The sequence below is a fragment of the Streptomyces sp. NPDC014734 genome (genome assembly GCF_043083325.1).
Taxonomy (GTDB): Bacteria; Actinomycetota; Actinomycetes; order Streptomycetales; family Streptomycetaceae; genus Streptomyces.
Genome location: NZ_JBIBYN010000029.1, coordinates 1 through 57671 on the forward strand (window position 1 = coordinate 1; position 57671 = coordinate 57671).

Genomic DNA, 57671 nt, shown 5'->3' on the forward strand with positions numbered 1-57671 from the left:
GCATACACCGACACATCCACCGGCGCCAGATCCAACACACCCCCCACCGGAAAACCCGGCCCACGCAACGAGAACTGCTCCCACAACCGCCAACGCCCACCGGGCAGATAAACGGCTTCCTGCTCTTCCGTCTGCTTTTCCGCGGCCATGACGCTCTACCTCTCGGGGCTCCGGTCTGCCGCGCACCATTCGAGAACGGCGCGCGCACTGTGGTATTTGTTCTCGGCCTGGTCGAAGGCGATGCTCGCCGGGCCGTCCAGCACGTCCGCGGTCACCTCTTCGCCTCGATGGGCGGGGAGGTCGTGCATGAAGACCGCGTCGGGGCTGCTTGCCATGGTTTTCTCGGTGATCTGGAAGGGCGCGAACACCTCGCGCCAGTCGGCGGCCGGCTTCACGGTCCCGGTGGTCTGCCAGCGGGTGGTGTAGACGACGTCGGCGGCCGGCAGGTCCGCCATGTCGTGGCGCTCCTCGATCCGGGCACCGCTCCGCTTCGCGCTGATCGCGGCCCGTTCCAGGAACTCCGGCGCCAGCCCGTACCCGGGCGGGGTGCGCAGCGTGAGCCGGGTGCCCCGGAAGCGGGAGAGCGCCAGGGCAAGGGCGGAGGCGGTGTTGTTGCCCTCGCCCACGTAGATCACGTGCAGGTCCTCGATCCGGCCGAACCTGCGCAGCAGCGTGGTGAGGTCGGCCAGCGCCTGGGTGGGGTGCTCCCCCTGGCTCATCGCGTTGACGACGGCCATCCGCCGCTGGTCGGCGTAGGCGCGCAGTTCGCGCTCGGGACCCGCGGTGCGCGCCACCAGCACGTCGATCATGCGGGAGAGAACCGCGGCGCTGTCCTCCACGGTCTCCCCGGTGTTCTCCTGGAGGTCGCCGGGGCCGTAGGTGATCAGCCGGGCGCCCAGCCGCAGCGCCCCGGCGGAGAATGCGGTGCGGGTACGGGTGGAGGTCTTGCGGAACAGCACGCCCACGACGGTGTCCGCCAGGGGCCGGACGTCGTCGGCGGCGCCCGCGGAGAACTCGGCGCCGCGCCGGGTGATGTGCTGCAGCTCCTCGTCGGAGAGGTCGTCGATGGAGATCAGATGGCGGCGTTCGGCCTGGGGCATGGTGCTTCCTCCTGGGTGGAGCGGTTCGGGGGCGGCTTCGGCCGGGCTGCCCCGGGTGTCAGCGGGCGAGCAGGGCGGCGCGCAGCACGCCGATGCCGTGGTCGAGCTCCTCGGGGGTGATGGTCAGCGGCGGCAGCACCTTGATCACCTCGTCGTTCCGGCCGGAGAGTTCGACGATCAGCCCGTGGTCGAAGGCATACCGCTGCACCTCTTCGGCGCGCTTGCCGCCGCCGCAGCGGCCCAGGTCGACGCCGAGCACCATGCCGCGGCCCCGGATGGTGATCTCCGGGTCCGCGGCTGCCAGTTCGGCTCCGAACGCGGCAAGCCGGCGGGCGGGTCCGGGCAGTCGGTCGAGGAAGTCCGGGCTGCTCCACAGCTCGGCGGCGGCGGTCGCGGCGACGAAGGCGAGCTGGTTGCCGCGGAAGGTGCCGGTGTGCTCACCCGGCTCCCAGACGTCGAGTTCGGGGCGGAAGAGGGTGAGGGCCAGCGGAAGGCCGTAGCCGCTGATGGACTTGGAGACGGTGACGACGTCCGGGACGATGCCGGACTCCTCGAAGGCGAAGAACGTGCCGGTACGGCCGCACCCGGACTGGATCTCGTCGCAGATGAGCAGGATGCCGTGGCGTTCGGTGACGGCGCGCAGTCGGCGCAGCCAGTCCGGGGACGCCTGGTAGACGCCGCCCTCCATCTGCAGCGGCTCGACGATCACCGCTGCGGGTACCTCGACCCCGGAGGAGGAGTCGGCGAGCAGTCGTTCGATGAACGCGACGGAGTCGAAGGGGCCCTGAGGTCCGTCCTCGTAGGGGATGAAGGTGACCTCGTCCTGCCCGTGCACCCCGCCGGCGCGGCGGGCCCGGCCGTTGCCGGTGACGGCGAGCGAGCCCCGCGTCATCCCGTGGTAGCCGCCGCTGAAGGCGAAGATCCCGCGGCGTCCGGTGGCCTTGCGGGCCAGCTTCAGCGCGGCCTCGACGGCGTCGGCGCCGGTGGGTCCGGCGAACTGGGCGGTGTAGTCCAGGCCGCGGGGGCGCAGGATGTGCTCGTTGAGCGCGACCAGGAAGGACCGCTTGGCCACGGTGTACATGTCGAGCCCGTGCATCATCCCGTCGGAGGCGAGGTAGTCGGCGATCCGCTCCTTGATCGGGCCGGGGTTGTGGCCGTAGTTGAGCGATCCCGCGCCGCAGAAGAAGTCGGTGAAGACGCGGCCGTCCTCGGCGTACAGCCGTGCGCCCCTGGCGCGCTCGAAGACCACCGGGAACTTGCGGCAGTAGCTGCGGACATGGGATTCGTGACGCTCGAAGACGGCGACGTCCGGTGCCTCGGCCGTGGCGGGGGACGGCGGCGCGGGGACGGGAGGGGTGAACGCGATGGTCATGGTGATCGGTGGTCCTTTCGGTTCTCGCCCGTCGTGCCGGCCGGCCGGGGGTGGCGGCCCTGTTCCGGTATGACGTGCCGTCGCGGTGCGGTGACATGGAGTGGCTGTCGGTGGCGTGGCGGAGCCGTGGCGGCCCCGCCACCGTGCCGGGCTTCCTCGCTACCGGCCGCCGTCCGCGAGCCGGGCGGCGGGGCGGCGTGGTCGGCGCCGCGCGCCCAGGACCGGTGCGGACGGTCCGGCGGCGACGGCCGGGTAGCCCGGGAGCGCGGCACAGAGCGCGGCCACGGTGGGGTGTTCGAAGAGCGCCCGGACCGGGACGTCGATGCCGAGCGCGGCCCGCAGCCGTACCGAGACCCGGGTGGCGAGCAGGGAGTGCCCGCCGAGCTGGAAGAAGTCGTGGTCGACGCCGATGTCCTGGACGCCCAGCACTTCCTGCCAGATCCCGGCCACGGTGCGTTCCGGGCCGGTGCGCGGCGGTGCTCCGGCGGTGGTGTCCCCGGCCGGGCGCCAATGCGCCACCGGGGGCAGCGCCTTGCGGTCGACCTTGCCGTTCGGTGTGCGCGGCAGGGCGTCCAGCGTCACGAAGGCTTCGGGCACCATGTAGTCGGGCAGGACGGCCAGCAGGGCCGTGCGCAGCTCCTCGTGGCCGGGGGTGCCGGTGGTGTCCTCCCCCTGCACCAGGTAGGCGGCCAGCCGTTGGTCGCCGTCCGGCTGCGGTACGGCGAGGACCACCGCGGCCCGGAAGGGGCCGAGGGCGAGCAGCGCGGACTCGATCTCGCCCGGCTCGATCCGGTGGCCGCGGATCTTCACCTGGTGGTCGGCGCGGCCCAGGATGTCCAGGGAGCCGTCGGGGCGTCGGCGGGCCAGGTCGCCGGTGCGGTACAGGCGTGCCCCGGGCCGGCCGGCGAACGGATCGGGGACGAATGCCCCGGCCGTCTGGGCCGGGCGGCCGTGGTAGCCCCAGCCCAGTCCGCTGCCGCCGATGTACATCTCCCCGACCGCGCCCTCGGCCACCGGTTCCATCCGCCCGTCGAGGAGATGGAGCCGGGTGTTGCCGCGGAGTTCCCAGTCCACGGTCCGCCCGTGGGCGTCGAGGCGGGCGGTGGTGGACCAGACGGTGGTCTCGGTGGGGCCGTACAGATCCCATACCCGGGCCCCGTCGGCGGCCAGCCGGACCGCGAGGTCGGTGTGGAGCTTCTCGCCACCGCTGAGGAGGGTGATCCCGGCGCCCGGCCGCCAGCCGGTGTCCAGCAGCATCCGCAGGGTCACCGGGGTGGCCTGCACCAGGGCGGTCCCGGCGGTGTCGATCAGCGCGGCCATCCGCTCCGGGTCGCGGGCCTGTTCGCGGTCGGCCAGCAGCAGCCGGGCCCCGGTCAGCAGCGGAAGGCACAGCTCCATCAGTGAGGGGTCGAAGGAGACCGAGGTGATGCCCAGGAAGGTGCCGCCGGGACGCAGCGGCAGCCGGCCGGCCATCGCCACCAGGAAGTGGGTAAGGGAACGGTGCTCGACCAGCACACCCTTGGGATGGCCGGTGGAGCCGGAGGTGTAGAACATGTAGGCAAGTTCGTCCGGACCCGGACGGCGCGGTGGTGCAGTACGAGGAGCGGCGGCCGGCCCGGCCGCCTCCGCGGGGTCGTCGAGCAGCAGGGTGCGCCGCTCGCCGGGCCGGGGCCCGGGTCCCGTGCCGTCCAGCCTCCCGGCGAGCGCCCGTTCGCTGACCAGCACCTCGGCCCCGGCGTCCTGGAGCAGGTAGCCGATCCGGCCGGCCGGGTAGCCCGGGTCGAGCGGCAGGTAGACGGCGCCTGCCCGGTGCGTCGCCAGCAGGGCCACCAGCAGCGCGGGGCCGCGTTCCAGGAAGACCCCGACGGGGGTGCCCGGGCCGGCGCCCATCGCGGCCAGCCGGTGCGCCAGCCGGTTGGCCCGGGTGTCCAGTTCGCCGTACGTGAGAGCACCGCCGGGGCCGCTCACGGCGACCGCGTCGGGGGTGCGGGCCGCCTGCCGGGCGAACAGCTCGGTCCAGGGGACGTCCGGTACCTCCAGCGCGGTGCCGTCGCCCTGGGCCAGCAGCCTGCGCCGCTCCCGCCCCGGCAGATCCGCCAGTGCGCCCGCGAGCCGGGCGACCGGGGCCTCCGGTTCGGCCACGGCGGCGGTCAGCAGGGCCACGAAGGCGGCGCCGATCCGTTCGGCGGTGTCCGGATCGAAGAGCGCGGTGGCGTACTGCATCCGTCCGGAGATCCGGCCGTCCGGCTGGGAGAGGAGGTCCAGCGCCAGGTCGAAGGCGGTGCCGGAGGCGGGGGTGGAGACCATCTCGGTGTCCAGGCCGGGCAGATGGTCCGGTTCCTCGGGCAGGGTGAGCAGTTGGAAGGAGATCTGGAAGAGGGGGTTGCGGGAGAGATCGCGCTGCTGGGCCAGCTCGGTGACGATCCGTTCGAACGGCAGCTCGGCGTGGGTGAGCGCGGCCAGCGTGTCCGTCCGCACCCGGCGCAGCAGTTCGGCGAAGGACGGTGCGCCGTCGAGGTGGGCGCGCAGGACCACGGAGTTCACGAACAGCCCGATCAGCTGGTCGAGCGGGCGCCGGCCCCGACCGCTGACCGGGGTGCCCACCGCGACGTCGCTCCGGCCGGCGAGCCGTCCCAGGGTGGCCTGGAAGGCGGCGAGCAGCACCATGAACCGGGTGGCCCGGTGCTCCCGGGCCACCCGGTCCACCTCCGAGGCGAGCTCGGCCGGGATGGTGAAGCGGGCGATGTCTGCGGCGCCGTCCCAGACCGCCGGGCGGGGCCGGTCGGTGGGCAGGTCCAGGGGTTCCAGGCCTGCCAGTCGCTCGCGCCAGTGGGCGAGTTGGCGCTCGCCGCGCGGTCCCGCCAGCCGTGCGGCCTGCTGGGCGGCGGCATCGGCGTACTGCAGGGGCAGCGGCGCCGGTCCGGGCCGCGGTGCGGTGCCGTCGGTGCGGGCCCGGTAGCCGGTCGCCAGTTCCTGGGTGAGGATCGGCCAGGAGAAGAAGTCGAAGGCGATGTGGTGGACCACGATCAGCAGCAGATGCTCCTGCTCGGCCAGCCGCACCAGGGTCAATCGCAGCGGTGGCGCGGTCTCCAGCGGCAGGGGCCTGACGAGTTCGGCGGCGACGAGCCCCGCGAGCCGCGACTCGCGCTCCTCGGGCGGCAGGTGCCGCAGATCCCGGTGGTCCCACGGTACGTCCACGGTGGGCTCCACCACCGCGACCGGCTCGCCGTCCACGGCCGGGTACCGGGTCCGCAGCACCTCGTGACGGGCGAGCACCGCGGCGAACGCGCCGGTCAGTGCCTTCTCGTCGAGGTCGCCGCGGATGCGCAGCGCCAGGGGCAGCAGATCGTCCGGCGTACCGGGGCGCAGGCTGTCCAGAAACCACAACCGCCGCTGTGCGAACGACATCGGCCGGCCGGCACGCGTCTCCCGGGCATCAGCGCTGTCCACCGGTCACCTCCATGGATGCGGACGAGTCCGGGGCCTGGCGACGGCTCCGGACATCTGCGAGTCTCCGTGCCGCCCCGCCTCCCGCCCAGAGAACTTCCGGCAGCCGCGTCGGCGGCCCACTCCTGCCCATGACTCCCTTGCCCGCCTCCGGCGGCCGTCGGCGGTCTGGTGATTGGTGTCCTGCCGCAGCGAGCCCGCCCCACCGCGCGGGGCGGGCCGCCGAATCGTTTCGGGTGGTGGGCCGGGCCCGCAGCAGCGCGGCGGACTTCCCGGCGGTGGATCGAGCACCGGGGAGCCCTGCTGGGCCGGCTCACCCGCGACGAGGATCCGCGAGGGGGCGAGTCGAGCCACCGTCCCCGCCGGCACTCCCCCGGGTCTTCGGGCGCACCCGGTACGTTCCGGTTCCGGGCGATGTCCCCGGTGCCGGCTCGCTCGGCAGTCGTCACGCAGAGCGCGTGCTCCACGGAATGTGAGCCGGAACCCGAGAAACGACGTCGGGCGGGGAACTGAGTGTTTGACTGGCCCGTATGTCATCGATTCCTGGCGTGCCCCGGCCTGATCAGGCTTCCTACATGCTGCGGGCCGCCGCCGGCGAAGCGGGCCGTGCGTACAAGCAGCAGTTGCTCGACCTGTTGGATCTCCGGGAGGGCCAGACCGTCCTGGACGTGGGATGCGGCCCGGGCACAGACCTGCCCGCGCTGGCGGAACGTGTCGGAGACTCGGGCACGGTGATCGGCGTCGACCATGACCCGGCCATGCTTGCCCGGGCTCGTGAACGCACGAACGACCTGCCCCGGGTGGAGATCCGTGAAGGGGACGCGCACGCACTCCCCGTCGAGCCGGGCACCGTGGACCGGGCCAAGATCGACCGAGTCCTCATGCATGTCGCCGAGCCCGCCGATGCTCTTGCACAACTCCGTCGTGCAGCCCGGCCGGGCGCGCGGATCGGCCTTGCCGAACCCGATTGGGACACCCTGATCGTCGACGCCGAGGACCTTGAGACGAGCCGCGCCTTCACCCGCTACACCACTGCGGAGATGGTCCGCCATGCGACCATCGGGCGCAGCCTTGCGCGTTTCGCCGCACAGGCAGGCTTCCGCATCGAAGCTGTGCTCGCCACGACACCGGTCTTCCGTGACTTCCACGAGGCGGATCACACCCTGGGCCTCGGCCGCAACATGCAGAAGGCCGTCGACGAAGGCCGCATCGACCGGGACCGCGGCCATCGCTGGTTCGCCGGCCTCTCCCAGGGACCGTTCTACGCATCGTTCACTCTGGTCAGCGTGATCTGCTCCCGCTGATCCGGCCGGGCCCCGGCGGGGCTTCGGCTCGTGCTCGGGTACCGGCGAAGGCGGTGGGAGGCTGTGCCGCCGGTCTCGGTGACCGTGCCGTCGAAGGTGAGGCGGTCGACGATGGCCGCGCAGGGACGGGGCCGGTGGAGGCCGACCGTGGTGCTGTACCACCGCACGCCCGGCGGACCTGTGGCGGTGCCCCGGCCGGGCGGGCGGGGCACCGCCGTGTCCGGCCCCGAGCGGTGTCCGGGGCGGCTGGGCACGGCCCTCGGAAGTCCGCGGGGCCGCGCAGGACCGCCTCCGCGCCGCGGCCGGCGCAGAGCACACGGGCCCGGTGGTGTGGTGCTCTCCTCGGAGACCAGGAACAGGACGGCCCGTGCGATGTCCTGTGGCGTCAGACAGCCGTTGAGCGACATGGCGGCGCCGCTCCGTCGTACGCGTTCGCGCGCCGGTCAGCGGGCGCCGTACACGGGCTGCGGCTTCCCGGACGCGGCGAGCAGTTCGACGGCCGCCGCCCCGGCCTCGGCAGGTGTCCAGCGGGCGCCCTTGTCGGCGGTGGGGCCCGGTCGCCAGCCCTCCATCACGGTGATCCGGCCGGCCTCGGTCTCGAAGACCCGGCCGGTCACGCCCGCCGAGGCCGCCGAACCCAGCCACACCACGAGCGGTGAGACGTTCTCCGGGGCCATCGCGTCGAATCGGCCGTCGCCGGGCGCAGCCATGGTCTCGGCGAAGGTCCGCTCGGTCATCCGGGTGCGGGCGGCCGGGGCGATCGCGTTGACCTGGACCCCGTACCGGCCCATCTCGGCGGCGGCGACCAGGGTCAGGCCGACGATGCCCGCCTTGGCGGCGGAGTAGTTGCCCTGGCCGACACTGCCCAGCAGTCCCGCCCCGGAGCCGGTGTTGACCACCCGCGCCTCGGGGACCCGGCCGGCCCGGGCCTCGGCGCGCCAGTGCGCCGCCGCGTGCCTGAGCGGCAGGAAGTGTCCCTTGAGGTGGACGCGCATCACCGCGTCCCAGTCGTCCTCGTCCAGGTTCACCAACATCCGGTCGCGGAGGAATCCGGCGTTGTTGACGAGGGTGTCGAGCCGGCCGAAGGAGTCGAGCGCGGTGGCGACGAGCGAGGCCGCTCCGTCGGTGGTGGCGATGTCGCCGCCGTGCGCGACGGCCTCGCCACCGCGGGCGCGGATCTCGTCGACGACCCGCTGCGCGGGGCCGGTCGCGGCTCCGGAGCCGTCGAGGTCCACGCCGAGGTCGTTGACGACGACCCGGGCTCCCTCGGCGGCGAGGGCAAGGGCGTGTGCGCGGCCGAGTCCGCGGCCGGCGCCGGTGACGACGGCGACGCGTCCGGCGCACAGGGCGGTCGGTGAGGTCATGTCAGGTGTCCTTCCGGTCGGGGCGGGTGCCGGGGCGGCCGGGCCGCTCAGTGGCACGGGACTCTCCCGCGGCCTCCGCATCACTGCTACGTTCTACCTAACAAACATTTGGTGGAAAGGTAGCTGATCTGCTCATGGGTGTCTCCACCTCCGCCCCGGAAGAGGGCGTCGCGCTCGTCACCGTGGACTTCCCACCGGTCAACGCGCTCCCCGTGCGGGGCTGGTACGAACTGGCCGGCGCCGTACGCGCCGCCGGAGCCGATCCGGGGGTCCGGTGCGTGGTGCTCACCGCCGAGGGCCGGGGCTTCAACGCGGGCGTGGACATCAAGGAGATGCGGCGCTCGGCCGGGCACGAGGCGCTGATCGGCGCCAACCGCGGCTGCTACGAGGCGTTCGCCGCGGTCTACGAGTGCGAGGTCCCCGTGGTCGCCGCCGTGCACGGGTTCTGCCTCGGCGGCGGCATCGGCCTGGTGGGCAACGCGGACGCCGTCGTCGCCAGCGACGACGCGACCTTCGGCCTGCCGGAACTCGACCGCGGGGCGCTCGGCGCGGCCACGCACCTGGCCCGGCTCGTCCCCCAGCATCTGATGCGCGCCCTCTACTACACCTCGCGCACCGTGACGGCCGAGGAGCTGCACGGGCACGGCTCGGTCTGGCGTGTGGTCCCGCGCGAGCGGTTGACCACCGCGGCCCTCGAACTGGCCCGGGAGATCGCCGCCAAGGACGGGTATCTCATCCGGCTCGCCAAGTCCGCCATCAACGGCATCGACCCGGTCGACGTGCGCCGCAGCTACCGGTTCGAACAGGGCTTCACCTTCGAGGCCAACCTCAGCGGCGTCGCCGACCGGGTGCGCGGCACCTTCGGCACGGACAAGGAGCGGCAGGCGTGACTCGGGACAAGACGATGACGGTCGACGATGTCGTCGGCCGTCTGGAGAGCGGAATGACGATCGGCATCGGCGGCTGGGGGTCGCGCCGCAAGCCGATGGCACTGGTTCGGGCGCTGCTGCGCTCCGACCTCACCGATCTGACCGTGGTCTCGTACGGCGGCCCGGACGTCGGTCTGCTCGCGGCCGCGGGGAAGATCCGCAGGCTGGTCGCGGCGTTCGGGACGCTCGACTCGATCCCCCTGGAACCGCACTTCACCGCGGCCCGGCAGCGCGGCGCGTTCGAGATGACCGAGCTCGACGAGGCGATGCTCATGTGGGGGCTGACCGCCGGGGTGCACCGGCTGCCCTTCATGCCGGTACGGGCCGGTCTCGGCTCGGACGTGCTGACGGTCAATCCGTCACTGCGCACCGTCACCTCGCCCTACGGGGACGGTGAGGAACTGGTCGCCGCCCCGGCCCTGCGCCTGGACGCCGCACTGGTCCACGTCAACCGCGCCGACGCGCAGGGCAACGGCCAGTACCTCGGACCGGACCCGTACTTCGACGACCTGTTCTGCGAGGCCGCCGACCGCGCGTACCTGTCCTGCGAGCGGATCGTCGACACGGCGGACCTGCTCAAGGAGCACGGCCCGCAGACACTCCTGGTGAAGCGGTTGTTCGTGGAGGGGGTCGTCGAGACGCCGAACGGCGCGCATTTCACCTCGTGCGTGCCCGACCACGACCGGGACGAGGCCTTCCAGCGCGCCTATGTCCGGGCCGCCCGCGATCCCGAGGCGTGGCGGGCGTTCACCGAACGGTTCCTGTCCGGGGACGAGGCCGGCTACCAGGCCGCCGTCGCGGCGTTCCACCAGGAGGAAGCATGAGCGCCACCGAGACCGGAACCGAGCGGGCGACCCGCGCCGAGTACTGCGTGGTGGCCTGTGCCGAGGTCTGGCGGGGCGCGGGCGAGGTCCTGGCCAGCCCGATGGGCACCGTGCCCTCGATCGGGGCACGCCTGGCGCGGCTCACCTTCGCGCCCGGCCTGCTGCTGACCGACGGGGAGGCGCTGCTCATGGGCGACGTGCCCGCAGTGGGGGCGAAACCGGGCGTGGTCGAGGGCTGGTTGCCGTTCCGCCAGCATCTCGCGCTCGTCTCCACCGGCCGTCGGCACGTGATGATGGGCGCCAGCCAGCTGGACCGGCACGGCAACCAGAACATCTCCTGCATCGGCGACTGGTCCCGGCCCCTGCGGCAGTTGCTCGGGGTGCGCGGTGCCCCCGGCAACACCCTGAACAATCCGACGAGTTACTGGGTTCCCAGACATTCGGCCCGGGTGTTCGTCGAACGCGTCGACATGGTGAGCGGGGTCGGGTACGACCGGGCGGAGGCGGCCGGGCCCTCCGCGACCCGCTACCACCGCATCCCCGAAGTCGTCAGCAATCTCGGTGTGTTCGACTTCGAGACCCCCGACCGCACGATGCGGCTGCGCTCGCTGCATCCCGGGGTGGGCGTCGACCAGGTCGCCGAGGCCACCGGATTCCCCCTCGCGGTCCCCGACGAGGTGCCGTTCACCCGCGAGCCCACCGGGGAGGAACTCCGTCTGATCCGCGAGGTCATCGATCCGAAGGGACTGCGCGAGCGGGAGGTTCCGGCATGAGCGGGCCGGAACCGGGGCCGATCCCGACGGCGCTGACCGCGCTGACCGGGGTCCGCCACCCGATCGTGCAGACCGGAATGGGCTGGGTGGCCGGCCCCCGCCTCGTGTCGGCCGCCGCGAACGCGGGGGCGCTCGGGATCCTCGCCTCCGCCACGATGACCGTCGAACGGCTGCGCGGGGCGGTCCGCGAGGTGAGGTCCCGCACCGACGCGCCGTTCGGCGTCAATCTGCGGGCGGACGCGGCGGACGCCGCCGACCGGGTGCGGATCATCATCGACGAGGGTGTGCGGGTGGCGTCCTTCGCGCTCGCGCCGTCCAGGGAACTGATCGCCCGGCTCAAGGAAGCGGGCGTCGTCGTCATCCCGTCCGTCGGGGCCCGGCGGCACGCGGAGAAGGTCGCCGCGTGGGGTGCCGACGCGGTGATGGTGCAGGGCGGCGAGGGCGGCGGCCACACGGGAGACGTGGCCACCACGGTGGTTCTCCCCCAGGTCGTGGACGCCGTCGGCATCCCGGTGATCGCGGCCGGCGGCTTCCACGACGGCCGCGGTCTGGTCGCCGCGCTCGCCTACGGAGCGGCCGGAATCGGCATGGGCACACGTTTCCTGCTCACCTCCGACAGCACCGTCCCGGTGGCGGTGAAGGAGAAGTACCTGGCCGCCACGGTGAAGGACGTCACGGTCACGACGAAGGTGGACGGGCTGCCGCACCGCATGCTGCGCACCGAGTTGGTCGACGCCCTGGAGCGTTCGGGCCGCACGGCCTCGCTGCTGCGGGCCCTGCGGCACGCCTCGGCCTTCCGGAAGGAGTCCGGGACGAGCTGGCCCCGGCTGGTGCGCGACGGACGGGCGATGAGGCACGGCAGGGAAATGACCTGGGGCCAGGTCCTGATGGCCGCCAACACCCCGATGCTCCTGAAGGCCTCGATGATCGACGGGCGCACCGACCGCGGGGTGATGGCCTCGGGTCAGGTGGCGGGCCTGATCGACGACCTGCCGTCCTGTGCGGAGCTGGTCGACCGGATCATGGCCGAGGCACAGGCCACGCTGAAGACGCTCCCCGGTACCGGCTGACGGCTCCCCGCGCGCCGTCGGGGCGGTCCGGGGTTGCGGACCGCCCCTCTCGCGCCGATGGACTCCTCCTCCGCTTCGGTCCCGAGACGGGTGCTGCCATGTGCGGTCGTCGTCGGCGACCTCCCCGGCAAGCCCTCGGTTTCAGCCAAAGATCTGATCAGGACCGTAAGGTGTGTTCGCGTTCCGAACGGCGGCGGTGCCCGTCCACTGCATGAACGTCCTTCGGCTCGTGGCCGGTTGGGACGGAACGGGAGCGGTGCGTGCGCGTGAGCCCCCGGCTGCTGTGGTCGCTATGCGGGGCGGTCCTCGCGTTCGGGGCTGGTCAGATACACCGTCGCCATATCCGCGACCTGCTGGGACCAGCGGTTCCAGGAGATGCCGTCGGGCCAGACGTGCAGCGTGACCGTCCGGTGGACGCAGGCGGCGGTGATCGTCCGGAAGGCGACGAGCAGTGCGGCCAACGGCTCGGCGCGACGGATCTCTCCGGCGTGGGCCATGGCCGAGGCGAGGAACAACCGCTCGATGTGCTCCAACGCGCGTCGCGAGCGTTCGGACGACTCCGTGCCGCGGGACTTGCCGACGACGTGGGGAATGACGTGGGCGCCGGCGGAGAAGCCGTCGGCCAACGAGCGGGTGAACGCGTCGACGACCTCCGAAAGACCTCCGTCAACGGCGCCGAGGGCGACGGTGATGTCCTCCTCCACGCGGGCGAGCAGCCGGTCCTTGACCGCGTTCAGCAGTTGTTCCTTGCCCTCGAAACGCCGGTAGATCGCACCGACCGACAGCCCGGCGCGGTCCGCGACGGCGGCCATGGTGAACTCGTCGAACCCCGTCGCGGCCAGCACCTGCTCGGCCGCCACCAGGATGCGCTGCAACGCCGCCCGGCTCCGCGCCTGCAGCGGCGGGTTGAATCCCGGCGGTGCGTTTCCCGAAGCCACGGACGGGACACTACCGGGCGACGGCCCGATAGCGGAAACGACCGACCGGTCGTCGGGCACATCCGCGCGTCCGGGACAGGGCGCCCGGCCGGGTCCGTCCCGACGTGCCGCGTCGGCGGCGGGGCCGCCGCCCCTCCTTCCGGTCCCGGGGCCGGGAGCCGCGCCGGACGTGCGCAAAACCGGCCGAAATCGCGAACCCGTGTTCACCGGAACGAGGAAGCATGTTTCGGGCTGCGGTCACAGAAATACCCTTTGGATCAGTGGTACTTGACATGGCACGCCGCGTGCATGGCATCGTGAACGAGGATTCACGTTTGTCCCAGGGAACCGCATCCAACCCCACTGCATTGGGAGGCCGTCATGGCAGGAAGTGTCACCGGTGGGCTCACGGGCCAACAGCTTCCGGTCGAGCGCAGTTGCCCGTTCACGGTTCCGGAGGAGTACGCGCGGCTGCGCGCGCAGGCGCCGGTCACCAAGGTCCGCATGCCGGACGGGGACGAGACGTGGTGGGTCTCCGGGCACGAGGAAGGACGGGCGATCCTCGCGGACCGGCGGTTCTCCTCCGACCGCCGCAGGGACCACTTCCCGCTCTTCGACTCCGACCCGACGACGCGTCGGCGACTGCGCGCACAGCCCCCGTCCATGATCGGACTGGACGGTGCGGAGCACACCGCGGCACGGCGCGCGGTGCTCGGCGAGTTCACCGTGAAGCGGCTCAACGCCATGCGGCCGCGGATACAGGAGATCGTCGACGGCTTCATCGACGAGATGCTGGCCGCCGAGGAGCGCCCCGTCGACCTGGTGCAGGCGCTGTCACTTCCGGTGCCCTCGCTGGTGATCTGCGAGCTGCTCGGTGCCCCGTACACCGACCACGGCTTCTTCCAGAACCGCACAAGTACGGCGATCCGCCGCACGGTTCCGTCCGAGTTACGCCAGAAGGCGTTCGACGAACTGCGCTCCTACATGGACGACTTGATGAGCCGAAAGGAGTCCGAGCCCGGTGACGACCTGTTCGGCCGACTGATCGCCAAGCAGCGGGCGAACGGCACACTGGACCACGAAAGCCTGGTCAGCACGGCGTTCCTGCTGCTGGTCGCCGGGCACGAGACCACCGCCAACATGATCTCCCTCGGCGTCGTCGGACTGCTGAACCATCCGGACCAGTTGGCCGCTATCAGGAACGATCCCGCCAAGACGCCCATGGCGGTGGAGGAGTTGCTGCGTTACTTCTCCATCGCGGACCTGGTCACCTCCCGAGTGGCCACGGCGGACGTGCGGATCGGCGAGGTGACCATCCGTGAGGGCGAGGGGGTCGTCGTCTCCGGGCTGTCGGTCGACCGGGACCCCGAGGTGTTTCCCAACCCCGGCGACCTGGATGTCGAGCGCGGCGCCCGCCATCACATCGCGTTCGGGTTCGGGCCGCATCAGTGCCTCGGTCAGAATCTCGCGCGCATGGAACTGCAGATCGTCTTCGACACGCTGTTCCGCCGCATCCCCGCACTGCGTCTGGCGGTGCCCGTCGACGACGTCCCGTTCAAGACCGACGCCGGCCTGTACGGCGCCTACGAACTGCCCGTCACCTGGTGACGACCTGGAGAGCGGGGCCCTGCCGTCCGGACCGGGCCGGGCTCGCGGGGCCCGGCGTGGTGCGGACGAAAGGCCCTCCCGGCACGGCCGCCCCCGGACCGCTCCTCCCGCGCGGGCGGGCGGGCCGGCCGACCGGTTCGTGGCGTCGGCCCGTTCGTCGCCTCAGAGCCGTTCGATGACGGTGACGTTGGCCTGCCCTCCCCCCTCGCACATGGTCTGCAGGCCGTAGCGCCCACCGGTGCGTTCCAGTTCGTGCAGCAGGGTCGTCATCAGCCGGGTGCCGGTGGCGCCGAGCGGATGGCCGAGCGCGATGGCGCCGCCGTTGACGTTGACCTTGTCCGGATCGGCCCCGGTCTCCTTCAGCCAGGCCAGGACGACGGGGGCGAACGCCTCGTTGATCTCGACGAGGTCGATGTCGTCGAGGGTCATTCCGGCCTTCCTGAGCGCGTACGCGGTGGCCGGGATCGGCGCCGACAGCATCCGGATCGGGTCCTCGGCACGCACCGACAGGTGGTGGACGCGGGCCCGTGGCGTCAGGCCGTGTTCGGCGACGGCCCGTTCGGAGGCGATGAGCAGCGCCGAGGCCCCGTCGGAGACCTGCGAGGAGACCCCGGCGGTCAGCCGGCCTCCGTCGACGACCGGTTTGAGGGCCGCCATCTTCGCCAACGAGGTGTCGCGGCGCGGTCCCTCGTCGGTGGTGACCTCACCGTAGGGGACGATCTCCCGGTCGAACCGGCCCTCGTCGATGGCGCGCAGGGCCCGTCGGTGCGAACGCAGCGCGAACTCCTCCATGGCCTCGCGGGTGATGTCCCACGTGTCGGCGATGAGCTCGGCGCCGTGGAACTGGTTGACGGGCGCGTCCCCGTAGCGGGCGCGCCACCCCTCCGAGCCCGCGTAGGGGCCGTCGGTCAGTCCGAGTGGCTCGGCGGCCTGACGACTGGCGAAGGCGATCGGGACCATCGACATGTTCTGCGTACCGCCCGCGACGACAAGGTCCTGGGTGCCGGAGAGAACACCCTGGGCGGCGAAGTGCACGGCCTGCTGGGAGGATCCGCACTGCCGGTCGACGGTGGTGCCGGGCACCTCCTCGGGGAGACCCGCGGCGAGCCAGGCGGTGCGGGCGATGTCACCGGCCTGCGGGCCGACGGTGTCGAGGCAGCCGAAGACGACGTCGTCGACGGCGGCCGGGTCGGCACCGGTGCGCTCGATCAGCGCCCTGATGACATGGGCCCCGAGATCGGCGGGGTGCACGGCGGACAGTCCGCCCCGGCGCCGGCCGACCGGGGTGCGGACCGCTTCGACGATGTAGGCCTCGGCCATGACTGCTCCTCAGTGTGGGTCGTGGTGGCTGTGCCGGCCCCGCGGGGTGATTCCCTCCAGGACCATGGACAGGTACTGGCGGGCGATCTCCTCCGGGCCGTGGATGCCGTCGGGGCGGTACCAGGAGGCGGCCACCCATACGGTGTCGCGCACGAATCGGTAGGTGAGCCGGATGTCGAGGTCGCCGCGGAAGACCCGCTCGGCGACGCCGCGTTCCAGGGTGCGCAGCCAGGCGTCCTCGAACGTCGACCGGGAATCGGCGAGATAGCCGAAGCGCGGCTGGGCGGCGAGGTGGCCGGACTCCTTCTGGTAGATGGCGACCGCGGCCCCGTGCCGGTCGATCTGCCGGAAGGACTCGGTGACGAGGGCCTCGATGGTCTCCCGGGGCCCGAGTCCGGCGGCCAGGACGGAGTCGTACGCCGCCCGCAACTCGTTCAGGAAGGCCGACAGGACCTCGTCCAGCATCGACTCCTTGGAGTCGAAGTGGTAGTAAAGGCTGCCGGCGAGCAGCCCGGCGGCGTCCGCGATGCGCCGGACGGTGGTGGCGTTGTACCCCTGGGCGGCGAACACCTCGGCCGCGACGGCCAGGAGTTCATCCCGTCGCTGGGCGGAGGAGCTCACCGCACGCCCTCCCGCACCGCGGCGCCGACGGCCCCGGCGTCTGCGCGTGCGGTCATCGGTTCACGCCCGCTGGCTGCTGACCGAGAGGGTCTCACCGGTCAGGTACGAGGAGTAGCCGCTGGCCAGGAAGACGATGACGTTGGCGATCTCCCACGGCTCGGCGTAGCGGCCGAATGCCTCGCGCTCGGTGAGTTCGGCGAGCAGGTCGGGGGTGGTGACCTTCACCAGGTGCGGGTGCATGGCGAGGCTCGGGGCGACGGCGTTGACGCGGACGCCGAAGTCCGCGGCCTCCAGGGCTGCGCACCGGGTCAGCGCCATGACTCCGGCCTTCGCCGCGGCGTAGTGGGCCTGCCCCCGCTGGGCCCGCCAGCCCACGACCGAGGCGTTGTTGACGACGACGCCTCCGCCGTCCTGTTCCCTGAGGCGGCGCAGGGCGGCCCGGGTGCAGCGGAAGGTGCCGCCCAGGGTGACGTCGAGCACCCTGGCCCACTGTTCGTCGCTCATCTCGACGAGTTCGGCAGTTCCGCCGAGTCCTGCGTTGTTGACGACGATGTCGAGGCCGTCGTGGCGCTCGGCGGCGAGCCCGAACAGGGCGTCCACCTGCTGCTCGTCGGTGACGTCGCAGGGCAGTCCGGCGACGTTCTCCGGGCCGAACTCCTCGGCGAGGGCGGCGGCGCTCTCCTTCAGGCGGCGCTCGTGGGCGTCGCCGATGACGATCCGGGCGCCCTCCTCCAGGAACTTGCGGGCGGTCGCTCCGCCGATGCCGGCGCCCGCGGCGGCGGTGATCACCGCGGTGCGGCCGGCCAGGAGGCGGTGGCCCGGTACGTAGGTCGGCTGAGGGGTCATGGACGGGCCTCCCCGGGCAGGCCGAGGACGCGCTCGGCGATGCTGTCGCGCGGGATCTCGTTCGATCCGGCGTGGATGGTGTCGGAGCGGGAGAAGAGGAACAGCCGCTGCCGGCCGTCGAGTTCGTGGGGTTCCGCGGCGGTGGGCGTGCCGTCGTCCCTGCGGACGCCCATGGCGGGTTCGCGGCGTTCGCGGTGCCCGGTGGACCAGAAGGTCTTCCCGATGGACGCCTCGGGTCCGGGCGCCCCGGCCGCCACGTCGTCCAGTGTGCGCGGGGCGTTGCGGCGGATGGTCTCCAGTCCCGTCCGGGCGCGGGCGGGCCGGTCACGGGCCGGCGGGTCCTCGGCCGCGCCGTCGCGTACGGCGAGGCCGACGAGGGTCCGCGGCCCGCGCCGGAAGGCGGTCTGACGGCCGAGGGCGGCGCCCCGGCCGCCGAACTTCTCGGGCCGGCCCGCGCAGGTCCGTCCGGCGGCCGTGTGCCGTCCCCGGGCGATCCGTTCGGCGAACGCCTCGTGCTCGCGGCCCGGTCCGCCGCGGCCTCCCGGGTCCGCGTGGGCGCCGGCGGGACGGGCGGCGGGCCGGCCGCGGATCTCGGTGCGGAACTCCTCGACGCTGCTCATGGGGGTACGTTAATCTACCAAACACTTGTTAGGGAAGGAGGGCCGATGACGGCCGCCCACGACGAACCGGTGCGCTACGAGAAGCGGGGCCCGGTCGCGACGGTGACGATGAACCGACCCGACTACCGCAACGCGCAGAACTCCGTGATGACCTACGCCCTGGACCGGGCCTTCTACCGGGCGGCCGAGGACGGCGGCGTCAAGGCCGTCGTCCTGGCCGGAGCGGGCAGGCACTTCTCCGCCGGGCACGACATCGGCACCCCGGAGCGGGACGCCCATCTGCCCTTCGAGCGCAGGGCGGGGCTGTGGTGGGACCACTCGGACAAGGAAGGTGCGGAGAGCCGCTTCGCCCGCGAGTCCGAGGTGTACCTCGGCATGTGCCGCCGGTGGCGGGAACTGCCCAAGCCGGTGATCGCGTCCGTGCAGGGCGCGTGCGTGGCCGGGGGGCTGATGCTCGCCTGGGTCTGCGATCTGATCGTGGCGAGCGAGGACGCCTTCTTCGCCGACCCGGTGGTCCGGATGGGCATCCCCGGCGTCGAGTACTTCGCCCATCCCTGGGTGATGCCGCCGCGCGTCGCCAAGGAGTTCCTCTACACCGGTGACCGCATGAGCGCCCGGCGGGCGTACGAGATCGGCATGGTCAACCGTGTGGTGCCCCGGGAGGAACTGGCCGACCGCACCCGCGAGCTGGCGCTCCGCATCGCCGAGATGCCGCGGCTCGGCCTCGCCCTGACCAAACGCGCCGTCAACCAGGCCGAGGACCTCCAGGGGATGCACGCCGGGATGGACTCGGTGTTCGGCCTGCACCACCTCGCCCACGCGCACAACGCCGAGACCGCCGCCGACTCCCTCGGTGGCATGGACGTCCGCGCGATGAAGAAGGCGGGTTCCTGATGGATCTCGACTTCGACGAGGCCGACCTCGTCTTTCGCGCGGAGGTCCACGACTGGCTGGCCGCCCACGTCCCGGCCGCCCCGCTGCCCTCCCTGGAGACCGCCGAGGGCTTCGCCGCCCACCGCGAGTGGGAGGCCGAACTCGCCGCCGACCGCTGGTCGGTGGTCTCCTGGCCCGAGGAGTACGGCGGCCGGGGCTGCTCGATCCTGCGCTGGCTCCTCTTCGAGGAGGAGTACTACGCCGCCGGTGCTCCCGGCCGGGTCGGCCAGAACGGCATCAACCTGCTCGCCCCCACCCTCTTCGAGTACGGGACCGCCGAGCAGCGGGCCCGCGTCCTGCCCCCGATGGCCCGCGGCGAGGTCGTCTGGGCACAGGCGTGGTCCGAGCCGGAGGCGGGATCCGATCTGGCGTCGCTGCGGTCGACGGCCGTGCGCACCGACGGCGGCTGGCTGCTGAGCGGCCAGAAGACCTGGTCGTCCCGGGCCGCCTTCGCCGACCGGGCCTTCGGCCTGTTCCGCAGCGATCCGGGCGCGGACCGGCCGCACCGGGGACTGACCTACCTGATGTTCCCGCTGGACGCCGAGGGTGTCACCGTGCGGCCCATCGGACGGATCGACGGCAAACCCGCCTTCGCGGAACTCTTCCTGGACGAGGTGTTCGTCCCCGACCGGGACGTCATCGGCGAGCCCGGCCGGGGCTGGCGGGTCGCGATGAGCACCACCGGCAACGAGCGCGGCCTCACCCTGCGCAGTCCGGGCCGGTTCACGGCCGCCGCCGACCGGCTGACCGCACTCTGGCACGCGCAGGGCGACCCCGCCGACACCGCCCTGCGCGACCGGGTCGCCGACGCGGTGATCGCCGCCCGCGCCTACCGGCTGTTCTCCTACGCGGCGGCCTCGCGCGTCCTGCACGGCGAGGACGGCCCCGCCCCGGCGGCCTCCAGCCTCAACAAGGTCTACTGGTCCGAACTGGACATCGCCCTGCACGAGACGGCGCTGGACCTGCTCGGGCCGTCCGGCGAACTCGCCGACCACGCCGCCGACTCCCCCGCGCACGGGGCCTGGGCCGAGGGCTACACCTTCGCCCTGGCCGGTCCCATCTACGCCGGCACCAACGAGATCCAGCGCGACATCATCGCCGAGCGACTGCTCGGCCTGCCGAAGGGACGCCGGTAATGCGTTTCCTCCTCGACACCGAGCAGCGGGAGTTCGCCCGCTCCCTCGACGCCCTGCTCGCCTCCTGCGACACCCCGGCCGCGATCCGGGCCTGGGCGGACGGCGACCACGCCCCGGGGCGGGCCGTCTGGGCCCGGCTGGCCGGGGCCGGGGTGTTCGGGCTCGCCGTGCCGGAGCGGCACAACGGCTTCGGTGTGCTGCCGCTCGAACTGGCCACGGCCTTCGCCGAGCTGGGGCGGCACGCCGTCCCCGGCCCGCTGGTCGAGACGGTCGCCGTCGCGGCCCTGCTGGACCGGCTGGACGACGACCGGCTGTCCGCGACCCTGCTTCCCGGCATCGCCGCCGGAAAGACCCTCGCCTCGCTCCGCCTGACCGCCCTCGGCCCGTACGCCCTGGACGCCGACGCCGCCGACACGGTGCTGGTCGTGGACGGCGACACGCTGTACGCCGCCGGGGAGCACGGCCCGGTGCAGCCCTCGGCCGATCCGGCACGCCGCCTGTCGCGTCCGTCCGGCGGTACGGTCCTCACCCGGGGACGGGGCGTGGCACGGGCCGCGGCGCACGCCGCCGACACGGCGGCGCTCGCCACCGCGGCGCAGGCCCTCGGGCTCGGCCGCGCGCTGCTGGACCACACCGTCGCCCACGTCCGCCGTCGCACCCAGTTCGATGTGGCCATCGGCTCCTTCCAGGCCGTCAAACACCGGCTCGCGGACCTCCTCGTCGCCCTGGAGTTCGCCGAACCGCTGGTGCACGGCGCCGCGCTCGCCCTCGCCTCGGGCGACGACGCGGCCGGACGGGAGATCGCCGGCGCCAAGGCCGCGGCAGGCGAAGCCGCGCACCGGGCCGCCCGCACGGCCCTGCAGCTGCACGGGGCCATCGGCTACACGGACGAACTCGACCTGTCCCTGTGGATCCGCAAGGCCCGCCCGCTGCGCGACGCCTGGGGCACCCCGGCCGCCTGCCGGGCCCGGGTCCTGGCCGTCTGAAGCGCGCGAACGGTGCGCGCCACACCGAGGGGAGCAGCCCGATGCGGCTGGCTGGGGAGCAGGAAGAACCGCGGTCGGCCGTGCGGTCGTTGCCGGCCCGGTACGAGGCGGACACGGCCCGCGGGCCGTCGACCGAACAGACCGGGGCCGCCGCGGTCGCGAAGCCGGTCCGCTCCGAGGCGTTCTCGGTGGTGGCCGGTGAGACGACCCAGTTGCACGGCGGGATCGGCATCGCCGGGGAGCACGACGCGCACCGCCACTTCAAGCGGGCGCACGGGGCGGGCGAGCTGTTCGGCCCGGCCGCCCGGCACCGGGAACCGCCGACCGCCGGACTCGGACCGACCGCCCGTCCGCACACCCCGGCCGGGCCCGCCCCGGCAGAGAGGCCGTGAGCCATGGTCACCGGCAACCCGCTGGACCTCACCCGGCGCGTGGTCCTCGTCACCGGAGGCACCAAGGGCATCGGTGCCGCCATCGCCGAGGCGTTCCTCGACGCCGGGGCCGACGTCGTCGTCTGCGGACGCACCGTGCCGGACGCCGTACCGACCGTCCGCGGCCGGGCGGCGGTCTTCGTTCCCGCCGACGTGCGCGACCCCGGGGCGGCCGGGCGGCTCGTCGACGCCGCGGTGGAACGCTTCGGCCGCCTCGACGTGCTGGTCAACAACGCGGGCGGCTCGCCGGACGCCGACGCCGCCACCGTCTCGCCCCGTTTCGTGGAGAAGATCGTCGCGCTGAACCTGCTCGCCCCGTTCTACGTGGCGCAGGCGGCCCACCGTGTCATGCGGGCCGGGGCGGGCGGCTCGATCATCAACATCGGCAGTGTCTCCGCCCACGACCCGCAGCCCGGTACCGCCGCGTACACGGCGGCCAAGGCCGGACTTCTGGGGCTCACCAGGGCGCTGGCGCTGGAATGGGCCCCCGCCGTGCGGGTCAATCACATCACCACGGGGCTGATCCGCACCGAGAGCGCGGCGGCCGTCTACGGTGCGGACGGCGGCGATGCGGTGGCGCGGGTCGTCCCGATGGAACGGATGGCCGTCCCGGCGGACGTCGCCCGCGCCTGCCTGTTCCTCGCGAGCGGCCTGTCCGGATACGTCAACGGAGCGGATCTCGCGGTGCACGGCGGCGGGGAGTTCCCGGCCCGCTACCTCGCCGCGAGATCCGCCGGCCGGCGGGGGTGAACGGGCGCGACCGACGCACCGGGCACGGCGAACGACCGGCTTCGGCTTCCACGCACGCGCACACGAGGCGCACGAGGCATATCCATATGCATCATGCACATCATGTGTATGATGCAATTGTGCTGCACACGGTTGCCCTCACCCCGGGGAAGAAACGCGAAGACCGGTACGGGGCATGCCCTCCGTGGCCACGTCGCCTCGCCGCCCCCTCGCCGGTCGGGCACCCGACACCTCCGGTCGGGCCGGTCCGCGGCGAAGGGGGCCCATGGGGGCACGCGATCGAACAGGGCTCCGCGTGCGGCACGTCCATGACCGGGGTCGTCGTCCCGGTCGGGCAGGAGACACTCTCCGTGTTCGGAGTTCACCGGGCGGAGCCCGACAGGGCCGCCCGGGACGGGCCCGGGCGCGCGGACATGGCTCCGGGACTGCCGTCGGCCGGATCGTTCGGCCGGCCCGATCGCGCCGAAAGCCACAAGCCGCCCGCCCTGCCGCCCGTAGCCCGTAGCCCGTAGCCCGTAGCCCGTAGCCCGTAGCCCGTAGCCCGTAGCCCGTAGCGGCGGAGTCCGGGCGCGCGCCCGGTATGAAACATGCCATCCCCGCGACGTTCCGCAGCCCCACGGAAGCCGTTCCCGTCACGCGGAACCGTCTTCGACGCGGGTACTCACGTAAGGAATCACTCCATGAAGAACCTCAGCCTGCAAGGCAAGTCGGCCATCGTCACGGGCGGCGCCTCCGGTATCGGCGCGGCCGTCACCAGGCTGTTCGCCGCACGCGGTGCCCGGGTCGTCGTCGTCGATCTGCAACAGGAGGCCGGTGAGGCGCTCGTCCGCGAACTGGGCGATGCCGTGGTCTTTCTGCGCGGCGACGTCTCCGAGCGCTCCGTCGCGGACGCGGCCGTCGCGACGGCCGCCGAGCACTTCGGCAGACTCGACGTCCTGGTGAACAACGCGAGTGTGTCCCGGCAGAAACCGTTCGAGGAGCAGACGGACGACGACTGGAACCTCGCCATGGACACCAGTCTGTACGCGACCCGCAATTTCATGCTCGCGGCCCTTCCCGAGCTCAGGAAGGCGGGCAGCGCGTCGGTCGTCAACTTCGGGTCCGGTGCCGGTCTCGAAGGGCAACCGAACCAGGCGTCGTACGCGGCGGCCAAGGAGGCCATCCGCGGCCTGAGCCGCGTCGTGGCCAACGAGTGGGCGCCGTTCAACATCCGCGTCAACGTGGTCTGTCCCATGGCCCTGACCGAAGGTGTGGCCCGGTGGGCCGAGGCCCGGCCCGAGCAGTACGCGCAGTCCGCGGCCAAGGTGCCGCTGGGCCGGTTCGGCGACCCCGAACGGGACGTCGCCCCCATCGTCGCCTTCCTCGCCGGTGACGACTCCCAGTACATGACCGGCCAGACCGTCATGGCCGACGGCGGCGCCACCAAGCTCCGCTGAGCAAAGGCGCACCGATCAGGGCGGAACGGCCCTCCGGAAGCGAGACGGTGCGGGCCACCGGGCCCCTCGACGGCCTGGCGGAAGCGAACAGGACGGCAGGCGGCACCGCGTCGGCGCACACTCACGCCGACGACGAGCTTCCCCACGGGACTGTTCGGCGGCCGAACGGATCTCCTCGTGGCCCGTGGCGAACACACCAACTGCCGGGGCCCGGCGCGGAAATCGCCGGAACGACCTTGATGCGCATGGTGCATAGCGCCGGTACGACGCACGAAGCCCGGGTCGGGGCACCAACGCAGCATGCGCGATGATGAAGCGCGCCCCACCACGAGGAGAGAGCAGAGAGATGAGTGAGCAGGATCGCCGATTGGGCGATCTGGAACGGGAACTGACCTTGCTGTCACGGCACTTCGTGGCAGCCCGAGGCCCGCGAATCGGGCAGGGCCTTGATCGCTCGGCCTATGTGCTGCTCACCCGGCTGGAAACCGGCGACCCTCTCACGCTCAAGGAGCTGGCACATACCTTCCAGGTCGACATCTCCACCATAAACCGCCAAATCAGCGCAATGCTCCGCAACGGTCTCGTGGAACGCATCGCGGATCCCGAGGGAGGCGTCGCCCGCAAGTTCCGGCCCACCGCGCCGGGTCTGGAACGCCTGGAGGCCGATCGTGCGATCAGCCGGGCCGGCACTGCCCGGCTGATCGAGGCATCGGGCTGGGACAGCGCGCGCACCGGACAGTTCCTGGCCCTGCTCATCGAGTTCAACCAAGGCATCGAGAAACTCGAAGGACTCGCACAGGGACGGGACTGACGGCAGGGCACCATGACCGGGCTGGGCAGCGCCGCGCCGGTGCGGCGCTGCCCGGCGCAGGAGCATCCTCGCTTTGCCGCCCGCCTCGCGGCCCCGTTGCGGAGGGGGCACCGCACGGCCGGCGCAGGCCCGTCCGGCCCAACCGCTCTCGGGGAGCGCGTGGATGCCGGCATCGCCCGCGGTGAATACTCCCTTGTCCGGGTGCCGGCACACGGCGATGATCTGCTGTGTGTTCGATATCGCGTCCGAGGGTTCCGCATGGCAGCCGTATCCCAAGATCTCCGCGAAGCGGCGGCCCGGGGCGTCCGGGGGCGGCGAGTGGGTCGCCGTGGAGAAGGTGCACGGGGCTCATTTCGCCGTGGTCTGCGACGACACCGGGGTTCGTCCGGCGAAGCGGCGCGAGCTGCTGGGCGACGACGCGCTCGACGGTTTCTTCGGCGTGAGCAGAGTCTGGCCGACGCTGTCGGTCGCGGCGGCCCGTTTCGCATCGGCCGTGCGCGGCGTGCGGAGCGACGCCGCGGTGGTGACGATCTACGGCGAGCTGGCCGGTGGGGGCTATCCGCATCCGGATGTCGCCGCTGTTGCCGGAGTCGGGCCGGTGCAGACCGGTGTGTGGTACGCGCCCGGCCTGCACTGGTTGCCGTTCGATGCCTCGGTCGAAAGAGCCGGGGAACGCCGCTGGCTCTCCGACCGTGCTCTGCGCGAAGCCTCGGCCGTCGCCGGGCTCATCTGCGTGCCGCTTCTCGGGCACGGCACACCGAACCAACTCCAGGAGTTGCCCTCCGTCTTCCCCACCAGGGTCCCGGCCCACCTCGGGCTTCCCGACCTGAGAGACAACCTGGCCGAGGGCTATGTCCTCAAGCCGGCCCGCGCATGGACGGAATCGGACCCTCCGGGCTCCGGTGCACGCCCCTTGGTGAAGGTGAAGCAGAAGGCCTTCGCCGAGGACGAGCGCTTCGACGGCGCACGCCCCTATCTGGTCCCGCCGCAGGGCGCGGCCGGGGTTCCTGCCTGGCTCCTCGTCCAGGCGTCGGCGCTCCTGGCCCCCGCCCGCGCGGCCGCCGCGGTGAGCAAGCTCGGGCCACGCACCCCCGTGGACGCCGTGGCGAGGGAAATCACCCGGGACGTGTCGGAAGAGCTGGCCGACGCCTTGGGCGGGCTGGAGGACACGCTTGTGCACGCTCTGGAACGGGCGCTTGGACCCGGGGCGCTTTCGCTGGCGGTGTTCGACGCCGAGGACCGCCGCGCGTCCCGCACCGTCCGGCCGGGCAGAGCACACAGGCCCTGACGGCGTAGCAGGTCACGGGGGTCGAAGAACACCGTCGCCGGACCGAGCCCCCGGCGGCGTGTGGCTGGCGGGAAGGCTCGCACGGTCTCGGAACAGACCGGGAGACCACCGCCCGGCGGGCGTACGGGACAAGTCCGTCCATGCTCTTCGGCACGCGGGTTCAGTATTCGGTGATCGGCATTCGGTGATCGGCCTGAACACGACGATCGGGTTCATGATGATGCCCGGGGCAGGAGGAGAACCTGTTCCGCTCCCGACCGGGTCCCGTCCGCCCCGGATGCCTGTGCACCGGCCTTCGGACGCGGGGCCGTCCGGGGGGCGTCGCGGAGCCGCTCCGGGCGGCCGAAGCATCCCGTCGGCCCCGTCCGCCGACCGCATGCCGTCCGGCTCCGGCATTCACTCTCCCGGCCCACCTGTACGACCCGGTTGGAGTGTGTGGCCGCGCCCGCCCCCGCCGGTGGGCGAACACTCGGGTGCCACAGGCCCCAGCGAAAGCGAGAACGACATGGCAGCGTCTCCGGCCCCCGACCCACGACGCCGAATACATCGCAGACACGTCATCGCGGCCGGGTACGCCATGGTCCTGTGCACGACCGTGGCGGCGGCCTCCCCCGCGGAGGGCGATCCGCACACGGCCTCGGCCAAACCCACCGTCGTACTGGTGCACGGAGCGTTCGCGGACGCCTCCAGTTGGAACGGCGTGATCGAACGGCTCGAACGGCGTGGCTACGCCGTCATCGCCCCCGCCAACCCGCTGCGCGGGCTGCACAGCGACTCCACCTACATCGCGTCCGTGCTGGACAGCGTCAAGGGCCCGATCGTGCTGGTGGGGCACTCGTACGGCGGTGCGCTGATCGGTTCGGCCGCAGAGGGCAACTCCCGGGTGAAATCCCTGGTGTACGTGTCGGCCCAGATGCTCGATGTCGGCGAGAGCGGCATGTCCCTGTCCGCCAGGTTCCCCAGCGAACTCGCCACCGCCACGAGGTCCGTCACCTACCGGGCCGGCGGCATCAGCGGCACCGACCTCTACCTCAAGCCCGACAGGCTCCACCAGGTCTTCGCCGCCGACCTGCCCGAAAGCACCGCACGAGTCCTGGCGGCGGCCCAACGGCCCGCAGCGACCACCGCGTTCTCGGAAAAGGCCGAGGCAGCCGCCTGGAAGCACATACCGTCGTGGTTCCTGGTCGCGAAACAGGACAAGGCCATCAACCCCGACCAGGAACGCTTCGAGGCAGGACGTGCGGGTTCGCACATGGTGGAGATCGACTCCTCCCATGTGGCCATGATCTCCCATCCGGAGGCGGTCACCGATCTCGTCCTCCAGGCGGCCGAGGCGGCCGGCCCCGGCCGGTCCGCGCTGGCCACCACGGGGACCGGCCATGACGAGCGGGCAGAGACCGCACTCGCAGGCATCGCCGCCGCCTCGCTGATCACGGGCACCGGGGCCGTCCTCCTGGGCCGCCGGCTGAGGCGCACGCCCCGTACGCCGTCGGGCGGGTGATCCTCGACCGGCCGGCAGCTGCCTCCGCGATGGACAGGCTCCGGCTCCGCGGTGCCGGAGGGGAGGGCCTGCCCCGCTCGGCGGTCTCGCGGAACCCGGCGGACCTTCGGCCGCGGCGAATCACTCATGGAACAGATCCGGTGACGCCACGCTCCTGTCCGTGCAGAAAACGCGCCTCGACACAGCTCGGATCCGGGCGGCTCGCCGGGTGGTCGACCCGGTTTTCCTCGACACTCCGCTGTACCGCTGCGAGGCGCTGGAGCCCGGCCTCGGGTGCACGGTGAGCATCAAGCTCGAAACGGCGAACCCGGTCCGCAGTTTCAAGGCCCGCGGCACAGAGTTGGCCGCGAGCCTGCTCGCCGGGCACGGCTCGCGAGCGGGCGGCGACCGTCGCGCGGTACGACGGCATCCGGCTGCTCGAAGACAGTCTGGACATCGAGACCTGCGAGGGCGCGGCGACCATCGGCCTGGAACTTGTGGACACCGCGCCGTCGTTCGACACCGTCCTGATCGCCCTCGGCGGCGGGGCCTTGGCCACCGGCGTGGGTCATGTGGTGAAGACCTTGGTGCCCGGAGTCGAGGTGATCTGTGTCCAGCCGCCGGGCGCACCGGCGCTGACGCACTCGTGGCGCCGACGGCGTGTCGTCGCCACCGGGTCGACCGACACCATCGCTGACGGCGTCGCGGGCCGACGCCCCATCCGGGCCGTCCTGGACGACCTCCTCCTGGTCGCCGACGATGCCGTCCTGGTCCGGGAGGCCTCGATCATGGCCGGTATACGGATGCTCCTCGACCACGCCGGCCCCGTCGTCGAACCGTCGGCCGCACTCGGCATCGCGGCGATGCTCGAAGACCGTGACCGCTTCGCCGGCCGACACGTGGTCACCGTCGTGTGCGGCGGCAACGTCGACGTGGACGCCTATCGGCGCTGGGTCGGTGCGGCTCCCCTCCACGGGGATTCGGTTTGACGCTTTCGGCCCGGCAGAGGAAGCAGCCTGCCGCTCCAACACTCGCCGTCGGCATCGTCGGGTCGTCCCAGGCGGATGTCAAAAGCGTTCTCCACCAATGCCAGGACACTGTGAAGGGGCGCGACCTGGCCGGGGATGAGCCCAAGGGGTCTCATGGCGTCATCAAGTCTCGCCGGGTCCTGCCCGGTCGGTTCGATCGCCTGGAGAGTGTGGAAGTCGGCGATGATCTCGCCGCCCACCGCGTGCTTGAACCAGTACATCGGTTTCTCGTTGTGGTGGAGCACGACGGCCTCAGTGCCCACGGAGACATGACTCAAGATCTTTTCGTCGAGTCCGTGCACGCCGCCCTGTTCCCACGCCCACGTCCACGAGCCGTCGACACCGCTGGTGACGACGGGTTCCTCGTCGTCGAAGAAGTCGTCGCCCAAGTCGTCCGAAAGGTCTGCGGAGTTGCGAAGTCCCAAGGTCTCCGGATCCACCCCCATGCGGGTGAGCAGCTCAGCAGGGCGCAGGTTCCGCACGAAAGTCAGCGTGTAGACGGGGAAATCGCCCTCTCGGAACAAGTCCAACCCGCGGCCTTCCACTGTTCTCGTCATGCCGTGGATGCTGCCACACCGCACGCCACACGGCCCCATACCGTACGACCGCCGGAAGGGGCCGATGCGATGTCCGGGCAAGGGCCCGGCAGGAAGGCCTGGACAGGGTCCGGAAACCCGAGGCTCGTCACCGCCGGAGGACAACGAGCGGCAGAAGCCGCGACCCGCGGCCCCGGCCCAGCTGAGCGGCCCCGAGACACGGAACGAAACGTCGACGCGACGGCTACCGGTACGGCGCCGCAGGCCGACCGAGCCGCTGAGCCGCTGAGCACGGACTTCGGCAACGCACGGCGGTTCACACCGTTCCTGACCGCGGGGGCGGGGTGCCCGCCCGGCCGCAGCGGGTCATGAGTGGAGCGCGAGGTACGGGGCGAGCAGCAGCAGCGTGCACACCAGGATCGTCTTGAGTTGGCGGGCGGGGACGGCGTGGGCGATCTTCCAGCCGATCAGCACCCCTGCCAGCTCCGGAACACCGACGATCAGGACCAGCGGCCAGTCGACCGCGTCGGTCAGCACGTAGCCGACGGTGCCGACCGAGGCGATGACGACGGACTGGGCCTGTGCGGCGGCGAGCGCCGACAGGACGGGGACTCCGCAGACGACCAGGAGCGGCACGCTCAGCATCGGGCCGCCGAGCCCGAAGAGCCCCGCGGCGGCCGAGACGGCCAGGCCCAGCGCTGCCGCGCGTGCCGTGCCCACGTGTGTCGAGGCAGCGTCGTCCGCTCCGGCCCGGCGCTCGCGCATCCAGACGAGGACCGCGGTGGCGGCGACCGCCAGGGCGAGCAGGATGCCGAATCCGCGGCCGTCGACCGCGTGGTTGAGCAGGACGCCCACGGGGGTGCCCACGAGCGCGGTGGCGGCGAGCAGCATCGCCGTCCGGCGCGTTCCGGGGTCGCGCAGTTGTCCCGACCGTATGTAGGCCGTGGTGCCGACGAGGCCCGTGGCGACGTGTGTGGCGATGGCGGTTCCGGCCACACCTGCGGGAGACAGACCGGCGAACAGGAACATGCCGATGGTGGGCAGGACGCCGCCGGGGCCGACGGCGGTGATCCCGATGCCGCCCGCCAGGCCGAAGAGGGCCAGGACCAGTGCCGTGTACGCGTCCGTCTGTGTCAGCCAGTCCATCGCGGCCCCCGCTCCAGGACCGTGCTCAGCGTCAGCCGGTCGGCGCGTATGCGCAGCGACTCGGCATCGACCGGGCGTCCGTCGGACAGGTGCGTGAGCCTGTCGATGGCGAACAGCGGCGCGCCGACCGGGATGCCGAGCAGGGCGGCGGTGTCGTGGTCCGCGGTGATCGCGTGGACGGTGATTTCCGCGTACCCCAGGGGAGTTCCGGTGGTCTCCTCGATGAGATCGAACACGTCGCGGCCCGCGAGGTCCTTGTCGAGCAGGGCCGTCCCGATGTCCGGGGCCAGCCAGGTCGTGTCGACCGAGAGCGGTTCTCCGTTCAGTCGGCGCAGCCGCTCCAGGTGCACCGCGGGGCTGCCGTGGTCGAGGCGGAGCCGTTCGAGGGCGGAGGCCGGCGGTGCGGGCACGAGGCATGCCACGCGCACCTCGTTGCGGAGGTCGCCGTGGTCGGTCAGGGTCTGGGCCAGGCCGGTGAGCCGGTCGAGCCGGTGACCGTACTTGACGGTCACGACCTGGGTGCCCACCCCGCGGCGCCTGGTGATCAGTCCTTCGCCACGGAGCAGGTCGAGGGCCTCGCGGACGGCGTTGCGCGAGCTGTCCAGGCTTCGTGCCAGGGCTCTCTCGTCGGGGAGGCGACCGTCGCCGAACGCGCCGTCGACGATCTGCTGGCGCAGCATGTCGGCAAGTCGTCGGGCGCGTTGAGCGCGGGAACCGGAGGAGGTGTGGTGCCGGTGGCGGTCGTGGCCGCCGTGGTTGGCCTGCTCGTTCTCATGCGGTCTCACGGCACCGCTCGCCTCCCGCGCTCCGGCCGCTGAGGGCCTGTCCGGAAATGTGGGGGGCGACGCTACCTCCGCCGTGTTACGCCGGAGTTACGCCACCCTGCCTGACCTGCGGATACGTCTGACCTGCGGCGATCTGAGGGGTGGAGGCGGCAACGCCGGGCGCGGGGTTCGAGGGTCTCCGGGCGGGTGGGCGATTCGCCAGGCGGGGTCTCCTCGTCCGAGCCGGGCGCGGTGGGGATCCACCACCGCGAATACGCAGGGCGAGTGCCGTCGGGCGGCGGTCCGGCTCGGTGGCGAGGCGGGCCCGGCCGTACGCCCGTCCCCCGGGGGGTTCACGAACGACAGACCTGTTTACCTAAAACCTTTAGGTACATGCATAATGGGTATAGCCGGTTTGGAGAAAGGCTATGGAAGAGGAGGAAAGTCATGGCGAGGGCAGGACTGACGCCGGAACGCCTGACCCTGGCGGGGGCGGAACTCGCCGACGAGGTCGGTTTCGATCAGGTGACCGTCTCGGCGCTCGCCCGGCGGTTCGACGTCAAGGTCGCGAGTCTGTACTCGCACCTGAGGAACTCCCAGGACCTCAGGACCAGAATCGCGCTGTTCGCCCTGGAGGAACTCGCCGACCGGGTCGCCGATGCCCTGGCCGGGCGTGCCGGCAAGGACGCCCTGGCCGCCTTCGCGGATGCCTATCGCGACTACGCCCGGGAGCACCCCGGCCGCTACGCCGCCGCCCGGCTCAGGCTCGATCCCGAGACGGCGGCCGCCAGTGCCGGGGTACGGCATGCACAGATGACGCGGGCGATCCTGCGCGGCTACGACCTGACGGAGCCGGATCAGACGCACGCGGTCCGGATGCTCGGCAGCGTGTTCCACGGCTACGTCAGCCTGGAGCTGGCCGGAGGTTTCGAGCACAGCGCCCCCGACGCGCGGGAGTCCTGGGTCTGGATCGTGGACTCCCTCGACACCCTGCTGCGGAGCCGCGCCGCCCACTGACCGGTTGAGCGGCCGCGCCGCCCGAGGCGGTCCACCCCGCCGGGCACCGGCGCATCCCCACCGAAACAACGTTGAGCGAGGCCGAGGACATGAACACCGAGCACGACTGGATCACCACACCCGTGACCGCAGACATGCTGCGCGGCCACCTCGATGTGGAGTCGACAGCACACGGGCTGCTGCCGCACCGGCTGCCCGCCCGCTCCCGTCGGCAGATTCCCGACAATCAACTGGCCGTGGCCGAGGCCCAGCCCTCCGGCGTGCGGCTGGCCTTCCGTACCCGGGCCACGATCATCCATCTGGACGCGTTGCCCACCAAGCGGGTCCACCGGGGTTTCCCTGCCCCGGCCGACGGCGTGTACGACCTGCTGGTCGACGGCCGTCTCACCACCCGGGCCACGGTGGCCGGCGGCAACGTGCGCACGATCACCGACATGGTCACCCAGTCCTCCGAGCTGTCCGAGGGGCCCCCGGGCACCGCCCGGTTCACCGGCCTGCCCGGGCACGACAAGGATGTCGAGATCTGGCTTCCTCATACGGAGGCGACCGAGCTGATCGCCCTGCGCACCGATGCCCCCGTGGAACCCGCCCCGGATCGTGGACGCAGGGTGTGGCTGCATCACGGCAGTTCCATCAGCCACGGCTCGAACGCCACCCACCCGACCGCCATCTGGCCTGCCCTGGCGGCCGCCAGGGGTGGAGTGGAGCTGGTCAACATGGGGTTCGGCGGAAGCGCGTTGCTCGACCCGTTCACCGCCCGCGCGATGCGGGACACCCCCGCGGACCTGATCAGCCTGAAGATCGGCATCAACGTCGTCAACGGCGACGTGATGCGGCTGCGTGCCTTCGGCCCCGCGGTGCACGGATTCCTCGACACCATCCGTGAGGGGCACCCGACCACGCCGCTGCTGGTCGTCTCGCCCATCCTGTGCCCGGTCCAGGAGGACACCCCCGGCCCCCTCGTGCCCGACCTCGACGGCGGGACCTTGCGGTTCAAGGCCACGGGCGATCCGGCCGAACGCGCCGCCGGGCGCCTGACGCTCAACATCATCCGTGCCGAACTCGCCCGGATCGTCGGGCAGCGGGCGGCCGACGACCCGAAGCTGCACTACCTCGACGGCCGTCACCTGTACGGCGAGAGGGACTACGCCGAATTCCCGCTGCCCGACGAGGTCCACCCCGATCCCGAGGGGCACCGCCGCATCGGCGAGAACTTCGGACGGCTCGCATTCGGCGACGGCGGCCCCTTCGCCACCAGGACCGGCTGAACACACCGCTCCGGGCTCCGGGCCCCGGGCGAGGATGTCCGTGCGTCGGCCCGGGGCAACGGCCGACGCGGTGAAAGGCCGCTCGTTCAGCAGGCGTTGCTGCCGCGGCCCGCCCCCCTGCCCGGTGCGTCGGCGGGGCCTTGTGGATCACCCGTCGCCGGGAGGGAACCCGGTGAGTCGTGCCGTCGTCCTCCACGACGGGTCGTCTCGGGGAGGTCATGCGGTGGACAAGCACACCGGCATCGTCACGCCACTGCCGGAGCTGCTCGGGCAGCATGCCCGGCGCCTCGGGGACAAGGTCTGTTTCCAGGACCGGCTCAGGCGTGTGACCTACCGGGAGCTGGAACGCAGGACCGCCCGGCTGGCCGGTCACCTGACGGAACTCGGCCTGGCACGCGGCGACCGGGTGGCCGTACTGCTCGGCAACCGCGTCGAGGCGGTCGAGAGCCTGCTCGCCGTCACCCGGGCGAGCTGCGTGGGCGTGCCCCTGGACCCGGGGAGCCCGGAGGAGGAGCTGACCCGCCTGCTGGACGACTGCGGGGCACGGGTGCTCATCACCGATGACGCCCGTCTGACGCGGCGGCGCACGCTGCCGTCCCTGACCGGGCTGACCCTGGTGGTGGCCGAAGGCGGGGACGAGGGCGCGGCCGGGAAGTCGCCTTCGTCCGCGGACTCCGAGGAACCGACGGACGAGGCCCGCGGCACCGGGGGCCGTCCCGACGCGGGCGGTGTTCTGCGGTACGAGACGTTGGCATCCGTGGAACCGCGGACGCCGGCCCGGGACGACCTCGCCCTGGACGAAGTGGCCTGGCTGCTCTACACGTCCGGCTCCTCCGGCACGCCCAAGGGCGTCCTGTCCACCCAGCGCAACCGCCTCGCGCCGGTCGCGGCGGGCCTGATCGGCGTCCTGGGCCTGTCCGAACAGGACCACGTGCTGTGGCCGTTGCCCCTCCATCACGCGATGAGCCAGATCGTGTGCTTCCTCGGGGTGACCGCGGTGGGGGCGAGCGCGGTGCTGCTCCCCCGCTTCACGGTGGCAGGCGTGCTCGGCGAACTGCGGCGTCGGGACGCCTCGTTCACCTTGCTCGGCGGGGTTCCGACCACGTATTCGGCGCTGCTCGACGCGGTCCGGGGCGAGGACGGCGGCGGTCTCGGCGCGCCCGCGCTGCGGGGCTGCGTGAGCGGCGGCGCCGCGGCGGGCCCCGGGTTCCGCGCGTCCTTCGAGGCGATCTGCCGCGCCCCCTATCTGGAGCACTACGGCAGCACGGAGGCGGGGCCGGTCACCATGTCGGCGCCGGGCGAGGAAGTGGCGTCCGGGACGTGCGGCCGGGTACTTCCCGGCACCCGGGTCCGGGTCGGCGGGGGCCCCGACGGCCGGGACACGGGCGAGGGCGAGTTGTGGGTCAGCGGGCCCGGGGTCATGGCCGGCTACCACGGCAGGCCGGAAGCCACCGCGGCGGTGCTGCGCGACGGCTGGTTCCGTACGGGTGACCTCGCCGTGATCGATGCCGCCGGTGAACTGACGGTCACCGGCCGGGCGAGTGATCTGGTCATCCGGGGCGGAGTGAACATCCACCCCGCGGAAGTGGAAGCGGTGCTGCGGCGGCTGCCGGGGGTGGCGGACGCCGCCGTGGCCGGACGTCCGCACCCCGCCTTCGGCGAGGTGCCGGTCGCCTATCTGGTTGCCGGGCCCGGTGGCGGCGCGCTGGACAGGGGGAGCGTCCTCGCCGCCTGCCGTGCGGAACTGTCCGCCGCCAAGGTGCCCGTCGAACTCTTCGAGGTGGCGGACCTGCCCCGTACCGCCTCCGGGAAGGTCCTTCGGCGGGACCTCGCCGGTCTGCCGGCGCGGGCGCTGGGCGCGCAGGCCGCGGGGAAGCCGTCGGAGGACCTGCTGGCCCTGGTGCGGGGCGAAGTGGCGGCCGTGCTCGGCTGTGCGCCTCGGGCGGTGGAACCGGGCACGGCACTGCGGGACCTGGGCATGGACTCCCTGACGGCGACGGTGCTGCGGGAGCGGTTGTCGGCGTTGACCGGCCTGCCGCTCTCCGAGGCCGTCGCCTTCGACTTCCCCACGGCCGCCGCGCTCGCCGCCCACCTCGGGGAACGGAACGCCACCGCGCCGGACGGCCTCGGGCCGGTGGGCCGGGAATCGGCCCGGTCGGACGACGACCCCGTGGTGATCGTGGGAATGGCATGCCGCTATCCCGGAGACGTGAGCTCTCCCGAGGACCTGTGGCGACTGGTGGCCGACGGGAGGGACGCCATCGGCCCCTTCCCCACCGACCGGGGCTGGGACACCCGGGCGCTGTACGACCCCGACCCCGGTCGTCCCGGGCGGACGTATGTGCGCGAGGGCGGATTCCTCTCCGGTGTGGACCGCTTCGACCCCGGCTTCTTCGGTATCTCCCCCCGCGAGGCGCTGGCCATGGACCCGCAGCACCGGCTGCTGCTGGAGGTGGCGTGGGAGGCCTTCGAGCACGCCGGTCTCGTCCCCGGAGCCCTGCGCGGTTCGGCGACCGGGGTGTACGTCGGGCTGATGTACAGCGACTACGCCCGCCGGCTGACGAGTACGCCCGAGCAGGTCGAGGGGTACCTCGGCCTCGGCAACGCCGGGAGCGTCGCCTCGGGTCGTATCGCCTACACCTTCGGGCTCGAAGGTCCGGCCCTCACCGTGGACACGGCGTGTTCCTCGTCCCTGGTCGCCCTGCACCTGGCGGCCCAGGCGCTGCGCCGGGGCGAGTGCGCCTTCGCGTTGGCGGGCGGTGCCACGGTGATGTCGGGGCCCTCGTCGTTCGTGGAGTTCAGCCGCCAGCGGGCGCTGGCTCCGGACGGCCGCTGCAAGGCGTTCGGGTCGACGGCCGACGGCACGGGGTGGGCCGAGGGCGCGGGCATGCTGCTGCTGAGCCGGTTGTCCGAGGCGCGCCGCGCCGGGCTCCCGGTACTGGCCGTGGTGCGCGGTTCGGCGGTGAACCAGGACGGAGCGAGCAACGGGCTGACCGCACCGCACGGCCCGGCGCAGCAGCGGGTGATCCGGCAGGCGCTCGTGGACGCGGGGCTGGACCCCGGGGACGTCGACGCGGTGGAGGCGCACGGCACCGGCACCCGGCTGGGGGATGTCATCGAGGCGGAGGCGTTCTTCGCGGCGTACGGGCGCCACGCGCGGCGACGCCCCCTCCGGCTGGGCTCGGTGAAGTCGAACATCGGCCACACCCAGGCCGCCGCCGGAGTGGCCGGTGTGATCAAGATGGTGCAGGCGATGCGGCACGGTGTGCTGCCGCGCACGCTGCACGCCGACGAACCGACCCCCCGGGTCGACTGGTCGACGGGACGGATCGCGCTGCTGGTCCGGGCGGTGGACTGGCCCGCGACGGACCGTCCGCGCCGGGCGGGGGTGTCCTCGTTCGGTATCAGTGGCACCAACGCCCATGTGGTGCTCGAAGAGGCTCCGGCCCACAGGGGCGGCGCATCGCCGCATGCCGCGACGGTCGGCGGTACCGCCGGAACCGCGGCGGTGGCCCTCCCGTTGTCGGCGAGGAGCGTGCCGGCGCTACGGGCCCAGGCACGGCGGCTGCACGACCGTGTGGCCGCGTCCCCCGATGTGTCCCCGGTGGACGTCGGGTACTCGCTCGCCACCACGCGTGCGGCCTTCGAGCACCGGGCCGTGGTGGTGGTCCGTGACCGTGCCGGACTGCTCGGTTCCTTGCGGGCGCTGGCGGAGGGCGGCGGACGACCCGGAACGCGCACGGGCACGTCCCGCCACCGGGGCCCGCTGGCCGTGCTGTTCACGGGTCAGGGCAGCCAGCGCGTCGGCATGGGCCGTGAACTGTACGGAGCACGGGATCTGCATCCGGTCTTCGCCCGTTCGTTGGACGAGTGCTGTGCCCTGCTCGACCCGCTGCTGCCGGTGCCCCTGCGGGAGGTCATGTTCGGCGGGCCCGGTACGGGGGCGGTCGCGCTGCTGCACACGACCCGGTTCGCGCAGCCGGCTCTCTTCGCCCTGGAGACGGCCCTGTTCCGGCAGTTCGAGGCTTGGGGGGTGCGCCCCGCTGCGGTGGCCGGACACTCGGTGGGCGAGGTGACGGCCGCGCATGTCGCCGGGGTGCTGTCCCTCGCGGACGCGTGCACGCTGGTGGCGGCCCGGGGGCGGCTGATGGACGCGCTGCCTCCGGGCGGTGCGATGGCGGCGGTGGCCGCCGGTGCCGACGAGGTGGCCGCCCATCTCGCCGGGACCGGCCGCGCGGTGGAGATCGCCGCGGTCAACGGGCCCGCCTCGGTGGTCGTCTCCGGCGACGAGGCGGCGGTGCGGGAGACCGCCGCGTACTTCCGGGAGCGAGGCCGTTCGGCGACGTCCCTGCGGGTCGGTCACGCCTTCCACTCCGCTCGGATGGAGCCCGTGCTCGACGACTTCGCGAACGTCGTCCGGCGGCTGTCCTTCGCCGCGCCGCGGCTGCCCCTGGTCACCGCCGTGCAGGGCCGGGCGGCCACCGACGAGGAGCTGTGCACACCGGAGTTCTGGGTGGACCATGTCCGCCGTCCGGTCCGTTTCGCCGATTCGGTGGCCCACCTGGGTGACCGGGGCGCGGCACACTACGTCGAGCTGGGGCCGGAGGGGGTGTTGACCGGCCTGGTACGAGAGTGTCTCGCCTCGTCCGGACCGGCTGCGGCCCGCCCGGGCGCGGACGCGACGAGCACGGACGCGGCGGGCCCGGACGCGGCGGGCGGCGGCGCCTCGGGCCCGGCGCCGCTGGTCCTGCCGACGCTGCGCAAGTCGCGGCCGGAGACGGACGCCCTGCTCGACACACTGGCCGCGCTGCACGCCCATGGCCTGCCCGTCGACTGGCCGGGTGTCCTCGCCGGGCGCGGCGGGCGACGTGTCGCACTGCCCACGTACGCCTTCCAGCGCCGCCGGTACTGGCTGGAACCCGCCCCGGTGCACGCGCCCGCGCCCCCGGCGGCCGAGCCCACCCATCCGTTCCTGCGGTCGGTCACCCGCACGGCCGACGACGACGGTGTGCTGCTGAGCGGGCTGCTCTCGGTGCGCGACCATCCGTGGCTCGCCGACCATGTGGTGGCGGGGGAAATCCTGCTGCCGGGGACCGCCTTCGTCGACATGGCCCTCCACGCCGGTGCGGAGGCGGGCACGGCCGTCCTGGACGAGCTCGTCCTGACCGCGCCGCTGCCCCTGGCCCCTGACGACCCCGTCGAACTGCAGGTGAAGGTGGCGGGCGCGGACGACACGGGACGGCGGACCGTTTTCTTCCACTCCCGGACGCGCACTCCGGCGGGCGGGTGGTCCTGGCTCCGGCACGCCGTCGGCACCCTTTCGCCGCCGCGGACTCCCGCGGACCGGGAGGCTCCCGCCTCCGGGAGCGGTGACGCGCCCCGGCCGCACGCGTCCTGGCCGCCGGAGGCGGCGGCGCCGCTGCACGCCGACGGTTCGGGGACCGGACCGTACGAGCGACTGGCCACCGACGGGCTGCGTTACGGCCCCGCCTTCCGGGGCATGCGTGCCGCCTGGAGGCACGGGGAGGAGTTGTACGCCGATGTCGCGCTGCCCGAAGCCGCCCGGGCCCCGCGCCCGGTAACGGACGGCCCGGAATTCGTCGTGCATCCCGCGCTGCTCGACGCGGCGCTGCACGCCCTGGCCCTGGACAGTCTTGTCACGAACGGTTCCGGGACGGCGGGTGCGGCGGCCGACGGGTTGTCCCTGCCGTTCGTCTTCGGCGGAGTGCGCGTACACGCCACCGGCGTACGGCGCTTGCGGGTGCGGATGGCCCCCGGGCCCGACGGGCGGCCGGGGGTGGAGCTGACCGACGAGACGGGCTCACCGGTGGCGACGGTCAGTTCGCTGGCGCTCCGGCCCGTTCCTCGTGCCGTGTCGACGACGGCGGACGAGGTCGCCGGTGCTCTCCACCGGACGGACTGGGTGCCGCTGTCCCCGCCGCCCTCCCCCGTGGCGCTGCCCCGCTGGGCTGTTCTGGGCACGCCGGGCACGCGACCGGTGGAGGCCCTCGCCCCTCCGGGCTCCGGTGTCCCGGTGTACGCGGGCCCGGCGACGTGCGACGCGTCGTCGACCGTCGTCGTGGCACCGTGCCCGTCGCCCGCCACGACCGGCGGCGCACAGGACCGGGCCGCCGCGTTGCTGGCGGCGGCGGACCGGACGCTGGAGCTCGTGCGGGAGTGGCTGGCCGCACCGCAGCTGTCCCGTTCCCGTCTCGTCCTCGTGACGACCGGTGCCGTCACTTCCGCGGACGAGGGGCCCTCCCCGGACGGTGCCACCGGTCGCGCGGGTGACGGCCGGTCCGGCGGGACGGCGTCCGTGCCGCCGCACGCACCGGTGTGGGGGCTGGTCCGCTCGGCGGTGCGGGAGAACCCGGGCCGCTTCGCCCTGATCGACGTCGACGAACACCCCGAATCCTGGAGCGCGCTGCCCGCCCTGCTGGCCGCCTCGGTACCGGAGGCGGCCCTGCGCCGGGGGGCGGCGCACGTGCCGAGGCTGGTACCAGTGGCCGAGGCGACACCGAAGCCGAAGCGGCGGTCGCTCGACCCGGAGGGCACCGTCCTGGTCACCGGCGGCACCGGTTCCCTGGGCATGCTGGTGGCTCGGCACCTGGTCGCCGCCCACGGAGTCCGGCATCTGCTGCTCGCCGGGCGCCGCGGGCCGGATGCTCCGGGCGCCCGGGAACTCGTCGCCGAACTGGGTGGGGCGGGCGCCCGGGTGACCGTTCGCTCCTGCGACGTCGCGGACCGGGCAGCGCTCGCCGCCCTGCTCGACGCGGTTCCGGCGGCCCACCCGCTGACCGGTGTGGTGCACACCGCGGGGGTGCTCGACGACGGCGTCGTCGCGGCGCTCACCACCGACCGTCTGAGGCGGGTGCTGCGCCCCAAGGCGGACGCCGCTCTCGCTCTGCACGAGCTGACCCGGGAACACGACCTCGCCGTGTTCGCGCTGTTCTCCTCGGTGGCGGGTACCTTCGGCTCCGCCGGACAGGCCAACTACGCCGCGGCCAACTGTGTGCTGGACGCCCTGGCACGACACCGCGTGCGGCTGGGACTGCCCGGCACCTCGATCGTCTGGGGCCCCTGGCAGCAGGACGACGGCATGATGGCGCACCTCGGCGACGCGGACCGGCAGCGGATGGCCCGCTCCGGGTTCGGCCCGCTCGGACCGGAAGAGGGTCTTGCCCTCTTCGACGCCGCCGTGGCCGGTGACGAACCCGTGGTGGTGGCGGCCCGCCTCGCCCCGGCCGCTCTGCGCGGCGGCGAACCGGTGGCGAACCGGCCCCGGACGTCCGCCGCCGACGCGGGCGCCGGGGGCGCGGACCGGCTCCGGCGAGCGCCGGCGACCGCTGCTTCAGACGGGCGCGGCGAGGTCGTGCTCACACGGGTCCGGGCCCTCGCGGCCCGCGTCCTGGGCCACCCGGAGGGGGCGAGCGAGATAGACGAGGACGCCCTGCTGGCGGACTTGGGGCTTGACTCCCTGGCCGCGGTCGATCTGCGCAACGAACTCGCGGAGTGGACGGGGCTGGCACTGCCGTCCACTCTGCTGTTCGACTTCCCGACGCCGCGCGCGCTCGCCGCCGAACTGACGCGGCGGTATGCCGCCGAGGCGCCTGCCGTGAACGCCGCCCCCGACGGTCCGGCACGGCCCGCGACCGCCGGGCCGCCACGCTCCTCCGCCGAAACGGCGGGGGACGGCGCGGGGGACGGCGCAGGAGACGGCCCGGGGAACGGTGCGAAGGACAGCGGGGAGGACGGCGCGGGAGACGGTCCGGAGGGGGTTGCCCGGGTGCGGGCCGTCGACGCGCCTCCCACCGGGGAAGCCCCGGACTCCCTGGGAGCGCTCTTCCGCACCGCGTGCGTCCGGGGACGGATCTGGGACGGCATGGTGCTCCTCACCGTCGCCGCGCGCCTGCGCCCGGTCTTCGACAGGACCGGGGCGCCCGGCGCGACGCACGAACCCGTCACGCTCGCCGCGGGCGGCACGGGGGCCCGGCTCGTCTGCTCCCCCGCTCTCAGCGCGCTCTCCGGACCTCAGGAGTACGCGCGCCTCGGTGCCGGACTGCGAGGGCTGCGGCCTGTTTCCGCGGTGCGGCACCCGGGGTTCGGGCCCCGGGAGACTCTGCCCGCCACTCCGGACGCCCTCGTCACCGCCCAGGCCGCCGCCGTCCGCGCGGCCGCGGCCGAAGGCCCCCCGGTGTTGCTGGGGCGGTCGGCCGGTGGCTGGGTGGCCCATGCCGTGGCCGAGCGTCTGGAGTCCGAGGGCTTCGCCCCGGCGGCCGTCGTCCTGGTGGACACCTATCCTCCCGGTCACGGCGACCGGGGTCAGGCGCTCTCCTCGATGACGTCGGACATGCTGCGCCGGGCGGCGGAGTTCGCCTCCGGCGACCCCGACCGGCTCAGCGCCATGGCCGGATACTTCGAGCTCTTCGGTGGCTGGAAACCCGCGCCGCTCGCCTGCCCCACCCTGTACGTGCGGGCCCGGGACCTGCTGCCCGGCGCCGAACCCGCCCCGGACTGGGGCCTGCCGCACGCCGAACTCACCGTGCCCGGAGACCACTTCACCATGCTGGAGGAACACGCCCGTACCACCGCACTCGCCATCCATCGATGGCTCGTCGAGCGGGTCTGAGGACGTCCCGGGAGAAACGCGGGCGCGGGCAGGGGCGTGGACGGCCGGGTGTCCCCGGCGGTGGAGGGAGGCGCAGAAGTCTCTTGCGCCCGGTGATCCTCCTGGAGTGGGCTGTCTCCCATGAAGAAGAGAAGCATTGCGGCACTGACCGCGGCCCTGACCGTGGCCCCCCTGCTCGCGACGGGTGTGCCGGGGCAGCATGCGGTGGCCGCCGACGCCGGTGCCGACGGTTCCTCGTCCCGCACCGGGTCGACGCTCCTGCGCGGAGTGGACCTGGACACGGTGACGATCCCCGAGTTGCAGGCGCGCATGAAGCGCGGCTCCCTTACCTCGTCGGAGCTGACCCTGTCGTACCTCCGGCGGATCAAGGCCATCGACCCGAAGATCGACGCGGTGCTGCGCACCAGCCCGACGGCCCTGCGTCAGGCGGCCGCCAGCGATGTCAGGCATCGCCTGGGAAGGACCCGCGGTCCGCTCGACGGCATCCCCGTCCTGCTCAAGGACAATGTGAACACCCACGACATGCCGACGACGGCGGGGTCGTCGGCGCTGGCCGGAAGGCCACCGGCCAAGGACGCGGACCTGGTCGTGAGGCTGCGCGCGGCAGGCGCGGTGATCCTCGGCAAGGCCAACATGTCCGAGTGGGCCAACTTCCGCGCGGAGAAGCCGACATCGGGCTGGTCGGCGGTGGGCGGGCAGACGAACAACCCGTACGTCCTGGACAGGAATCCGTGCGGGTCGTCCTCCGGTTCGGCCGCCGCGCTCGCCGCGTCGTTGGCACAGGTGGCGATCGGCACCGAGACGGACGGTTCCATCGTGTGCCCGGCCGGGATGAACGGAGTCGTCGGCCACAAACCCAGCCTGGGGCTGGTCAGTCAGTCGGGAGTCGTCCCGATCTCGGCCGAGCAGGACACGGCAGGACCCATGGCACGCAACGTCATCGACACCGCGATCACCCTCTCGGTGCTCAGCGGCGACGGTGCCTTCGGTCCCACGGACGCGGCAACGCGCCCCGGCGGCCTGCGCGGCAAGCGGATCGGCCTGTGGCGGCTCCCGTCGCTCGGCGCCGGGGTGGACGCCTTGATGAAGCGGACCGCGGCACGGCTGCGTGCCGCGGGGGCCCAGGTCGTCGAAGTGACGCCGCCGTACCAGGACAGGCTCGCCGCACTTGAGTTCCCGGCGCTGCTGAGCGAGTTCCACCGGGACATCGACGCCTACCTGTCCACCCGCAACGGGCCTCGCGACCTCGCCGGGCTGATCGAGTTCAACCGCACGCACCCGGCCGAGCAGACCTGCTTCGCCGGTCAGGAGCTGTTCGAGCAGGCCCTGGCCGCGCCGTCGACCGAGGATCCGCGCTACCGGGCCATGCGCGCCGAGTTGAAGGACCTCTCCCGGCGGTCCATCGACGAGACCATGGCCGCCCATGACCTGGACGCCATCGCCTCACCGGCGAACCCGCCCGCCTGGACGACCGACTGTGCGCGGGGCGACAACGACGTGATCCCGTCGTCCACACCGGCGGCCGTCGCCGGGTACCCCTCGCTGTCCGTGCCCGCCGGGTTCGTCGGCGAGTTGCCGGTCGGCCTGCTCCTGATGGCCGGCGACCGCCAGGACGCCGCGCTGCTGTCGCTGGGCGCGGCGGTGGAGCAGCGGTTGCATGCGTGGCGGGCACCGCGGTACCTGCCCTCGGTGGCGTCCGACGCCACTCGGTGAGGCGGTCGGCGACGGCGCCGCCGCCCGTCGGCCGGCGCCGTCGCCGAACCGCGCGCTTCCGGGATTCCGGTGACCGCCGCCGAGCACGGTGGTTCCCGGAGCCCGTGTCCCGTGGCCGACGGCCGGTGGGGCTCGTGCGCCGGGCATCACACCTCCGTCGAACGCGCTGGTGATCGCGTCGGCCCGGGGCCGGTGACGGGCGCGATCCAGGTGCCGGCGGTGGACGGTGGGGGCGGGCCGAGGGGCGCCCCCACCGACGGGGGACGAGGGGCGACACCGAAGCCCCGGCCCCTCTTCCTGCTGCCCGGCCATGTGCCCGCGCCGCCGGCCCACCCACCTCGCGCCGCCCCGGACCAGGAGGTATCCGTACGCGTCGGGACCAAGCGCGGGTAAAGTGACGGGCCGAACCACCGGGGAGGGCCCGATGCGGACACTGTCGGGGAGACGGAGACAGGGACGGACGGGGACGTTCGGGGCGCGGGCGGGCACGGCGCTCGCGGCCCTCGTACTGCTCGGCGGCGCCGGAACGGCCGTCGCGGCCGAACGGAGCACCGAGTCGGACGCCACGGCGATGCCCACGGCGACCGCCACCACCGCGTCGTCCGGTCGACTCGCCGACAGCGCAACCCAGTCCGGACGTCTGGCCGAGGAACTGCGCAAGGACCCGGTCTACGTCTCGGCCGGACGTCCACGTGAACTGCCCCGCTCGCTCGCCCCGGACATCGCCGCCCTCGCCGGGCGCACGGGCGTACCGACCTACGTGCTGGCGCTGCCCGCGGGCGACGCCACGCTGCTCGCGCTGGTGCACGACCGGCTCGGCGAGAACGGCCTGTACGTGCTGATCGGTGACCACAGCAGCGTCGTCGCCTCCGCGTTCGGCGTCGACGTCCCGGTCGACGAGGCCCGCCGCGTCGCCCTGTACGGCACTCCGTACGGGGCCGGCCCGCTCGCCGCGTTCGAGTCCTTCGTCGACGCGATCGCCTCCGGCCACGACCGGGCCGCCGCACAGGCCGACGAGTTGTACGACCGTTACCACGAGGACGGCAAGCCCGACCTGTACATCAGCTCCACCGACCGGCAGAACCAGAACCTGCTGCTCGGCCTGGCCGTAGTGGTGCTCCCCGGCCTGGTGCTGGCCCTCGGTATCCGGCTCTCCCGCCGCCGCCCCGGTCGGCCGCGGCCGGCCGGGGAGAAGACGGCCGCCGTCTCGAAGCCCGCGGCCGTCACCCTGACCGAGAACACGGTCGTCGGCCGGGGAAGGGGCTCCGGCAGGACGCGGGTCGAGGGATCCGGCAGGGCCGCGGTGAAGCCGAAGGCCCAGGCCCGCACCACCTGGCCCGCCACCCGCCGACGCGGCGTGCTGCCGGTGACGGCGGTGGCGACGGCGGCCGCCGCGGTCGCCGTGGTGCTGGCCGCGCCCACCGTCTTCCCGCAGACCGTCGACAGCCCGTATCTCGACGTCACCCAGGGCGACCTGGACGCCAGGGTGGAGGAGGTCGCCGCCGGACTCGCCGCCGGACCCGTCTACCAGGACCCGTCGACCGCGAACGTACTGACCTCCGCCGACCTGCCCGCGATCCGGCGGCGGATCGCCGAACTCGCGCCCAACGGCCCGGTGCACGTGCTGGTGACACCGACCGGCAGCGACGACGAGAGCGGCGGCAGCAGCGGCGTCCTGCTCGCCCGGGTCCACCAGCGCACCGGCCAGAACGGCGTCTACGTGCTGATCGATCCGGTGTCCGGCCGGATCGACCTGGACACCTTCGGCACCGGCCAGGACGCCTCGCGCCGCTTCACGCGCCTGCCGTCCACCGTCCGCTACCCGGAGTACCGCGGCGACGGCGACCTGCGGGTGGTGCCACGCCTCGGCCAAACCCTGGACGCCGTCGCCACCGCCCGGCCGGAGAAGGGGTACGACTCCGCGCCCCGCGACACCGCACTGCCCCCGCTGCGCGACAACCGGCTGCCCGGCTTGTTCAGCAACGACTTCGGGCCCGGGATCATGCTCGGCACGATGCTGCTGGGCGCGCTGCTGCTGATCGCCTGGCTGATGATCGCCATCGCCCGGGCCCTGTCGCGGTCCCGCCGCGGCCCCGCGGCCGACCCGTCACCGCCACAGCACGCCGGGCCCCGGCACGGCACGGCGCTGCCGTCCGTCCGCCAACTGCGCGCCTGGGCCGGCGCCGACGTCCGCGAACTCACCGGCCGGCTGGCCGCCGCCGGTCAGGACGCGCCCGGCCGCGCCCGCGCCTGGGACTGCCTGGACGCCGCCGAACTGCTGGCCGACACCGGCGACGAACGCTCCGACCGTGCTGCCGGGGCGGGCGATCTGGCCGCCGTCGCGGTGCTCGCCCAGGCCGGACTCGCCGCCCTCGGAGGACACCTCCACCCCGCTCTCTGCTGGCTCAACCCGCTGCACGGCGAGGCCACCGGCGGCGGGGTCCCGAGGTGGCTCGCCGACATCGGAACCGGCCCCGGCTCCGGGTCCGGGCGGCTGTGCCCCGCCTGCCGGGACGCGTTGCGCAGCGGCGCCGCCGATCCGGCCGCCCGTGAACGGCTGCTCACCGAACGGCTGCTGCGCCTGCCGGGGGCGGACGGCCGCACCCGGACCGCCTGGCACGAGGCCGGGCAGGTCCTGCCGGCCGCCCGTGAAGGGATCGAAACACTCATCCTCAGGGCCAGGGAGTCCGCAAGTGTCCAGTGACCGACTCACCGGTGACCGCCCGGCCGGCACTTCCCTCGGCCTCGCCGCCGTGCTGCTCTCCGCCCTTCTGCTGGCCTGCGCGGCACTGCTCGGCGTCGGCGCGCCCGCCCGGGCCACGACCCCGGGAACCGGGCCGAGCGCCACGACGATCGCCGAGGCGCTGGCCACCGACCCCGTCTACGTCGACCCGTCCTACGCTGCCGCCGTCAACCCGGCCCAGCAGCAGGCCCTGGCCGACCAGATCGCCGCGACCGGTCTGCCGATCAAGGTGGTGCTGGTGCCCCTGAAGAAGGGCGACGCCTTCGGCGGGGACTCCCGCACTCTCGCCGCGGTGGTCAAGGAACGACTCGGCCTGCAGCAACTGATCCTGATCACCACCAACGAGTACGGGAAGTGGCTCACCGGCACCGAGTGGCCCACCGACGCCCATCAGGCCCGCGACGCCGCCTCCGCCGTCGGCTTCCTCGAAGAGCTCGACGACGCCGGACTGGCCGCCCGGGTCGGCAGGGCCGTGGAACTGATCGAGGCCGGCAACGGCACCGAGGTCTACAAGGCCGAGACCGCCAGGATCGACAGGGAGTACTCGGCCCGGCCCGAGGCCGGGGAGAACGCCTCCGGCTCCTCCTCCGGCGGCGCGTGGACCCTGCCCGCGGTCGCCGCGGTGCTCGTCCTCGCCGCGGGCGGCACCGCCTTCCTGGTACGCCGCCGCCGCTCGCCCGGGCACACCGCCTTCACCTTCCCCGACGCCGTCTTCGCCGCCGAACAGGCCGCCGACGAGGCCGGGCTGCGCCGCCGGGCCGCCGCCGAACTGCTGGCCCTCGGCGAGGCCGTGGAACACGCCGACGGCGCCGCCGTACCGGGCCTCGGCCGGGCCCTGGACGCCTACGACGCGGCCGGCCGGGTGCTGGACACCGCGCGGGGCCTCCCCGACCTCATCGGGGTGCTGGCCCTGGCCGCCGAGGGGCGCTCCGCCCTGGCCCCGGACCCCGCGCTCCCGCTGTGCTTCTTCGACCCCCGGCACGGCACCGCCGTCCGCCGGACCACCTGGCGCCCGCTCGGCCGCCGGGAGCGGGCCGATGTCGCGGTCTGCGAGGACTGCGGCCGGGCACTGCGCGCCCGCCGCGCGCCGCAGGTGCTGGCGGTCCGGGACCGGGGGCGCACCGTCCCCTACTTCGAGGTGCCCGCCGAACGCAGCCTGTGGGCCGCCACCGGCTACGGCTCCCTGCTGTCCGGACCCGACGACTCTCTCGCCTCCCGGATCGGCGTCGGCGAGTTCAGTCGCGCCCGGCAGCAGTCCGAGGACCACCGCGGCGCGGCCGAGGACTGAGCCCGACGTGCCCTCCGGCGAAGCGCACCCGCCCCGGGACGGCCGGAACGCCGAGGGGCGGTGTCCGTACTTCCCCGCTTCCCCCTGCGCCGGTCCCGGGCCGAGCGTGTGGTGGCGCGATCGGCATGACGCGCCGTCGCCCTCCGCGTTCGGGGCGGCCGGTGACGGCCGGGCGACGGCACACGGCCTAGAGTGGCTCCTCATGGAGATACCCGGTCTCGGGACCGTCGTCGAGGACGATGACGATTCCTACATGAGCGATCCGATCACCGTGCCGGTACTGGACGACACGGAGTGCCAGTTCATCGTGGTCGGCTACGACGACGATGACGCGCGGGAGGACTTCCACACGGCGATCGACGCGTTTCTCGCCCTCGACGCCTCGGCGTTGCGCGCGTCTGCGCCGTTCGTCTTCGCCTACTACCAGGACGTCCGGGCCGGTCTGGCCGGTCTCGGCATCGACTGCGACGTGACGATGGACCGCCCCGACGACGTGTGGGACCACATCGAGTTCGGCTGGGAGGTGACGGTCGAGCGGGACTGGTCCGGCGATCGGCAGGTATGCCTGTCGAACACGTCGTCCTGCGGCTGGGAGCGGGAGCACGGCCTTCAGATCGTCTTCCGCGGCGGCCGCGCCGTGACCAAGGCCGGCCCGTTCGACGGACACCTGAGCAACGCGTCCGCCTACGGCCGTGACGACCTCACGGACGTCGTCTACCATCGCGCCGCACCGTGATGAACGCGCCGCCCGGCCCGCCGGCGCACTGATACGGCCGTCCGCTCCGGCAAGGCGACTGAGCTGAAGGAACGCCTCCGCCGGACTCACCGGCGCCCGGCATTGAACTTCAAGCGCAACTGAGTTCAGCGGTTCTGCGTGTGCGCCCGTCGAACGGCGGCCAGCCGACACAAGAGCGACACACACGAACCGGAATGCACCGCCGCCACCCTGTGGTTTGCCGAGGCATGACTGTAGGAGTTGCGCTCAACGCGACCGATGCCGACAACCAGATCGACGCCACCGTCCGCCTCGCCGGAGAAGCCGCGGCAGCGGGGCTGCGTTCCGCCTGGTTCGGACAGACCTTCGGAGCGGACTCGCCCCAACTCGCCGCGATCGTCGGACGTGAGGTACCGGACCTGCAGGTGGGTACCTCGGCGATCCCCGTCTTCGGGCGCCACCCACTGCTCGTCTCCAGCCAGGCCCAGACCGCGCAAGCGGCCACGCACGGCCGCTACCACCTCGGGCTCGCCCTCGGCACCAGGCTCCTCACCGAGGCGGGCTTCGGTATCCCGTTCGAGCGGCCCGTCGCCAGACTGCGTGAGTTCCTCGTCGCGCTACGCCAGTTGACCGAGACCGGCAGCGCCGACTTCCACGGCGAAATGCTGACCGCCACCACACCGGTCCCCGCGCGCGTGCCGGGCGCGGAGGCCGGCGTTCCCCTGCTCGTGGCCGCGATGGGCCCCCAGGCGCTGCGTGCCAGCGGGGAGCTTGCGGACGGGATCCTTCCCTATCTCGCCGGACCACGCGCCCTTGCCGAACACATCGTCCCCGCGGTCACCGCCGCGGCGGAGGCCGCCGGCCGGCCCGCGCCACGCGTCGTGGCACTGGTCCCCGGGGTGGTGACCGACAACACCGACTCCGTGCGCGAGAAAGCCACCGAACAGCTCGCGTTCTACGAACAGATCCCGTCCTACGCACGGGTCATCGAACTCTCCGGCGGTAAGCGGGCCGCTGATCTGGCCGTGATCGGTGACGAACGGAAAGTCGCCGCAGCGGTGCGACGCTACCGGGATGCCGGGGCCACCGAGGTGGTGTTCTCGGGAACGGAGATCGCGGGCGATGCCGATCGGCGCCGTACCTGGGCCCTGCTCGGGCAACTGGCGGACTGACACCCCGCCGCCCGGACGAAGCACGGCGAGCACGGGCGGGCGGTACGGCGGGGTCCGCCGCGGGGTCGATAAAGCCGGAACGGAGAGTTAGTTTGGGACAAGCAACCAAATCAGCCCTCCTTGTCGAGGTGCCCATGTCCGCGACACCCGCGGTGGACCGCGCGGGGCGGCGACGGGCCCGAGTCGCCGCCGAGACATCCCGCCTGCGGTACAGGTGGATCGTGCTGTCCAACACCACGCTGGGTGTGCTGATGGCCACGATCAACGGGTCGATCATGCTGATCGCGCTGCCCGACATCTTCCGCGGCATCCGAATCGACCCGCTGGAGCCGGGGAACACGAGCCTGCTGCTGTGGTTGATCATGGGATATCTGGTGGTCACCGCGGCGTTCGTGGTCACCTTCGGCAGGATGGGCGACATCTACGGCCGGGTCCGCATGTACAACGCGGGATTCGCGGTCTTCAGTGTGTTCTCGGTGCTGTTGTCGTTGACATGGACGCACGGCACGGCTGCCGCGCTGTGGCTGATCCTGATGCGGGTGGCCCAGGGCGTCGGCGGCGCGATGCTGATGGCCAATTCCAACGCGATCATCACCGACGCGTTCCCGGCGGACCAGCGCGGCCTCGCACTGGGCCTGAACCAGGTCGCGGGCATCGCGGGTTCGTTCATGGGTCTGGTGCTCGGCGGACTGCTCGCTCCCGTCGAATGGCGTCTGGTGTTCCTGGTGTCCGTGCCGTTCGGGGTGTTCGGCACGTTCTGGGCGTACCGGAAGCTCCACGACACCGGCATCCGGCGGCCCGCCCGGCTCGACTGGTGGGGCAATGTCACCTTCGCCGTGGGGCTGATCTCGGTGCTCGTGGGCATCACCTACGGCATCCAGCCCTACCGGGGGAACACCATGGGCTGGACCAACCCCGCGGTGCTGGCCGCGCTGCTCGGCGGCGTGGTGGTGCTGCTGGTCTTCTGCTTCGTGGAGACCCGGGTCGCCGATCCAATGTTCCGGATGAGTCTGTTCCGGATTCGTGCGTTCGCCGCCGGGAACCTCGCGAGCCTGCTGTCCGGCATGGGCCGCGGCGGGCTGATGTTCATTCTCATCATCTGGTTGCAGGGCATCTGGCTGCCCCGGCACGGCTACAGCTTCGCCCAGACCCCGTTGTGGGCAGGCATCTACATGCTGCCGCTCACCGTCGGGTTCCTCGTCGCCGGACCGGTTTCGGGCTGGCTGTCGGACCGCTTCGGGGCACGGCCGTTCGCCACCGGTGGCATGATCGTCGCGGCCGGCAGTTTCGTGCTCCTGGCGCTCCTGCCGGTGGACTTCTCCTACGGGACCTTTGCCTCGGTCCTGTTGCTGAACGGGATCGGGATGGGGTTGTTCGCCTCCCCCAACCGGGCGGGGATCATGAACAGTCTGCCCGCGGACCAACGTGGTGTCGGTGGCGGGATGAGCACCACCTTCCAGAACTCGTCGCTGGTGCTGTCGATCGGGGTGTTCTTCAGTCTGATGATTCTCGGCCTGGCCGCCACGCTCCCGCACACCCTGTCCCACGGACTGGTCGCCCAGGGCGTCCCGGCCGACGACGCGGAGCGGGTGGCGGCTCTGCCTCCCGTCTCCGTGCTGTTCGCCTCGTTGCTGGGCTACAACCCCGTCCGGACACTGCTCGGACCCGAGGCGCTCGCGCATCTGCCGGCCGGCCACGTCGCCTATCTGACCGGGCGCGGCTTCTTTCCCGCCCTGATCTCCGGGCCGTTCGCGAAGGGCCTGACCACCGCGTTCGGGTTCGCCGTCGTCGCCTGCCTCGTCGCCGCCGTGGCCTCCTGGCTGCGCGGCGGCAAGTACGTGCACACCGACCGGCCGACCACCGCGGGGGAAGCGGAGTCCGCCGCCCCCGCGCCGCCGGTTCCGGGGACGGCACACGGTGCGATGGCACCGGAACGGGTGTTCGCGCCCTCCGTGTCCCGTGGTCCGTCCGGCGATCGCGACCACGACGCCGCGTCTTCCGTCCCGTCGACGGCCCGTCCCGACGCCGTGCGGGTGGGGGCGGACGGCGAGGGGCACCACCGCGCCGGGGACGCGCGTCCCGATGCGTACACGCTGGTCGTCACCGCGCGTGGCTACCGGCCGGCCGTCTACGCGATGGCGGTCGACGGCGACGGCCGGGCCGCCGCCCCGGGGGCGAACGGGCAGCTCGTCGGCATGGTCTGCGGGCCGGGACGGGACAGTCCGTTGCCCGGCGCGGCGTTGCGGGCCCTCGATCCGGGCGGCACGGTGGTGGCCCATGCCACCACCGGCGGCGACGGCCGGTTCCGGCTGCCCGGCCTGCCCCATGGGCTCGCCGCCCCCAGCGGGCCCGAAACCACGCAGGCCGGACCGGACGGGACGGGCGGCGCCCTGTATCTCAGGCTGGACGGCATCCGCTCATGAACGGGCAGCCGCGCGTGGGGCCCGGGGCCCCGGCTCCTCCCCCGGACCGCGACGAGACCGCGGCGCGCCTGCGGCCGGCCGTGGTACGTCTGGCCCACGGGCTGCGTGCCCCGGCGGAGCGGCACGGCCTGACCCCGAGTCGCCTGACCGCGCTGGGTGTCCTGTCCGCGCACGGTCCCCTGCGGATCGGCGACCTGGCCCGGGGCATGGGCATCGGCAAGCCCAGCGCCTCCCGGCTTGTCGACATCCTGGTGGCCGCCGGGCTGGTGGGCCGTCGTCCCGACCCGCATGACCAGCGCGCCTCCCTCATCGCCCTCACCCCGGCCGGCACGGCAGTTCTGGACAGCATCCGTCGCGACAGCCTCCAGGCGCTGGCCTCCCTCGTCGCCGAACTCCCCGACGACCGGCGCGCCGTGCTCGCCGACGCCGTGCCCCTGCTGGACTCGCTGGCCCGGCGACTGGCGCCCGACTATCTGCCGGCGCATGAGCTCGCCACGCACCCCGGGAGGCGATCGGGTCGCCGGAGGACGGAGGGGACGCCCTCCTGAAACCGTCAGCACGCCGGAGCCGGGCAAAACCGCCTCCGTCGGAACGTGTGGACGCTCCTCGGCCCGAACGGGTACGGCCGCCCGGGGTCGGGGGCGGCGCTCCCGCACCCTGCGTACCGGGCCCTCCGGTGGCCCGTCACCCGCCCACCCGGTCCGTTCGCCCCTGTTCCGCGTCGGTGACACGGCCGTCGACGAGGCGGACGACGCGGTCGGGCCGCCAGGGTGCCGGGTCGCGGTGGGTGACGACGACACGGGTGCAGTGGAGGCCGTTCACGGTGGCCGTGACGAACGCCTCGGTGGCGGGGTCGAGTGCGGCCGTCGGCTCGTCGAGAAGCAGGATCGGGGCGTTTCTGAGCAGGGCACGGGCGAGGGCGACGCGTTGACGTTCACCGCCGGAGAGCGCTGTTCCCCGGGCTCCGACCTGGAGGTCGAGGCCGTCCGGATGGGTGTCGATCAGGCCGCCGAGGCCCGAGCGCAGTGCCGCGTCCCGCAGCGCGGCCGTGTCGGAGTGCGGGTCGCCCACCCGGATGTTGTCGGCGAGCGTCCCGTCGAACAGGGTGGGTTCCTGGGGAAGGACGGCGAAGCGGCCGAGCCGGGCGGCGGCGGGGAGTTCGCGCAGGTCGGTGCCGCCGAGGGTGATGCTCCCGCTGTCCGGGTCGTCGCCCCGCAGCAGGAGGTTGAGCAGGGTGGACTTGCCGCTTCCGGTCGGTCCGGTGATCACGGTGGTGGATCCGGCCGGCAGGGTCAGGGACACCTCGTGCAGGACCGGGGCGAACGTGACACGGTCGATGCCGAGGCCGGTGTCCTGCGGCAGGGGAAGCGGGTGCGGCGGCTCGGCCGGTGGGGGCACGGTCACGAGGGAGGCGTACTGGTCGATCCCGGCGCGGGTGTCGCCGACGGCCACGCCGAGGAGCGCGAGTTCGCCGATCGGGGCGGCGGCGAGCAGGGTCAGCAGCAGCACGGCGAAGGCCGTGGAAGGAGTGGCGTCGAGAGCGAGGCAGAGGGCGAGCATCCCGCCCGTGGGCAGGGCCGTCGCCAGTGCCGAGACGAAGGTCACCGGGGCGCTGACGGCGTTGAGTCGTCGCAGACCGGCGTGCTCGCGGTCCCAGGCGTCCGTCAGTCGTCGTACCGCTCCGGCGGTTCCCGTCGCGGAGCGGTACAGCTCCTGGTGCTCGGAGAATTCCAGGAGCGCCTCGGTCGAGGCGGCGCGGGCCTTCTGACGGTGCGCGTCCGCGCGGGCGAGGGCCCGCTGGGCGAGCGTCTGTGCCGCGCACGAGACCACGAGGAGGCCGAACAGTGCGGCGGCGTGGGTCCGGCCGACGGCGGCTCCGAGACCGAGGACGACGAGCGGCGGGGTCAGTGTGCCTCGCACGAGGAGTTCCACGAGGTGCGCGGGGATGCCCATCAGCCTGGGTATTCCCTCGCCCGCGATCCGGTTGGCGAGCGCCCGGTGGTCATGGGTGAACCAGCCGAGCGGCAGCCGGACCAGTGCGTGGCCGAGCCGACGGTACAGGTCGGTGGCGACGGCGGCCCCGGCGAGGTAGCCGCCGCGGGAGACCAGCACGGTGGCGCCGAGCACGAGGATCGCCGCGGCCACCGCCCAGACCGGCGATGTTCCCCTCACGAGGGTGGAGGCGAGCAGTGTCGCCGTTGTCGCTTCGAGGACCGTGAGGGCGGTCCAGGCGAGGGCCGTGGCGCGTACGCGTCGCACGGCTGCGGCGCCGAGAGCGGTTCTCATGCGATCACCTGCCCGTCGCGCAGGACGATCCGGTGGTCGGCGCGTGCCGCGAGGGCCTGGTCGTGGGTGGCCAGCACGATGGTGCGACCGGGCAGGCCGAGCAGGGTGTTCATGACCGTTTCCGCCGTGTCGGGGTCGAGGGCGCTGGTGGGTTCGTCGAGCACGAGCACCGGCGCCCCGGTGAGCAGGGCGCGGGCGAGGGCGAGGCGTTGGCGCTCCCCGCCGGACAGGGGTCCGGCCGGGGCGTCGAGCGGAATGTCCAGCGCCACGGCCTCCAGTACCGTCCGGATTTCCGGGTCGGTGGCGTGCGGACGGGCGAGCAGCAGGTTCTCGCGGACGCTCCGGGGAAGGACGCCGGGCGACTGGGGAACGGTGGCGACGCGTCGCGCCATCGATTCCAGCGGCAGTTCGTGGTAGGGGGTGTTGCCGAGGCCGACCGTGCCGTCGTCGGGGTCGGTGCCCCGGCCGAGCAGGCGCAGCAGAGTGGTCTTGCCCGATCCGCTGGGCCCGGTCACCGCGGTGACCGCGTTCGGTGTGACGGACAGGTTCAGCGGGCCGATGATCCGTCGTCCGTCCGCTCTCACGGTGACCGCGCGGAGCACGGGTGCGGATGCCGGGGCCTCGGCGTGTTCGCCGGACGCGGCGGTGGGGGTTTCGTTCCGCGGTGCGGGAGTGCGCTCCGCGGGACCGGGGTGCAGCACGGGTTCGGCGAGCAGGGTGCTGATGCGCCGGGCCGCGTCCCGGGCGGCGCCGAGGTAGTCCAGGCCGTGGCCGAGGCGCAGGACCGGTGCGAGAGCGGCGAGGGCGAACACGCAGACGGCGGTGGACTGCTGGACCGGCATCCGGTGGCCGACGCAGATCGCGACGGCCAGGGTCACACTCGGTCGGAGCAGCGCGGTGGCGGCGGCCGCCGGGGTCGCGACCCGTCCGACCCAGTCACGGAAGTTGTGTGCGAACTCCCGGGTGGCGGTGGCGTAGCGGGCCGAGGCTCCGGACTCGTCGCCGTGGACCCGGGTGATCACCGCGCCGCGGACCATGTCGTCGACGGCGGTGACGATACGGCCGACCGTCCGGCCCCGGTCCGCGGCGAAGCGCCGTGAGCGCCGTGGGATGACCACGAGGTGGAACACGGCGGCCAAGGCGGCGGGCAGGACCGCGACGAGCCCGAGGGGGCCCGCGTACCCGGCCAGCAGGACGAGGGCGGCGAGCGGGGCGATGAGTACGGTCGCGATCTCGCCGGGCAGATGGGCCACCGCGTGGTGCAGCGCCGCGACGTCGCCGTCGAGCCGGGTCCGCAGCCCGGAGGCTCCGAGACGGGCCAGCGCGGACGTGGGGAGCCGGGACACGTGGGTCGCCAGGGTCTGGCGGAGGCGGCGTTCGAAATCCGCTTCCGCGCCGTGCGCCAGCCAGGACGACAAGGAGTTCAGCGCTCCCGCGACGGCGAGGGAGAGGGCGCCCCGCCACACCCATCGGGGGTCGGGATCGCGGGTGAACTCGACGACCGCCACGAGGAGTACGACTCCCGCCCCGGCGGCGAGTGCCGCGCAGCCGGTGCCTGCGGCGAGACGTGTGAAGGAGCCGTGGAGGGCCCGTCCGACACCGGGCCTCGCAGAAATGGGCATGCCTTTATCGTACACATAAAATATACAAGTAAAGTAAGGGTAGGCTTACTTCAAGAAGAGGCCTGGTCGTGGGCGTTTCCCCATGCGACGACCCCACGCGCGTCAACGCGTTTCGACTCGCGTCGACGCGCTTTGACGCGAACACGATCCCTGCGAAAGAGAGAACCATGCGCCGCCCCTCCCGCCCGTGGGCACCCCTGTTCGGTGCCCTGCTCGCCGCCACCATCGCTCTGAGCGGCTGCACCGCCACGAAGAGCGCGGGAGGTTCCGCCTCCCCGGACCCGGGAAGCGGGCCGAGCAGAGGTTTTCCCGCCACCTTCACCAATGCCTGGGGCACGGCCACCGTCGCCGCCGCGCCCCGCCGCGTCGTCACCCTCGGCTATGCGGACACCGCCGTGGCGGGCGCGCTGGGCGCGAACATCGTCGGAGCGGTCAGGAGCTACGGCAGCGTCAGCGGGGAGACGAGGGACGAGAACCTTCCCTACGCCGAACCGCTCGGCGACTCCGTGACCTGGCTCGACCCGATGAACATCAACACGGAGCGGATAGCGGCGCTCGGACCCGATCTCATCCTGGCGAGCACCGCTTTCACCCTCGACGAGCCCACCTACAAGCGCCTGTCCACCGTGGCACCGGTCGTCACCTACGAGAAGCAGCTCTACGAGGCGGACGCCACCGAGGAGACGCTGCGGATCGGACGGGCCCTCGGCGACGAGAAGGGCGCCCGGAAGATCCTCGGCACCGCCGACCGGGCCGTGGCGAAGCTCAAGGCCGATCTCCCCGGCCTGGCCGGCCGGACGTATGCGTACGGCCAGGCCCGTGACGGTTTCGCCGTGATGGTCACCGAGGAGACCAACGCGACCGCCCGGTTCATGAACCGGCTCGGCCTGACCCCGCTGCCCGCCGTCGCGAACCTGGACGGGAAGGGCTCCGTTCCGGGCGCCGTCGACGTCAGCTACGAACGGGCCGCCCTGTTCGACCGCGCCGATGCCCTCTTCATGACGTACCAGAGCGGCGCGCTCAAGGAGAAGTTCGAGTCCGACCCCGTCGTGTCCCGGCTCCGGATCGTCAAGTCCGACCGGTATCTGCCGCTCGGAATCGAGGCGGCGACCGCGCTCCAGTCCCCGAACGCCGTCGCCGTGCCCTGGCTGATCGGTGAACTGCGTCCCACCCTCACCACCGTCGCCGCTGCCCGATGACCTCTTCCGCCTCGCCCGTCGGACGGCGCGCGCCCCGGCCCCGCTTCCGCGTCCTCGCGTTCGCCGGGGCCGGGTGCGGCGTCCTCCTGTTCGTCGCCGCCGCCAGTGTCGCGCTCGGCTCACGGGTCATCGGAGCCCAACAGGTCGTCCAGGGACTCCTCCACACCGGACCGGCGGACATCGTCACCCTGGTCCGGGAGGTCCGGGTGCCGCGCACGGCCGCGGGGCTCGTCGCCGGGGCCGCGCTCGGCGCCGCGGGCATCCTTGTCCAGGCCGTGACCCGCAACCCGCTCGGCGACCCCGGCCTGCTCGGGGTCAACAGCGGCTCCGGCTTCGCCGTCACCCTCACCGTCGCCCTCACCGGGTCCACCGGCGTCACCGCCACCGTCTGGTCCGCCTTCGCCGGGGCCGCCGCCGTGACCGCGTTGATCGTCGCCGTCGCCGGGGCCACCGGCAGCCGCCACCCCGGAAAGCTGGTCCTCGTCGGTGTCGCGCTCGGCGCCGTCCTCTCGGGGATCCAGGCCGCCCTGACCCTGCTCGATCCCCGCACCCTCGACACGATGCGCACCTGGAGCGCCGGCACCCTTGCCGGAATCCCGCCCGGAACCACCGCGTTCCTCACGCTCTTCGTCGCCGCCGGGCTGACCGCGGCGCTGACCGTCGCCAAGGGCCTGGACATCTCGGCGATGGGCGAGGAACTGGCCATGGGCCTCGGCACCCGCACCCATCTCACCCGGGTCGTCGCCATCGCCGCGA

Annotated in this window: 41 protein-coding genes and 1 pseudogene (1 of these 42 running past the window's edge); 28 read left to right on the plus strand and 14 right to left on the minus strand. The window is 73.0% G+C overall.

Annotated features, from left to right (window positions below):
* Nucleotides 1-155: 155 nt before the first annotated feature.
* The 3 genes from ACF1CT_RS32585 to ACF1CT_RS32595 all read right to left on the minus strand — a co-directional run bounded on the left by ACF1CT_RS32585 (nucleotide 156) and on the right by ACF1CT_RS32595 (nucleotide 5922).
* Nucleotides 156-1100, minus strand: coding sequence for an ornithine carbamoyltransferase (locus ACF1CT_RS32585; RefSeq protein WP_391787610.1), 945 nt, complete (start codon nucleotides 1098-1100; stop codon nucleotides 156-158).
* Nucleotides 1101-1158: 58 nt separating this feature from the next.
* Nucleotides 1159-2472 carry a diaminobutyrate--2-oxoglutarate transaminase gene (locus tag ACF1CT_RS32590; RefSeq protein ID WP_391787611.1) on the minus strand — a complete coding sequence of 438 codons (1314 nt, stop codon included), beginning with the start codon at nucleotides 2470-2472 and terminating at the stop codon, nucleotides 1159-1161.
* Between the two features lie 159 nt (nucleotides 2473-2631).
* Nucleotides 2632-5922 (minus strand): amino acid adenylation domain-containing protein, encoded by a 3291-nt coding sequence (locus tag ACF1CT_RS32595; protein WP_391787612.1) that lies wholly within the window; start codon nucleotides 5920-5922, stop codon nucleotides 2632-2634.
* A gap of 527 nt (nucleotides 5923-6449) precedes the next feature.
* Between ACF1CT_RS32595 and ACF1CT_RS32600 the strand changes: the two genes are divergently transcribed.
* Complete coding sequence (locus ACF1CT_RS32600; protein WP_391787613.1) at nucleotides 6450-7223, plus strand: methyltransferase domain-containing protein; 774 nt, start codon at nucleotides 6450-6452, stop codon at nucleotides 7221-7223.
* Between the two features lie 443 nt (nucleotides 7224-7666).
* On the opposite strand, the gene ACF1CT_RS32605 is transcribed toward ACF1CT_RS32600, so the two are convergent.
* On the minus strand, nucleotides 7667-8587 hold the full coding sequence (locus ACF1CT_RS32605) for an SDR family oxidoreductase (RefSeq protein ID WP_391787614.1): 921 nt from the start codon (nucleotides 8585-8587) through the stop codon (nucleotides 7667-7669).
* Between the two features lie 134 nt (nucleotides 8588-8721).
* On the opposite strand from ACF1CT_RS32605, the gene ACF1CT_RS32610 reads away from it, so the two are divergent.
* From ACF1CT_RS32610 to ACF1CT_RS32625, 4 genes are read left to right on the plus strand one after another with little or no spacing between them, the layout of a single operon-like run.
* Entirely contained in the window at nucleotides 8722-9477 is a 756-nt protein-coding gene (locus tag ACF1CT_RS32610; protein ID WP_391787615.1) for an enoyl-CoA hydratase family protein, read from the plus strand.
* Nucleotides 9478-9491: 14 nt separating this feature from the next.
* Nucleotides 9492-10340, plus strand: coding sequence for a CoA transferase subunit A (locus tag ACF1CT_RS32615; RefSeq protein ID WP_391787678.1), 849 nt, complete (start codon nucleotides 9492-9494; stop codon nucleotides 10338-10340).
* Nucleotides 10337-11113, plus strand: coding sequence for a CoA-transferase subunit beta (locus ACF1CT_RS32620; protein WP_391787616.1), 777 nt, complete (start codon nucleotides 10337-10339; stop codon nucleotides 11111-11113). The genes ACF1CT_RS32615 and ACF1CT_RS32620 overlap by 4 nt, the downstream gene beginning before the upstream one ends.
* 20 nt (nucleotides 11114-11133) lie before the next feature.
* The gene (locus ACF1CT_RS32625) at nucleotides 11134-12183 is read left to right on the plus strand and encodes an NAD(P)H-dependent flavin oxidoreductase (RefSeq protein ID WP_391787679.1); all 1050 of its coding nucleotides are present in this window, start codon (nucleotides 11134-11136) and stop codon (nucleotides 12181-12183) included.
* Nucleotides 12184-12473: 290 nt separating this feature from the next.
* On the opposite strand, the gene ACF1CT_RS32630 is transcribed toward ACF1CT_RS32625, so the two are convergent.
* Nucleotides 12474-13121 (minus strand): TetR/AcrR family transcriptional regulator, encoded by a 648-nt coding sequence (locus ACF1CT_RS32630; RefSeq protein ID WP_391787617.1) that lies wholly within the window; start codon nucleotides 13119-13121, stop codon nucleotides 12474-12476.
* Between the two features lie 360 nt (nucleotides 13122-13481).
* Between ACF1CT_RS32630 and ACF1CT_RS32635 the strand changes: the two genes are divergently transcribed.
* Nucleotides 13482-14708, plus strand: coding sequence for a cytochrome P450 (locus tag ACF1CT_RS32635; RefSeq protein ID WP_391787618.1), 1227 nt, complete (start codon nucleotides 13482-13484; stop codon nucleotides 14706-14708).
* 162 nt (nucleotides 14709-14870) lie between these two features.
* Here ACF1CT_RS32635 and ACF1CT_RS32640 read toward each other — a convergent pair whose 3' ends face one another.
* From ACF1CT_RS32640 to ACF1CT_RS32655, 4 genes are read right to left on the minus strand one after another with little or no spacing between them, the layout of a single operon-like run.
* Nucleotides 14871-16028, minus strand: a complete 1158-nt coding sequence (locus tag ACF1CT_RS32640) for an acetyl-CoA C-acetyltransferase (RefSeq protein WP_391787619.1) — start codon at nucleotides 16026-16028, stop codon at nucleotides 14871-14873.
* A gap of 9 nt (nucleotides 16029-16037) precedes the next feature.
* Nucleotides 16038-16649, minus strand: a complete 612-nt coding sequence (locus ACF1CT_RS32645; RefSeq protein ID WP_391787620.1) for a TetR/AcrR family transcriptional regulator — start codon at nucleotides 16647-16649, stop codon at nucleotides 16038-16040.
* Between the two features lie 60 nt (nucleotides 16650-16709).
* Nucleotides 16710-17495: an SDR family oxidoreductase gene (locus tag ACF1CT_RS32650; protein WP_391787621.1), complete on the minus strand. Its 786-nt coding sequence runs from the start codon at nucleotides 17493-17495 to the stop codon at nucleotides 16710-16712.
* Nucleotides 17492-18115 carry an acyl-CoA dehydrogenase family protein gene (locus ACF1CT_RS32655; protein WP_391787622.1) on the minus strand — a complete coding sequence of 208 codons (624 nt, stop codon included), beginning with the start codon at nucleotides 18113-18115 and terminating at the stop codon, nucleotides 17492-17494. Before ACF1CT_RS32655 ends, ACF1CT_RS32650 begins: the two co-directional genes overlap by 4 nt.
* Before the next feature lie 45 nt (nucleotides 18116-18160).
* Between ACF1CT_RS32655 and ACF1CT_RS32660 the strand changes: the two genes are divergently transcribed.
* From ACF1CT_RS32660 to ACF1CT_RS32705, 10 genes and pseudogenes are all read left to right on the plus strand, one after another.
* Nucleotides 18161-19009, plus strand: a complete 849-nt coding sequence (locus tag ACF1CT_RS32660; RefSeq protein ID WP_391787623.1) for an enoyl-CoA hydratase — start codon at nucleotides 18161-18163, stop codon at nucleotides 19007-19009.
* Entirely contained in the window at nucleotides 19009-20184 is a 1176-nt protein-coding gene (locus tag ACF1CT_RS32665; protein ID WP_391787624.1) for an acyl-CoA dehydrogenase family protein, read from the plus strand. Before ACF1CT_RS32660 ends, ACF1CT_RS32665 begins: the two co-directional genes overlap by 1 nt.
* Nucleotides 20184-21170 (plus strand): acyl-CoA dehydrogenase family protein, encoded by a 987-nt coding sequence (locus tag ACF1CT_RS32670; protein ID WP_391787625.1) that lies wholly within the window; start codon nucleotides 20184-20186, stop codon nucleotides 21168-21170. The genes ACF1CT_RS32665 and ACF1CT_RS32670 overlap by 1 nt, the downstream gene beginning before the upstream one ends.
* 41 nt (nucleotides 21171-21211) lie before the next feature.
* The gene (locus tag ACF1CT_RS32675) at nucleotides 21212-21562 is read left to right on the plus strand and encodes an acyl-CoA dehydrogenase family protein (RefSeq protein ID WP_391787626.1); all 351 of its coding nucleotides are present in this window, start codon (nucleotides 21212-21214) and stop codon (nucleotides 21560-21562) included.
* A gap of 3 nt (nucleotides 21563-21565) precedes the next feature.
* Nucleotides 21566-22351 (plus strand): SDR family oxidoreductase, encoded by a 786-nt coding sequence (locus ACF1CT_RS32680; protein WP_391787627.1) that lies wholly within the window; start codon nucleotides 21566-21568, stop codon nucleotides 22349-22351.
* Between the two features lie 680 nt (nucleotides 22352-23031).
* Nucleotides 23032-23787, plus strand: coding sequence for an SDR family NAD(P)-dependent oxidoreductase (locus ACF1CT_RS32685; RefSeq protein ID WP_391787628.1), 756 nt, complete (start codon nucleotides 23032-23034; stop codon nucleotides 23785-23787).
* Between the two features lie 346 nt (nucleotides 23788-24133).
* Nucleotides 24134-24598, plus strand: coding sequence for a MarR family winged helix-turn-helix transcriptional regulator (locus ACF1CT_RS32690; RefSeq protein WP_391787629.1), 465 nt, complete (start codon nucleotides 24134-24136; stop codon nucleotides 24596-24598).
* A gap of 229 nt (nucleotides 24599-24827) precedes the next feature.
* The gene (locus ACF1CT_RS32695; protein ID WP_391787630.1) at nucleotides 24828-25886 is read left to right on the plus strand and encodes an RNA ligase family protein; all 1059 of its coding nucleotides are present in this window, start codon (nucleotides 24828-24830) and stop codon (nucleotides 25884-25886) included.
* Between the two features lie 505 nt (nucleotides 25887-26391).
* Nucleotides 26392-27387: an alpha/beta fold hydrolase gene (locus ACF1CT_RS32700; protein WP_391787631.1), complete on the plus strand. Its 996-nt coding sequence runs from the start codon at nucleotides 26392-26394 to the stop codon at nucleotides 27385-27387.
* Between the two features lie 160 nt (nucleotides 27388-27547).
* Nucleotides 27548-28355: pseudogene (locus ACF1CT_RS32705) on the plus strand (threonine/serine dehydratase).
* On the opposite strand, the gene ACF1CT_RS32710 reads toward ACF1CT_RS32705, so the two are convergent.
* The 3 genes from ACF1CT_RS32710 to ACF1CT_RS32720 form a co-directional block, all read right to left on the minus strand.
* Nucleotides 28307-28951 (minus strand): DUF6461 domain-containing protein, encoded by a 645-nt coding sequence (locus ACF1CT_RS32710; protein WP_391787632.1) that lies wholly within the window; start codon nucleotides 28949-28951, stop codon nucleotides 28307-28309. The pseudogene ACF1CT_RS32705 and the gene ACF1CT_RS32710 overlap by 49 nt on opposite strands.
* 345 nt (nucleotides 28952-29296) lie before the next feature.
* Nucleotides 29297-30076: a sulfite exporter TauE/SafE family protein gene (locus ACF1CT_RS32715; RefSeq protein ID WP_391787633.1), complete on the minus strand. Its 780-nt coding sequence runs from the start codon at nucleotides 30074-30076 to the stop codon at nucleotides 29297-29299.
* Nucleotides 30064-30861 carry a GntR family transcriptional regulator gene (locus ACF1CT_RS32720; protein ID WP_391787634.1) on the minus strand — a complete coding sequence of 266 codons (798 nt, stop codon included), beginning with the start codon at nucleotides 30859-30861 and terminating at the stop codon, nucleotides 30064-30066. Before ACF1CT_RS32720 ends, ACF1CT_RS32715 begins: the two co-directional genes overlap by 13 nt.
* Nucleotides 30862-31287: 426 nt before the next feature.
* Between ACF1CT_RS32720 and ACF1CT_RS32725 the strand changes: the two genes are divergently transcribed.
* The 10 genes from ACF1CT_RS32725 (at nucleotide 31288) to ACF1CT_RS32770 (ending at nucleotide 52356) form a co-directional block, all read left to right on the plus strand.
* A complete protein-coding gene (locus ACF1CT_RS32725; RefSeq protein ID WP_391787635.1) occupies nucleotides 31288-31857 on the plus strand; it encodes a TetR/AcrR family transcriptional regulator in 570 nt (189 codons plus the stop codon).
* Nucleotides 31858-31946: 89 nt separating this feature from the next.
* A complete protein-coding gene (locus ACF1CT_RS32730; protein ID WP_391787680.1) occupies nucleotides 31947-33125 on the plus strand; it encodes a GDSL-type esterase/lipase family protein in 1179 nt (392 codons plus the stop codon).
* A 223-nt stretch (nucleotides 33126-33348) separates the two neighbouring features.
* The gene (locus tag ACF1CT_RS32735; RefSeq protein ID WP_391787636.1) at nucleotides 33349-41754 is read left to right on the plus strand and encodes a type I polyketide synthase; all 8406 of its coding nucleotides are present in this window, start codon (nucleotides 33349-33351) and stop codon (nucleotides 41752-41754) included.
* A 120-nt stretch (nucleotides 41755-41874) separates the two neighbouring features.
* Nucleotides 41875-43467: an amidase family protein gene (locus tag ACF1CT_RS32740; RefSeq protein WP_391787637.1), complete on the plus strand. Its 1593-nt coding sequence runs from the start codon at nucleotides 41875-41877 to the stop codon at nucleotides 43465-43467.
* A 424-nt stretch (nucleotides 43468-43891) separates the two neighbouring features.
* Nucleotides 43892-46171 carry a hypothetical protein gene (locus tag ACF1CT_RS32745; protein ID WP_391787638.1) on the plus strand — a complete coding sequence of 760 codons (2280 nt, stop codon included), beginning with the start codon at nucleotides 43892-43894 and terminating at the stop codon, nucleotides 46169-46171.
* Complete coding sequence (locus tag ACF1CT_RS32750) at nucleotides 46161-47498, plus strand: hypothetical protein (RefSeq protein WP_391787639.1); 1338 nt, start codon at nucleotides 46161-46163, stop codon at nucleotides 47496-47498. The genes ACF1CT_RS32745 and ACF1CT_RS32750 overlap by 11 nt, the downstream gene beginning before the upstream one ends.
* 202 nt (nucleotides 47499-47700) lie before the next feature.
* Nucleotides 47701-48234 carry a DUF6985 domain-containing protein gene (locus tag ACF1CT_RS32755; RefSeq protein ID WP_391787640.1) on the plus strand — a complete coding sequence of 178 codons (534 nt, stop codon included), beginning with the start codon at nucleotides 47701-47703 and terminating at the stop codon, nucleotides 48232-48234.
* 227 nt (nucleotides 48235-48461) lie between these two features.
* Nucleotides 48462-49385: an LLM class F420-dependent oxidoreductase gene (locus tag ACF1CT_RS32760; RefSeq protein WP_391787641.1), complete on the plus strand. Its 924-nt coding sequence runs from the start codon at nucleotides 48462-48464 to the stop codon at nucleotides 49383-49385.
* A gap of 251 nt (nucleotides 49386-49636) precedes the next feature.
* The gene (locus tag ACF1CT_RS32765; RefSeq protein WP_391787681.1) at nucleotides 49637-51808 is read left to right on the plus strand and encodes an MFS transporter; all 2172 of its coding nucleotides are present in this window, start codon (nucleotides 49637-49639) and stop codon (nucleotides 51806-51808) included.
* On the plus strand, nucleotides 51805-52356 hold the full coding sequence (locus ACF1CT_RS32770) for a MarR family winged helix-turn-helix transcriptional regulator (protein ID WP_391787642.1): 552 nt from the start codon (nucleotides 51805-51807) through the stop codon (nucleotides 52354-52356). Before ACF1CT_RS32765 ends, ACF1CT_RS32770 begins: the two co-directional genes overlap by 4 nt.
* A gap of 136 nt (nucleotides 52357-52492) precedes the next feature.
* Here the strand turns inward: ACF1CT_RS32770 and ACF1CT_RS32775 are convergent, their stop codons facing one another.
* Nucleotides 52493-54094, minus strand: coding sequence for an ATP-binding cassette domain-containing protein (locus tag ACF1CT_RS32775; RefSeq protein ID WP_391787643.1), 1602 nt, complete (start codon nucleotides 54092-54094; stop codon nucleotides 52493-52495).
* Nucleotides 54091-55716, minus strand: coding sequence for an ATP-binding cassette domain-containing protein (locus ACF1CT_RS32780; RefSeq protein ID WP_391787644.1), 1626 nt, complete (start codon nucleotides 55714-55716; stop codon nucleotides 54091-54093). The genes ACF1CT_RS32775 and ACF1CT_RS32780 overlap by 4 nt, the downstream gene beginning before the upstream one ends.
* 167 nt (nucleotides 55717-55883) lie before the next feature.
* Here ACF1CT_RS32780 and ACF1CT_RS32785 point away from each other — a divergent pair, with 167 nt between their 5' ends.
* Nucleotides 55884-56915, plus strand: a complete 1032-nt coding sequence (locus ACF1CT_RS32785) for an ABC transporter substrate-binding protein (RefSeq protein WP_391787645.1) — start codon at nucleotides 55884-55886, stop codon at nucleotides 56913-56915.
* On the plus strand, nucleotides 56912-57671 hold the 5' portion of the coding sequence (locus tag ACF1CT_RS32790; protein WP_391787646.1) for a FecCD family ABC transporter permease. It continues 275 nt past the right edge of the window; the window shows 760 of its 1035 coding nt (coding positions 1-760); the start codon lies at nucleotides 56912-56914; its stop codon lies beyond the right edge, outside the window. The genes ACF1CT_RS32785 and ACF1CT_RS32790 overlap by 4 nt, the downstream gene beginning before the upstream one ends.

Coding starts and splice junctions, on each gene's coding strand:
- ACF1CT_RS32585 (WP_391787610.1), bottom strand. CDS start 1,100: ATGCCCCAGGCCGAACGCCGCCATCTGATCTCCATCGACGACCTCTCC.
- ACF1CT_RS32590 (WP_391787611.1), bottom strand. CDS start 2,472: ATGACCATCGCGTTCACCCCTCCCGTCCCCGCGCCGCCGTCCCCCGCC.
- ACF1CT_RS32600 (WP_391787613.1), top strand. CDS start 6,450: ATGTCATCGATTCCTGGCGTGCCCCGGCCTGATCAGGCTTCCTACATG.
- ACF1CT_RS32605 (WP_391787614.1), bottom strand. CDS start 8,587: ATGACCTCACCGACCGCCCTGTGCGCCGGACGCGTCGCCGTCGTCACC.
- ACF1CT_RS32610 (WP_391787615.1), top strand. CDS start 8,722: ATGGGTGTCTCCACCTCCGCCCCGGAAGAGGGCGTCGCGCTCGTCACC.
- ACF1CT_RS32615 (WP_391787678.1), top strand. CDS start 9,492: ATGACGGTCGACGATGTCGTCGGCCGTCTGGAGAGCGGAATGACGATC.
- ACF1CT_RS32620 (WP_391787616.1), top strand. CDS start 10,337: ATGAGCGCCACCGAGACCGGAACCGAGCGGGCGACCCGCGCCGAGTAC.
- ACF1CT_RS32635 (WP_391787618.1), top strand. CDS start 13,482: ATGGCAGGAAGTGTCACCGGTGGGCTCACGGGCCAACAGCTTCCGGTC.
- ACF1CT_RS32640 (WP_391787619.1), bottom strand. CDS start 16,028: ATGGCCGAGGCCTACATCGTCGAAGCGGTCCGCACCCCGGTCGGCCGG.
- ACF1CT_RS32650 (WP_391787621.1), bottom strand. CDS start 17,495: ATGACCCCTCAGCCGACCTACGTACCGGGCCACCGCCTCCTGGCCGGC.
- ACF1CT_RS32655 (WP_391787622.1), bottom strand. CDS start 18,115: ATGAGCAGCGTCGAGGAGTTCCGCACCGAGATCCGCGGCCGGCCCGCC.
- ACF1CT_RS32660 (WP_391787623.1), top strand. CDS start 18,161: ATGACGGCCGCCCACGACGAACCGGTGCGCTACGAGAAGCGGGGCCCG.
- ACF1CT_RS32665 (WP_391787624.1), top strand. CDS start 19,009: ATGGATCTCGACTTCGACGAGGCCGACCTCGTCTTTCGCGCGGAGGTC.
- ACF1CT_RS32670 (WP_391787625.1), top strand. CDS start 20,184: ATGCGTTTCCTCCTCGACACCGAGCAGCGGGAGTTCGCCCGCTCCCTC.
- ACF1CT_RS32675 (WP_391787626.1), top strand. CDS start 21,212: ATGCGGCTGGCTGGGGAGCAGGAAGAACCGCGGTCGGCCGTGCGGTCG.
- ACF1CT_RS32680 (WP_391787627.1), top strand. CDS start 21,566: ATGGTCACCGGCAACCCGCTGGACCTCACCCGGCGCGTGGTCCTCGTC.
- ACF1CT_RS32685 (WP_391787628.1), top strand. CDS start 23,032: ATGAAGAACCTCAGCCTGCAAGGCAAGTCGGCCATCGTCACGGGCGGC.
- ACF1CT_RS32690 (WP_391787629.1), top strand. CDS start 24,134: ATGAGTGAGCAGGATCGCCGATTGGGCGATCTGGAACGGGAACTGACC.
- ACF1CT_RS32700 (WP_391787631.1), top strand. CDS start 26,392: ATGGCAGCGTCTCCGGCCCCCGACCCACGACGCCGAATACATCGCAGA.
- ACF1CT_RS32710 (WP_391787632.1), bottom strand. CDS start 28,951: ATGACGAGAACAGTGGAAGGCCGCGGGTTGGACTTGTTCCGAGAGGGC.
- ACF1CT_RS32715 (WP_391787633.1), bottom strand. CDS start 30,076: ATGGACTGGCTGACACAGACGGACGCGTACACGGCACTGGTCCTGGCC.
- ACF1CT_RS32725 (WP_391787635.1), top strand. CDS start 31,288: ATGGCGAGGGCAGGACTGACGCCGGAACGCCTGACCCTGGCGGGGGCG.
- ACF1CT_RS32730 (WP_391787680.1), top strand. CDS start 31,947: ATGAACACCGAGCACGACTGGATCACCACACCCGTGACCGCAGACATG.
- ACF1CT_RS32740 (WP_391787637.1), top strand. CDS start 41,875: ATGAAGAAGAGAAGCATTGCGGCACTGACCGCGGCCCTGACCGTGGCC.
- ACF1CT_RS32745 (WP_391787638.1), top strand. CDS start 43,892: ATGCGGACACTGTCGGGGAGACGGAGACAGGGACGGACGGGGACGTTC.
- ACF1CT_RS32755 (WP_391787640.1), top strand. CDS start 47,701: ATGGAGATACCCGGTCTCGGGACCGTCGTCGAGGACGATGACGATTCC.
- ACF1CT_RS32760 (WP_391787641.1), top strand. CDS start 48,462: ATGACTGTAGGAGTTGCGCTCAACGCGACCGATGCCGACAACCAGATC.
- ACF1CT_RS32765 (WP_391787681.1), top strand. CDS start 49,637: ATGGCCACGATCAACGGGTCGATCATGCTGATCGCGCTGCCCGACATC.
- ACF1CT_RS32770 (WP_391787642.1), top strand. CDS start 51,805: ATGAACGGGCAGCCGCGCGTGGGGCCCGGGGCCCCGGCTCCTCCCCCG.
- ACF1CT_RS32775 (WP_391787643.1), bottom strand. CDS start 54,094: ATGAGAACCGCTCTCGGCGCCGCAGCCGTGCGACGCGTACGCGCCACG.
- ACF1CT_RS32780 (WP_391787644.1), bottom strand. CDS start 55,716: ATGCCCATTTCTGCGAGGCCCGGTGTCGGACGGGCCCTCCACGGCTCC.
- ACF1CT_RS32785 (WP_391787645.1), top strand. CDS start 55,884: ATGCGCCGCCCCTCCCGCCCGTGGGCACCCCTGTTCGGTGCCCTGCTC.